At 70.8% G+C, this 57374-nt stretch carries 52 protein-coding genes and 1 pseudogene (2 of these 53 cut by a window edge); 23 read left to right on the forward strand and 30 right to left on the reverse strand.

Going from position 1 to position 57374, the window contains the following annotated elements; genetic code table 11:
• Together BR85_RS12185 and BR85_RS12190 are read right to left on the reverse strand one after the other, a co-directional pair.
• Positions 1-705: the 5' portion of an ABC transporter ATP-binding protein gene (locus tag BR85_RS12185; RefSeq protein ID WP_036272954.1), read on the reverse strand. Its footprint begins 489 nt before the window's first position; the window shows 705 of its 1194 coding nt (coding positions 1-705); it begins with the start codon at positions 703-705; the stop codon falls past the left edge of the window.
• Entirely contained in the window at positions 705-1616 is a 912-nt protein-coding gene (locus tag BR85_RS12190; RefSeq protein ID WP_231478704.1) for an ABC transporter permease, read from the reverse strand. Before BR85_RS12190 ends, BR85_RS12185 begins: the two co-directional genes overlap by 1 nt.
• 163 nt (positions 1617-1779) lie before the next feature.
• Between BR85_RS12190 and BR85_RS12195 the strand changes: the two genes are divergently transcribed.
• Positions 1780-2628, forward strand: a complete 849-nt coding sequence (locus BR85_RS12195) for an NAD-dependent epimerase/dehydratase family protein (protein ID WP_028496781.1) — start codon at positions 1780-1782, stop codon at positions 2626-2628.
• On the opposite strand, the gene BR85_RS12200 is transcribed toward BR85_RS12195, so the two are convergent.
• The 4 genes from BR85_RS12200 to rfbA all read right to left on the reverse strand — a co-directional run bounded on the left by BR85_RS12200 (position 2622) and on the right by rfbA (position 7958).
• Entirely contained in the window at positions 2622-3833 is a 1212-nt protein-coding gene (locus BR85_RS12200; protein WP_028496782.1) for an alginate O-acetyltransferase AlgX-related protein, read from the reverse strand. The two genes, BR85_RS12195 and BR85_RS12200, sit on opposite strands and share 7 nt — an antisense overlap.
• On the reverse strand, positions 3830-5038 hold the full coding sequence (locus BR85_RS12205; RefSeq protein ID WP_081782790.1) for an acyltransferase family protein: 1209 nt from the start codon (positions 5036-5038) through the stop codon (positions 3830-3832). Before BR85_RS12205 ends, BR85_RS12200 begins: the two co-directional genes overlap by 4 nt.
• Positions 5001-6992: a rhamnan synthesis F family protein gene (locus BR85_RS12210; protein ID WP_051526358.1), complete on the reverse strand. Its 1992-nt coding sequence runs from the start codon at positions 6990-6992 to the stop codon at positions 5001-5003. Before BR85_RS12210 ends, BR85_RS12205 begins: the two co-directional genes overlap by 38 nt.
• Before the next feature lie 90 nt (positions 6993-7082).
• Positions 7083-7958, reverse strand: coding sequence for a glucose-1-phosphate thymidylyltransferase RfbA (gene rfbA, locus BR85_RS12215; RefSeq protein WP_028496783.1), 876 nt, complete (start codon positions 7956-7958; stop codon positions 7083-7085).
• A gap of 103 nt (positions 7959-8061) precedes the next feature.
• On the opposite strand from rfbA, the gene rfbB reads away from it, so the two are divergent.
• The 3 genes and pseudogenes from rfbB (at position 8062) to BR85_RS12230 (ending at position 10795) form a co-directional block, all read left to right on the forward strand.
• Positions 8062-9060 carry a dTDP-glucose 4,6-dehydratase gene (gene rfbB / locus BR85_RS12220; RefSeq protein ID WP_028496784.1) on the forward strand — a complete coding sequence of 333 codons (999 nt, stop codon included), beginning with the start codon at positions 8062-8064 and terminating at the stop codon, positions 9058-9060.
• A gap of 5 nt (positions 9061-9065) precedes the next feature.
• A pseudogene (locus BR85_RS15465) lies at positions 9066-9614 on the forward strand (dTDP-4-dehydrorhamnose 3,5-epimerase family protein); the annotation flags it as partial.
• A 44-nt stretch (positions 9615-9658) separates the two neighbouring features.
• Complete coding sequence (locus BR85_RS12230) at positions 9659-10795, forward strand: NAD-dependent epimerase/dehydratase family protein (protein ID WP_028496786.1); 1137 nt, start codon at positions 9659-9661, stop codon at positions 10793-10795.
• A 16-nt stretch (positions 10796-10811) separates the two neighbouring features.
• Here BR85_RS12230 and BR85_RS14975 read toward each other — a convergent pair whose 3' ends face one another.
• The 7 genes from BR85_RS14975 to BR85_RS12265 all read right to left on the reverse strand — a co-directional run bounded on the left by BR85_RS14975 (position 10812) and on the right by BR85_RS12265 (position 20085).
• Positions 10812-14294 carry a hypothetical protein gene (locus BR85_RS14975; protein ID WP_051526359.1) on the reverse strand — a complete coding sequence of 1161 codons (3483 nt, stop codon included), beginning with the start codon at positions 14292-14294 and terminating at the stop codon, positions 10812-10814.
• An 80-nt stretch (positions 14295-14374) separates the two neighbouring features.
• Positions 14375-15487: a glycosyltransferase gene (locus BR85_RS12240; RefSeq protein ID WP_028496787.1), complete on the reverse strand. Its 1113-nt coding sequence runs from the start codon at positions 15485-15487 to the stop codon at positions 14375-14377.
• Positions 15488-15490: 3 nt separating this feature from the next.
• Positions 15491-16954, reverse strand: coding sequence for an LCP family protein (locus BR85_RS12245; protein ID WP_028496788.1), 1464 nt, complete (start codon positions 16952-16954; stop codon positions 15491-15493).
• Positions 16951-17418, reverse strand: a complete 468-nt coding sequence (gene purE, locus BR85_RS12250; protein WP_036272993.1) for a 5-(carboxyamino)imidazole ribonucleotide mutase — start codon at positions 17416-17418, stop codon at positions 16951-16953. The genes BR85_RS12245 and purE overlap by 4 nt, the downstream gene beginning before the upstream one ends.
• Before the next feature lie 99 nt (positions 17419-17517).
• Positions 17518-18645 (reverse strand): 5-(carboxyamino)imidazole ribonucleotide synthase, encoded by a 1128-nt coding sequence (locus BR85_RS12255; RefSeq protein WP_028496790.1) that lies wholly within the window; start codon positions 18643-18645, stop codon positions 17518-17520.
• 58 nt (positions 18646-18703) lie between these two features.
• On the reverse strand, positions 18704-19258 hold the full coding sequence (locus BR85_RS12260) for a PH domain-containing protein (RefSeq protein WP_028496791.1): 555 nt from the start codon (positions 19256-19258) through the stop codon (positions 18704-18706).
• A gap of 50 nt (positions 19259-19308) precedes the next feature.
• A complete protein-coding gene (locus BR85_RS12265) occupies positions 19309-20085 on the reverse strand; it encodes a biotin--[acetyl-CoA-carboxylase] ligase (RefSeq protein ID WP_028496792.1) in 777 nt (258 codons plus the stop codon).
• A gap of 122 nt (positions 20086-20207) precedes the next feature.
• Between BR85_RS12265 and BR85_RS12270 the strand changes: the two genes are divergently transcribed.
• Both BR85_RS12270 and BR85_RS12275 read left to right on the forward strand, forming a co-directional pair.
• Positions 20208-21797, forward strand: a complete 1590-nt coding sequence (locus BR85_RS12270; RefSeq protein WP_028496793.1) for an acyl-CoA carboxylase subunit beta — start codon at positions 20208-20210, stop codon at positions 21795-21797.
• Positions 21794-22045, forward strand: a complete 252-nt coding sequence (locus tag BR85_RS12275) for an acyl-CoA carboxylase subunit epsilon (RefSeq protein ID WP_028496794.1) — start codon at positions 21794-21796, stop codon at positions 22043-22045. The genes BR85_RS12270 and BR85_RS12275 overlap by 4 nt, the downstream gene beginning before the upstream one ends.
• Positions 22046-22273: 228 nt before the next feature.
• On the opposite strand, the gene BR85_RS12280 is transcribed toward BR85_RS12275, so the two are convergent.
• Genes BR85_RS12280 through BR85_RS12295 form a run of 4 tightly spaced genes read right to left on the reverse strand, consistent with a single transcriptional unit; the run spans position 22274 to position 26554 of the window.
• Positions 22274-23362 carry a hypothetical protein gene (locus BR85_RS12280; RefSeq protein WP_051526360.1) on the reverse strand — a complete coding sequence of 363 codons (1089 nt, stop codon included), beginning with the start codon at positions 23360-23362 and terminating at the stop codon, positions 22274-22276.
• Positions 23359-24588 (reverse strand): ATP-binding protein, encoded by a 1230-nt coding sequence (locus tag BR85_RS12285; RefSeq protein WP_028496795.1) that lies wholly within the window; start codon positions 24586-24588, stop codon positions 23359-23361. The genes BR85_RS12280 and BR85_RS12285 overlap by 4 nt, the downstream gene beginning before the upstream one ends.
• On the reverse strand, positions 24578-25234 hold the full coding sequence (locus BR85_RS12290; protein WP_028496796.1) for a response regulator transcription factor: 657 nt from the start codon (positions 25232-25234) through the stop codon (positions 24578-24580). Before BR85_RS12290 ends, BR85_RS12285 begins: the two co-directional genes overlap by 11 nt.
• A 21-nt stretch (positions 25235-25255) precedes the next feature.
• Positions 25256-26554: a class I SAM-dependent RNA methyltransferase gene (locus BR85_RS12295; RefSeq protein WP_028496797.1), complete on the reverse strand. Its 1299-nt coding sequence runs from the start codon at positions 26552-26554 to the stop codon at positions 25256-25258.
• A gap of 36 nt (positions 26555-26590) precedes the next feature.
• Here BR85_RS12295 and BR85_RS12300 point away from each other — a divergent pair, with 36 nt between their 5' ends.
• Complete coding sequence (locus tag BR85_RS12300; protein ID WP_028496798.1) at positions 26591-27247, forward strand: Maf family protein; 657 nt, start codon at positions 26591-26593, stop codon at positions 27245-27247.
• A 78-nt stretch (positions 27248-27325) separates the two neighbouring features.
• Entirely contained in the window at positions 27326-29092 is a 1767-nt protein-coding gene (locus tag BR85_RS12305; RefSeq protein ID WP_028496799.1) for an acetyl/propionyl/methylcrotonyl-CoA carboxylase subunit alpha, read from the forward strand.
• Between the two features lie 31 nt (positions 29093-29123).
• Here the strand turns inward: BR85_RS12305 and BR85_RS12310 are convergent, their stop codons facing one another.
• Positions 29124-30575 (reverse strand): NAD(P)H-quinone dehydrogenase, encoded by a 1452-nt coding sequence (locus BR85_RS12310; RefSeq protein WP_028496800.1) that lies wholly within the window; start codon positions 30573-30575, stop codon positions 29124-29126.
• Positions 30576-30656: 81 nt separating this feature from the next.
• Here BR85_RS12310 and BR85_RS12315 point away from each other — a divergent pair, with 81 nt between their 5' ends.
• From BR85_RS12315 to BR85_RS12325, 3 genes are all read left to right on the forward strand, one after another.
• Positions 30657-31487, forward strand: a complete 831-nt coding sequence (locus BR85_RS12315) for a purine-nucleoside phosphorylase (RefSeq protein ID WP_028496801.1) — start codon at positions 30657-30659, stop codon at positions 31485-31487.
• Positions 31484-33139, forward strand: a complete 1656-nt coding sequence (locus BR85_RS12320; RefSeq protein ID WP_028496802.1) for a phospho-sugar mutase — start codon at positions 31484-31486, stop codon at positions 33137-33139. Before BR85_RS12315 ends, BR85_RS12320 begins: the two co-directional genes overlap by 4 nt.
• Positions 33140-33332: 193 nt before the next feature.
• Entirely contained in the window at positions 33333-33905 is a 573-nt protein-coding gene (locus BR85_RS12325) for a GNAT family N-acetyltransferase (protein ID WP_028496803.1), read from the forward strand.
• A 126-nt stretch (positions 33906-34031) separates the two neighbouring features.
• Here BR85_RS12325 and BR85_RS12330 read toward each other — a convergent pair whose 3' ends face one another.
• Positions 34032-35951: a BglG family transcription antiterminator gene (locus BR85_RS12330; protein ID WP_028496804.1), complete on the reverse strand. Its 1920-nt coding sequence runs from the start codon at positions 35949-35951 to the stop codon at positions 34032-34034.
• 109 nt (positions 35952-36060) lie between these two features.
• Between BR85_RS12330 and BR85_RS12335 the strand changes: the two genes are divergently transcribed.
• The 9 genes from BR85_RS12335 to BR85_RS12375 all read left to right on the forward strand — a co-directional run bounded on the left by BR85_RS12335 (position 36061) and on the right by BR85_RS12375 (position 44965).
• A complete protein-coding gene (locus BR85_RS12335) occupies positions 36061-36402 on the forward strand; it encodes a PTS sugar transporter subunit IIB (protein WP_028496805.1) in 342 nt (113 codons plus the stop codon).
• Positions 36399-36686, forward strand: coding sequence for an HPr family phosphocarrier protein (locus tag BR85_RS12340; protein WP_028496806.1), 288 nt, complete (start codon positions 36399-36401; stop codon positions 36684-36686). Before BR85_RS12335 ends, BR85_RS12340 begins: the two co-directional genes overlap by 4 nt.
• A 28-nt stretch (positions 36687-36714) precedes the next feature.
• Positions 36715-38376 carry a phosphoenolpyruvate--protein phosphotransferase gene (ptsP, locus tag BR85_RS12345; RefSeq protein ID WP_028496807.1) on the forward strand — a complete coding sequence of 554 codons (1662 nt, stop codon included), beginning with the start codon at positions 36715-36717 and terminating at the stop codon, positions 38374-38376.
• Between the two features lie 28 nt (positions 38377-38404).
• Positions 38405-39958, forward strand: coding sequence for a PTS mannitol transporter subunit IIBC (locus BR85_RS12350; protein WP_028496808.1), 1554 nt, complete (start codon positions 38405-38407; stop codon positions 39956-39958).
• 90 nt (positions 39959-40048) lie between these two features.
• Positions 40049-40489, forward strand: coding sequence for a PTS mannitol transporter subunit IIA (locus tag BR85_RS12355; protein WP_028496809.1), 441 nt, complete (start codon positions 40049-40051; stop codon positions 40487-40489).
• Complete coding sequence (locus BR85_RS12360) at positions 40486-41640, forward strand: mannitol-1-phosphate 5-dehydrogenase (protein WP_028496810.1); 1155 nt, start codon at positions 40486-40488, stop codon at positions 41638-41640. Before BR85_RS12355 ends, BR85_RS12360 begins: the two co-directional genes overlap by 4 nt.
• A gap of 87 nt (positions 41641-41727) precedes the next feature.
• On the forward strand, positions 41728-43062 hold the full coding sequence (locus tag BR85_RS12365) for a flavin-containing monooxygenase (RefSeq protein ID WP_036272958.1): 1335 nt from the start codon (positions 41728-41730) through the stop codon (positions 43060-43062).
• Positions 43059-44015: a bile acid:sodium symporter family protein gene (locus BR85_RS12370; RefSeq protein WP_036272960.1), complete on the forward strand. Its 957-nt coding sequence runs from the start codon at positions 43059-43061 to the stop codon at positions 44013-44015. The genes BR85_RS12365 and BR85_RS12370 overlap by 4 nt, the downstream gene beginning before the upstream one ends.
• A complete protein-coding gene (locus BR85_RS12375) occupies positions 44012-44965 on the forward strand; it encodes an SDR family oxidoreductase (protein WP_028496811.1) in 954 nt (317 codons plus the stop codon). Before BR85_RS12370 ends, BR85_RS12375 begins: the two co-directional genes overlap by 4 nt.
• Positions 44966-44989: 24 nt before the next feature.
• Here BR85_RS12375 and BR85_RS12380 read toward each other — a convergent pair whose 3' ends face one another.
• The 11 genes from BR85_RS12380 to BR85_RS12430 all read right to left on the reverse strand — a co-directional run bounded on the left by BR85_RS12380 (position 44990) and on the right by BR85_RS12430 (position 56187).
• Positions 44990-45295 carry a DUF6510 family protein gene (locus BR85_RS12380; RefSeq protein WP_051526361.1) on the reverse strand — a complete coding sequence of 102 codons (306 nt, stop codon included), beginning with the start codon at positions 45293-45295 and terminating at the stop codon, positions 44990-44992.
• The gene (locus tag BR85_RS12385) at positions 45295-46020 is read right to left on the reverse strand and encodes a ferredoxin reductase (RefSeq protein ID WP_028496813.1); all 726 of its coding nucleotides are present in this window, start codon (positions 46018-46020) and stop codon (positions 45295-45297) included. The genes BR85_RS12380 and BR85_RS12385 overlap by 1 nt, the downstream gene beginning before the upstream one ends.
• Positions 46017-46610 (reverse strand): sulfite oxidase-like oxidoreductase, encoded by a 594-nt coding sequence (locus BR85_RS12390; RefSeq protein ID WP_028496814.1) that lies wholly within the window; start codon positions 46608-46610, stop codon positions 46017-46019. Before BR85_RS12390 ends, BR85_RS12385 begins: the two co-directional genes overlap by 4 nt.
• Positions 46611-46718: 108 nt before the next feature.
• Positions 46719-47834 carry an adenosine deaminase gene (locus tag BR85_RS12395; protein ID WP_028496815.1) on the reverse strand — a complete coding sequence of 372 codons (1116 nt, stop codon included), beginning with the start codon at positions 47832-47834 and terminating at the stop codon, positions 46719-46721.
• 46 nt (positions 47835-47880) lie between these two features.
• The gene (locus BR85_RS12400) at positions 47881-49170 is read right to left on the reverse strand and encodes a thymidine phosphorylase (RefSeq protein WP_028496816.1); all 1290 of its coding nucleotides are present in this window, start codon (positions 49168-49170) and stop codon (positions 47881-47883) included.
• Entirely contained in the window at positions 49167-49565 is a 399-nt protein-coding gene (locus BR85_RS12405) for a cytidine deaminase (RefSeq protein WP_028496817.1), read from the reverse strand. The genes BR85_RS12400 and BR85_RS12405 overlap by 4 nt, the downstream gene beginning before the upstream one ends.
• A 1-nt stretch (position 49566) precedes the next feature.
• Positions 49567-50856, reverse strand: coding sequence for an ABC transporter permease (locus BR85_RS12410; RefSeq protein ID WP_028496818.1), 1290 nt, complete (start codon positions 50854-50856; stop codon positions 49567-49569).
• Positions 50853-52160 carry an ABC transporter permease gene (locus BR85_RS12415; protein WP_028496819.1) on the reverse strand — a complete coding sequence of 436 codons (1308 nt, stop codon included), beginning with the start codon at positions 52158-52160 and terminating at the stop codon, positions 50853-50855. Before BR85_RS12415 ends, BR85_RS12410 begins: the two co-directional genes overlap by 4 nt.
• The gene (locus BR85_RS12420; RefSeq protein WP_028496820.1) at positions 52157-53671 is read right to left on the reverse strand and encodes an ABC transporter ATP-binding protein; all 1515 of its coding nucleotides are present in this window, start codon (positions 53669-53671) and stop codon (positions 52157-52159) included. Before BR85_RS12420 ends, BR85_RS12415 begins: the two co-directional genes overlap by 4 nt.
• A 116-nt stretch (positions 53672-53787) precedes the next feature.
• On the reverse strand, positions 53788-54912 hold the full coding sequence (locus BR85_RS12425) for a BMP family lipoprotein (protein WP_028496821.1): 1125 nt from the start codon (positions 54910-54912) through the stop codon (positions 53788-53790).
• A gap of 159 nt (positions 54913-55071) precedes the next feature.
• Complete coding sequence (locus BR85_RS12430; RefSeq protein WP_028496822.1) at positions 55072-56187, reverse strand: mannose-1-phosphate guanylyltransferase; 1116 nt, start codon at positions 56185-56187, stop codon at positions 55072-55074.
• Positions 56188-56397: 210 nt separating this feature from the next.
• On the opposite strand from BR85_RS12430, the gene sdhC reads away from it, so the two are divergent.
• The 3 genes in view from sdhC to sdhA are tightly spaced (at most 49 nt apart) and all read left to right on the forward strand, a layout consistent with a single transcriptional unit that may run on beyond the window.
• Entirely contained in the window at positions 56398-56832 is a 435-nt protein-coding gene (sdhC, locus tag BR85_RS12435) for a succinate dehydrogenase, cytochrome b556 subunit (protein ID WP_081782792.1), read from the forward strand.
• Positions 56832-57284, forward strand: coding sequence for a succinate dehydrogenase hydrophobic membrane anchor subunit (locus BR85_RS12440; RefSeq protein ID WP_028496824.1), 453 nt, complete (start codon positions 56832-56834; stop codon positions 57282-57284). The genes sdhC and BR85_RS12440 overlap by 1 nt, the downstream gene beginning before the upstream one ends.
• A 49-nt stretch (positions 57285-57333) precedes the next feature.
• Positions 57334-57374, forward strand: the start of a protein-coding gene (gene sdhA / locus BR85_RS12445; RefSeq protein ID WP_028496825.1) for a succinate dehydrogenase flavoprotein subunit. 1765 nt of this gene lie beyond the right edge of the window; the window shows 41 of its 1806 coding nt (coding positions 1-41); it begins with the start codon at positions 57334-57336; its stop codon lies off the right edge, out of view.

Genomic DNA, 57374 nt, shown 5'->3' on the forward strand with positions numbered 1-57374 from the left:
GTCGAACACCATCTTCCCGTCCTTGAGGACGATGCCACGGTCGCACAGCTCCTGCACCTGGGCGGCCGAGTGCGAGACGAGGATGATCGTCCGGCCCTCCTTCCGGAAGCGGGCGATGCGCTCCATGCACTTGCGCTGGAAGGCTTCGTCGCCCACGGCCAGCACCTCGTCGACGAGGAGGACATCGGGGTCGGTGTGCACCGCCACCGCGAAGGCGAGGCGGACGAACATGCCGGACGAGTAGAACTTGACCTGCGTGTCGATGAAGTCGCCGATGCCGCTGAACTCGAGGATCTCGTCGAACCGCTCGGCCGTCTCGGCTCGCGTCATCCCCATGATGGAGGCGTTGAGGTAGACGTTCTCGCGGCCGCTCAGGTCGGGGTGGAAGCCGGCGCCGAGTTCGAGCAGCGCCGCCATGCGCCCGCGGGTGAGGATGCTGCCCTCCGTCGGCGAGACGATCCCGCCGATGAGCTTGAGGAGCGTGCTCTTGCCCGAGCCGTTGGGGCCGAGGAGCCCGACGGTCGTCCCCGCAAGGATCTCGAGGTCGACGCCGGCGACGGCGACGTACTCCTGCTTGTGGGTGCGTCCACGCCGTCCGGCGTGCACGATCCGTTCCTTGAGCGTGTTGTCCTTGCGGACGACGAACTGCTTCGTGACGCCTTCGGCGCGCACGACGACGGGACCGGGCTTGCGTGAAACGACCATCACATCTCCTGCGCGAAGTTGCCCTGCAGGCGGGTGAACACGCGGTGCGAGACGGCCAGCAGCACGAGGCCGACGAGACCGGCGATCAGCATCCGCATGAGGAGGTTGTCGGGGTAGTCGGCGGCGGTGCCGGCGCCCCAGAAGGCTTTCCGGAACGCGAGGACGCCGAGGGTGATCGGGTTGTTCGTGTACACCTCGAGCGCCCAGGACGGCAGGCCGAGGGTGCGGAACGCGTCGCTGACCATCGTCCAGGCGTAGACGATGGGAGACCCCCACATGGCGAGCATCATGACGACGTCGGTCACGTACTGGACGTCCCGCAGATACACGTTGAGCGCCGAGAGCAGGATGCCGAAAGCCAGCCCGTAGACGAGGATCAGCAGGACAGCGGGGAAGAACCACAGCATCTCGACGGGAGCCGGCAGCGCCTGGAAGATGATCGCCCCGCCCAGCAGGACGAGGCACTGCACCAGGAACATGAACCCTGCTGCGCCGACGCTGGCCAGCGGGAAGATCTCGCGCGGGAGGTAGATCTTCTTCACGAGCCCGGCGTTCGCGAGGATCGAGGAGGTCGAGCCCTGGACGGCCTCCGCGAAGAAGCTGTACATCGTGAGCCCGGCGAAGAGGAAGATCGCGAACTGCGGAATGCCCTCGGCGGCGCGGAGGAACTGCCCCAGCACGAGGAAGTACATGAGGAACTGGACGATCGGGCGGATGAGCGTCCACAGGAAGCCCAGGACGCTGTCGCGGTACCGCGCCTGCAGATCGCGCCGGACGAGGAGGCCGAGGAGATCGCGCCGGTCCCAGATCTCCCGGAGCTTGCCGCCCCGGACGGGAAGATCAAGGCCTCGGGCGTTCGTCGTGATGAATGGGGTCTCAGCAAGTCGGGCGAACCGCTCAGTCGTGTCCAATTACTCCACCTACGTTCAGCCAACTGGAACACTATACCGGGTCGAACCTGGGCGATTTCGGCGGGGCGGCATGGCTCGCTACCCTCGGGAGAGCAACCTCTGCAGTCGGAGACCGCCCGATCACGGTGCCCGTCGGACGACTGCGTGCGAAAGGAACGAAGCGATGTCCACAGTCGTCGTCACGGGAGCCGCCGGGTACCTCGGCCACCACGTCGTGCGCGCGGTGCTCGACCGGGGCCACGAGGTCGTCGCCGCCGTCCGGCCCGGTCGCGGAGAAGGTCTGGACCCTCGCGCCGTGGTGGTGGAGGCGGACATCCTCGCCCCCGACTTCGATCCGGCCGTGTGGGGCGCCCAGCCCGATGCGGTGGTCCACCTTGCGTGGAAGGACGGGTTCCGGCACAACTCGCCCGCGCACATGTCCCAGCTGTCGGCGCACTTCGACCTGCTGACCCGCCTGGCCGAACGCGGGGTGGCCCGCATCGTTGCCCTCGGCACGATGCACGAGGTCGGGTACTGGGAGGGCGCCATCGAGGCCGGCACCCCCACGGCGCCGCTCTCGCAGTACGGCATCGCCAAGGACGCCCTGCGTCGCGCCCTCCCCCTCGCGGTGCCGGAGACCTCGCTGGCGTGGGCCCGCGCCTACTACATCTACGGCGATGACCGCCGCAGCGAGTCCATCTTCCGGAAGCTCCTGGATGCCGCCGACGCGGGCCGCACCGAGTTCCCGTTCACGACGGGCAAGAACCTCTACGACTTCATCCGGGTGGAAGAACTGGGGCGTCAGATCGCGGCGCTGACCGACGCCGTCGACGTCACCGGCACCGTGAACTGCAGCTCCGGAGAACCGATGTCGCTGGCCCAGAAGGTGGAGGAGTTCATCGCCGAGAACGACCTCGGTGTGTCTCTGCAGTACGGCGCGTTCCCGGACCGTGCGTACGACTCGCCCGGCGTCTGGGGGGACGCCACGGTCATCCGGTCCGTGATGGCCCGCGACGCGGCGCCGGCTCAGTAACCGGTCGTCACACCCTTCGCGGGCGCGTTGACCAGGTGTCGCTCGGCGAGCTGGATGATCACGACATCCGGTTCGTACTGCTCGACGAGCGACCGGTAGTTCGGCGGGTCGGACCAGTCGTCGTACCGGTGCTGGATCTGCCAGGTCTGCGCGTACTGCTGGGCCCAGAGTCCGGAGAGGGCGTTGCCCATCGAGTCGCGCAGGATGAGCGCGCTCTGTCCGCTCCACGCTCCGTCGGTCACGGTCGACGCGGGGAGACGGGACAGATCGATCACCTGTCCCCCGTCGCTGGTGAGGGTGTTCGATGCCCCGTCGGTCACCTCGACGGGCGCCATCTCCTCGGCGAACACGGGCGCGGTCCACTCCGGGGTGGCATCGGCGACACCGTACGCGGCGTACTCGTTGAAGACGCCTTCGCTGGTCACCCGATCGACGGCGGGCACCGCGACAGCGGGGGCATCCGGATACATCGCCGCCTGACACCGCGCGAAGGACTGCCAGCCGATGTAGCCGCCCCAATCGGTCCAGTGGCTGTTGACCGGGGTGAAGACCGCGTCCTCGGCGGCAGCCTCGCGCAGGTCGGCGCGGAAGTCGATGATCGGCAGGTCAGGGGACGCGGACAGCAGCTGGTCGAGGGGGGTGGACCCGCGCAGGGGAACGACCCATTCCGGGAGCTGCTCGGGGTAGACGCTCGCTGCCGAGGGGGTGATCTGGATCGTGAGCTCGATCCCCTGCTCGGCCAGCGCGACCGACAGGGGGGTGAAGTAGTCGCGCCAGGCCGCTACCTCGGACACCGTCAGCAGGCGGCGACCGACCGACTGGGAGAAGTTCTCCTCGATCTGGTCGTTGTAGAAGGCCCACCCCTCCTGGCCGAGCACGACCGGACCGGCGAGCTCATCCGCGTGGGCAGCCCAGGCCTGCTGAGCCGCGGACGCGTCCTCGACCCAGGGCTCCCCCGTCGCACGGGCCGCCGTGGGCCGGCAGGCGTCCGCGGCGGCGGCCGGGGTGGCCGACGGCGCGGGGGTCACGGGCGCGATCTCGTCCGCCGCGCGATCCAGGTTGGCCTGGACGGTCCAGCCGACGATGGCGGCGACGAGCGAGGCGATCGCCAGGATGATCAGCGGCGCATCGCGGTACGGACGCCACCAGGGCGGGGAGGGTACGCCCGCGCCGTGGACGATGTCGCCGCCGCCGGAGGCGCTCACGTGGGGGCTCCCGTCGTCTGGGGCGTCCGCCGGGCGAGCCGCGCCGGGTACGTCGGGTCGACGGCGGAGATGACGCGAACACGCGTGGGCGCCGTTCTGTCCAGCAGGCGCTGGAGCCACCCCGGGGTCCAGTCCTTCAGCTGCAGCGCAGGCCGCTCGATCAGGTGCCAGCTCAGGTACGCGTACGCGTGGCATCCCGCCACGATGACGACGTGATAGACGAGCCAGCCGGCGTCCTGCAGCTGGAAGTAGGCGGCGAACTGCATGAGCGGCCACGCGATGATGTAGATCCCGTAGGAGAAGTCGCCGTGCTTGTCCCAGTTCTTGAGGAACTGGGCACGGATGGCGAACCAGATCAGCGCGTAGCAGAACGCGTACTGCCCGAAGGGGAGCCATCCCCCCTTGGCATAGGTCCATCCGGCGATGAAGATGCACAGGATGGCGAGGCGGTTGTCGATCGGGATGCGGTCGCCGAACAGCGCGAAGAGGATGCCGAAGGCGAACGGCGCGAGGAGCAGGAGCTGGCGGAAGTCCGCGAACACGATGCCGAACAGGCCGAGGTTGCCGAATCCCAGCCACTGCATCATGGCCAGGAGGATGATGGCGGACGCGACGATCCCGCCGATCATGCGGTGCGCGAGCGCTCCGGCGACCCCCAGCACGCCGACGAGGATGTACGCGCCGAACTCGAAGGCGAGAGTCCAGGCGGAGCCGTTCCATTCGAAGCCGCCGTGGAGCTGGAAGAAGGGCAGGCTCTCCCCCATCCCGGCGATGTTGTGCTGCGCGAGCGGAAGCCACATGTTGTTGGAGAAGTACGTGAAGGGCGAGTCGGTCGTGGCATTCCAGAACCCGTCCATCGTGCCGCTCTCGCGGTAGTAGGCGATGGGTGCCAGAGCGTAGGCCGTCACGATCAGCACGAGGAGCCACGCCGGGAAGATGCGCATGATGCGACGCCAGAAGAACCTGGGCGTCGACGCACGGCCCATCTTGCTCTTGGTGATGAGGAAGCCGGAGAGGAAGAAGAACCCCGCGACCGCGACGCCGCCCAGCGACTGCTCGTCGCTGATCTGCGTGCCGAGATCGTGGCCACCGTAGAACCCGGCCAGCGGACCCGCGTGCGAGAAGATGACCATGAAGGCCATCAGCCACCGGAGGAACCCGATGCTGTTATTCCGCGGGTCGAAGCTCTCCTTCAGCGATATCACCCTCCACCTCCTCCGGGTTGTTCCGCTTCCACGTCTCGGGGTGGCGGAGCTTCCAGAGCTGGTGGTGGACGACGCGTGCCGGGCGGTCGAGTGGCCGGAGGACCTTCGCCACCCGCGGGTGGTTGAGCTTCAGGTACACCCGCGTGAGCGCGACGATCCCGCCGTGCCCCAGCCAACCGGCGCGATGGAGGAACTGGATCTGGTCGATCGCGTATCCGGGCATGGTGGCGCCCATCTGATCGAGCTTGAACTCGAGCGCCGTGTGGCTGATGCTCGCGTGCTCGGCGGTGGAGATCGTCCGGACGTGGTAGCCGAGCTCGGCGGCCGCATACCCGACGATCCGCTCCTGCACGTGCGCGAGGCTGCCATCGAAGTGCTTGTTCGGGGCGGCGTACTCCTTGTACTTCCACTCCCGCTCCACCATGAGGCGCAGCGCTTCCGGGCGGGCGATCCACATGCACCCGTAGGGCGCGAGCGGCGAGATGTCGTCGAACGGCACACGGATCCCCAGCTCTTCGGCGAGGGCTTCGGCGGGCGCCTTGTTCGCGTACCAGCCACGCCCCATCGTCGGGAAGCCGATGTGGATCATCGGCGGGAACACCATGCCGAGGCCCGGCTCCTTCTGGAACAGCGCGAGCGCGTTGGCCGCATAGCCCGGGGAGTTGAGCACGTTGTCCAGTTGCTGGAGCTTGAAGTACCGCCCCGAGTTGAACGACCCCTGCACGGTCTGCTTCGAGTGGATCTTGACGACGAGGTCGTAGCGGCCGGGTTCGAGCACATCCCGGCACGCGATGAAGAACGCACTGAGGTCGCGTCCCCGATTCGACGGGAGGATCCGGATGTCGACGTGGGAGAAGTTCGGGTCCGCGCGCCTTTCGAGGACCGACCGGATCGTGTCGGCCTTCTCGCTGCTCGTGGTCGTGATGAACAGGTCCATCGGCACCGGCAGCATCACCAGCCGGTCCATCAGTTCGTCCGTCATCTCCTCGTAGTAGATGTGGACGACCGCGGCGAGCGTCGGAGGATTCTCCGCGTCGAAGGCGACGTCGACGTCCGGGAGGATCTCGTGCATCGCCGCGTCCGTGTAGAGCGCGCGCGGCTGGGAGTTGCGGACGATGTTCTGATAGATCATCCGGACCGGGTAGCCGTAATGCTCGGCGCGTTCGATCGTCCAGCGCCCGATGACCGCGTGCTGGTCGAGGTAGGGCGGGTAGTGGAAGAACCCGCGGCGCTTGAGCACGGGGCAGCCGTCGTCGAGCAGGATGTCCGCGTTGATGAGGGCGGGGTGCTCCGCCGGATAGTCCGCCACGGAGAAGGCGACGGCGGAGGTGAAGCCCCGCTGCTCGAAATGATGCGTGAACTTCGACTCGTGCCGCAGGATCGAATCGGTGTAGTTCTCGATCATCGGCATCGACGACCAGTACTCGCGCCACGCGGCGCTGGTGAACATCGGCTTGCGGACGGCGATCCAGTGGGACTGGATGTGCCGGCGCAGGATGCCGTCCTTCGTGAACGGGTTGGGGACGATCTCGGCGTGATCCGTCATCCCCCAGAAGTCCGCGGGCTCGGCGTTCATGCGATCGAAGAGGTCCTCGAACGGGCGCACGGGTCCGAACCACGTGTAGTTCATGAGGATGACTTCGTCGAACTCCGCGAGACGCTCCGCCCCGAAATGCTCCATGGCGGTCTTGTAGCCCCAGACGTCGAAGCCGACGTTCTCGCGGGTCCAGACCGTGTCGGCCACGGGATCGAGGCGGCGGTGACCCTCCTCCGTCAGCTCGCCGTTGACGACGACGAAGATGTGGTCGGCGAAGGGGCGCAGCGCGGCGAGCTTGTACACGATGTAGTCGTCCACATCACCGCGACTGTCATGCAGCAGGTAGAAGACGATCCGCCGCCCGTCGGCGGGGAAGGGCGCGGGCGCGACGGTGTCGGGGCGTTGATCGGTCTGCAAGAACTCACTCCTCGGTTCGTCGGCTGAGCACGCGCTCACAGACCGACTCGCTGCGGCGGCGGGCCGCAGACCATACGGATTCTACCTGGCCTACGCGTCGCGTCCCTGGGCGAGGATCGACAGCAGGTAGGCGCCGTATCCACTCTTGACCAGGGGCTCCGCCCGGACGCGCAGTTCGTCGTCGGTGAGGAAACCGAGTCGCCACGCGACCTCTTCGGGGCTGCCGATCGACAGGCCCTGGCGCTTCTGCACGGTGCGGATGAACTCGGTGGCCTCGCTGAGCGAATCGAACGTCCCGGTGTCCAGCCAGGCGGTGCCGCGCGGGAGGACCTCGACCTGCAGCTCGCCTCGCTCGAGGTAGACGCGGTTGAGGTCGGTGATCTCGAGCTCCCCGCGGGCGGAGGGCTTGAGGTCCTTCGCGATCTCGACGACATTGTTGTCGTAGAAGTAGAGGCCGGGGATCGCGAAGTGGCTCCGCGGCTGCGCGGGTTTCTCCTCCAGCGTGAGCGCACGACCGGTGGCATCGAACTCGACCACGCCGTACGCACTCGGGTCGGCCACCCAGTATCCGAAGACCGCCGCACCGCTGAGCGACTCGTGACGACGCAGGCGCGTTCCCATGCCGGGGCCGTAGAAGATGTTGTCACCCAGGACGAGCGCGGCCGTGTCGGAGCCGATGTGCTCCTCCCCGATCACGAACGCCTGCGCGAGTCCGTCCGGGGACGGCTGCTGGGCATACGTGAGCGAGATGCCGAACTGCGATCCGTCGCCGAGGAGACGCTCGAACTGCTCGGCGTCGTGGGGCGTCGTGATCACCAGGATGTCGCGGATGCCGGCCAGCATCAGAGTCGACAACGGGTAGTAGATCATCGGCTTGTCGTAGACGGGTACGAGCTGCTTGGAGATCCCGAGAGTGATCGGGTGCAACCGGGATCCCGTGCCACCTGCCAGAACAATGCCGCGCATGTGTCCAGTTTCTCACACCTTGTCCGCGGGGCACGGCGGGCGGCGCCGCCCACCGCCCGCACGCCGACCGGGCGCCCGGCGCCTCGACCGGTAAACTCGCCCCATGGATAAACTCCTCGTGACCGGCGGCGCCGGCTTCATCGGCTCCGATTTCGTTCATTACATCCTCGAGAACACCGACAAGTCGGTCACCGTGCTCGACAAGCTCACCTACGCCGGCTCCCTCGCCTCGCTGAAGGACCTGCCCGCCGACCGCTTCCGGTTCGTGCAGGGCGACATCTGCGACGCGGAACTCGTCACGGGCCTGTTCGCCGAGCACGACGCCGTCGTCCACTACGCGGCGGAGTCCCATAACGACAACTCCCTGAGCGGACCGGCCCCCTTCGTCCAGACGAACCTCGTCGGCACCTTCACGTTGCTCGAGGCCGCCCGCGCCACCGGTGTCCGCTTCCACCACATCTCGACAGACGAGGTCTACGGCGACCTCGAACTGGATGACCCGGAGCGCTTCACGGAGCACACACCGTACAACCCCTCCAGCCCCTACTCGTCGACGAAGGCCGGCTCCGACCTCCTCGTCCGCGCATGGGTGCGGTCGTTCGGCGTCGCCGCCACGATCAGCAACTGCTCCAACAACTACGGGCCGCGGCAGCACGTCGAGAAGTTCATCCCGCGCCAGATCACCAACCTCATCGACGGAGTGCGTCCGCGCCTGTACGGCGACGGCCGCAACGTCCGTGACTGGATCCATGCCGACGACCACTCCTCGGCGGTCCTGCGCATCCTGGAGCGCGGCCGCATCGGTGAGACGTACCTCATCGGCGCCGATGGCGAGAAGTCGAACCGCGACGTCGTGGAGATCATCCTGCAGGCGATGGGACGCCCCGCGGACGACTACGATCTCGTCACCGATCGTCCGGGGCACGACCTCCGCTACGCGATCGACTGGTCCAAGCTGCGCGACGAACTCGACTGGGAGCCGACGTATCGCGACTTCGGCGCCGGCATCGCGGCGACGGTCGCGTGGTACCAGGAGAACGAGGAGTGGTGGCGGCCGCAGAAGGCCGAGGCCGAGGCCAAGTACGCGACCGTGGGGCAGTGACGGACGTGGAGTACGGCAAGACGCTCGCCGCACACGACACCTCCATCCCCGGGCTGACCCTCTTCGACATCCCGGTGCACGGTGACAACCGCGGCTGGTTCAAGGAGAACTGGCAGCGCGAGAAGATGATGGCTCTGGGGCTGCCCGATCTGGGCCCCGTGCAGAACAACATCTCCTTCAACCGGAACGCCGGGACCACCCGCGGAATCCATGCGGAACCGTGGGACAAGTTCATCTCCGTCGCCACCGGCAGCGTCTTCGGCGCCTGGGTCGACCTGCGCGCCGGCGAGGGATTCGGGCGCCTCTTCACCGCGACGATCGACCCGTCGACGGCGATCTTCGTCCCGAAGGGCGTCGGCAACGCGTTCCAGACGCTCGAACCGGACACCGCCTACACCTACCTGGTCAACGACCACTGGACCCCCCAGGCGGAGTACACCTTCTTGAACCTCGCCGACGAGACCACCGCGGTCCCGTGGCCGATCGCGCTCGACCGGGCCGAGGTGTCGGAGAAGGATCGCAACCACCCGCGCCTCGACGCGGTGACCCCGATCGCCCTCTGACGCCTCTTCCCCACCCCACGCCACAGGAGTTCCGCATGCCCGAGAACGTGCTCATCACCGGCGGCGCCGGCTTCATCGGATCGTCGCTGACGCGGCGCCTCGTCGACGCCGGGCACCGGGTGACCATTCTGGACTCGCTCGTCGCCCAGGTGCACGGAGACGAGCCGAGTGAGACCTCCCCGCTCCTGAAATCCGTGTCGGGCATCGCCGACGTCCACGTCGGCACCGTGACGTCGACGGACGACCTCCGCGCCGCGCTGGTCGACGCGACCGTCGTCGTGCACCTGGCTGCCGAGACCGGCACCGGACAGTCGATGTACGAGATCGACCGGTACGTCGAGACGAACGTCGGAGGCACCGGGAAGCTCCTCGACCTGCTGGCGAACGAGCCGCACACCGTCCGGCGCATCGTCATCGCATCGTCGCGGTCGGTGTACGGCGAGGGCGCCTACCTGACCGCGGACGGCACCACCGTCTTCCCTCCGCACCGCTCCTCCGCGGCGATGGAGGCGGGCGACTTCGACGTCCACATGACGGAGGGTGACGCTCTCACGCTCATCCCGACTCCGGAGACGGCGCTCCTGCACCCGTCCTCCGTGTACGGGATCACGAAGCAGTCGCAGGAGGCGCTCATCATGACCGCGGCTCCCTCCATCGGAGTGGAATCCGTCGCGCTGCGCTACCAGAACGTGTACGGCCCCGGGCAGTCCCTCAAGAATCCGTACACCGGCATCCTGTCGATCTTCTCGACCCTCATCCGGCAGGGCAAGAGCATCAACATCTTCGAGGACGGGTTGGAGAGCCGCGACTTCGTCTACATCGACGACGTCGTGGAAGCGACCTTCCGCGCGTGCGTGGACCCGCGTGCCGCGGGGCACACGTTCAACGTCGGTTCCGGGGTGAAGACGACGGTGCGCGATGTCGTGGACGCGCTGTTCCGCGCCTTCGGGACCGAGGTTCCGGTGACGATCTCCGGCAACTTCCGGCTCGGGGACATCCGGCACAACGTCGCCGACACGTCGCGCATCCACGAGACCCTGGGCTTCACCGCAGCCGTGCCGTTCGACGCGGGGATCCGTCGATTCGCGGAGTGGGTGCTCACCCAGCCGCTGGAGACGGACGGGTACGAGCGTTCGCTGGCGGAGATGGCCGAGCGCAAGCTCCTCAAGTGAGCTGCGCCCGGCCGGCTCACCTCAGCGTTCCGGCCGGGACGATCCACACCTTCGCAGGGACGCCGTAGGTCGCGGAGATCCACGCCCGCGCGGCACTGTCGCCGGCGTTCATGAGCCCTCCCGACGCCAGGTACACGGGGTCTCCCGGCTGCTCGCGGACGAAGTGCGCCCGCAGTTCGGCGCCGGCCGAGGGGACCCCTTCCGAACCCCGGGCACCCAGCGCGGCGAAGGTGAGCGGCGCGTAGTCCGCCTTGTTCACCGACAGCCACCCCTCGGCGGTGAGGACGAACGCCCCCGCTCCCGTGTCGATCCGCGTCGGCAGGTCGCCCTCCGTCGCGATCAGGTCGATCGACGCCGGCGAGATCTTCCAGGCGGTCGCCGTCACGGTGCCGATCCGCGACGCCGCCGGAACCGTGAACGTGCGGCCCGCCCCGGTGATCACGCGCACGTCGCCCGCCTTGTCGTCGTACATGCCGACGCCGACGACCGGTGCGGCGAGAGACACCTGCGCGAGCACGTTCGCGGAGACGGACGTCGTCGCCGTCCCGATCCCGTACGGGGCGAGCACGCGGGGATCGGGAACCTCGCGCCTCGTGCCGCTCTGGATCAGCCACGCGTACCCGTCGGGTGAGCGGAGCAGGCCCGCGAGCGCGCCCCCGTCGCGTGTCGTCGCGAGCTGCGCCGTCATGACGACCCGGAGCGATGCGCAGTCCTTGCCGAAGTCGGCCGCGACCCCGCAGCCCGCCGTCCGGTAGCGCGTCCCGCCGTCCATGAGGAAGACCTCACCGCTCTCGCTCTTGATCAAGAGGTCGTAGGAGATCGTGACCCCGGAGAGCGCTCCTGCCACGACGACCCACACCTTCGGGGGGACGCCGTAGCGCGCCGAGATGGCAGCCCGCTCGGCGGCCCCGCTGACGATCTGGGCGAAGCCTCCGGAGACGAGGAACTCCTGGCCGCTGCCGGCATCGCGGACGTAGTGCGGACGCGGCTCGTTGCCGGCCAGTGGAATCCCGGCGTACGCGCCGGATCCCAGCGTGGTGAACACGGCATCACCGCCGTATGTCGCCGACGGCACCTCGAGCCATCCCTCCTGCGTCAGCACGAACGACCGCCCGTCGCTCTTCATGCGAGAGGCGAGGGGTGCCGTGATCGGCAGCATCTTGAAGCTCTGCGGAGTCAGCTTCCGCACCTTGCTCGCGATGACGCCGGTGGATTGCTCGGCAGTCAGGGAGTACTGCCCGCCCGCGGTCGCGAGGACACGCCCGGACCCACCGTCGGAGTAGACACCGGCGGCCAGAACCGGCAGCCCCACGGGCAGACGGGCTGCCGTCGCCGCCGACACCGCGCTCGTCGTCGACGGGATGCCGTAGATCGAGAGGATCGACGGGTCGAGCACCTGACGCATCTGCCCGCTCTGGGGGAGCCAGATCGTGCCGGCGGGGGTGCGGACCAGGTAGGACAGCGTGCCGGCGATGGCGTACTTCGCGAGCTCCGTCCCGGTGACCGTCCGCGCCGTGGCGCAGTCGCCGCCCCAATCCGCGACCTGGGTGCAGTCCCGCAGACGATAGGCCCGAGACCCGTCGAGCAGGTAGGCCGCGCCGTCCGCGGTACGCACGACGCCCTCGGCGGAGGCCGTGTCTCCGATGGCGCCGTCGAGCACGGGCCACACCCGCGAGCTCACGCCGTAGGTACCGGTGACCCATGCCTGGTCCGCTGCGGAGACGGCCTGGAGCGTCCCCCAGGACACGAGGTAGGTCTGATCGTCCGAACGCTCCCGGACGAAGTGCGGCCCGGCGACGCGACCGACGATCGGGAGGCCTGCCGCCGCCCCTGCGGGCAGGGTCGTGAACGGCAGGGTCGACGGGTAGTCCGCCGCGTTCACTTCGAGCCAGCCGTCGTCCACCATGATGTACGAGCGCTCCCCCGACGTGATGCGGGTCGGCATCGTCGATGCGGCCGGGAGCAGTGCGAACGACTCCGCCGTCAGTTCCCGCGCGCTGCGGGCGATCGCCGTCCCGCTCGCGGCATCCGGCACACCGTAGACACCGCCGTCCGTCTGCAGCCGGTAGGGCAGTGTCGCGTCCCGGTAGACCCCGACCGCGGTGACGGGTGCGGCCACCTTGTAATCGGCGAGCATGCCCGCCGAGACCCGTGAGGTCGTCGCGGGGATGCCGTACCGCGGCAGGAGGCTCAGGTCGACCACTTCGCGACGAGATCCGCTCTGCACGAGCCAGGTGGGTCCGTCTGCGGTGATCACGCGTGCGAGGTAGCCGGCATCCGGGTAGCGCGCGACCTGCGCGTCATCCGCGACCGGAAGCGCGTTGTAGTCCCATCCGAGGTCGCCGAGCTGACCGATGTCGTGCACGCGCAGGCGCTGCCCGCTGTCCAGGACGTAGACGATGCCGCTGCGTGTCTTGACGCCGCGCTTCGCGTCGCCCTTGTCGGTGTACGAAGCGAGCTCGGACGCGTCGGCCTGCCGGGGAGACGCGATCCAGGTGTACTGCGCGGCGAGCTCCGCGGTCGCCAGTCGCCACTTCGAGCCGCCGCTGACGATGTAGCGATCCGACGTCCCCGCCACCTGCAGGATCTGCAGCGCCTCGCCCTGCGTCGAGCCGAACCAGTCGGTGTAGTAGTTGTAGAAGTTCCGGTTGCCGTAGGACGAGCAGGCATTGCCGAGTCCGTATCCGGCCGCGAGCGCGGCGGCGTTGGGCTGATAGGGCGTGTAGGAGTAGAGCGCCGCCGTCGCGTAGTTCTGGATGTTGAGGTACGTGCCTCCGCAGGACTCGCTGGGGTTGTATCCGATGTAGTTGACGCCGGGCTGCTTGGCGAACCTCGCCGCCTTATACGTCTTGAGCTGCTGCGTGCCCTTGATGATCTGCGGGCCGAGTCCGGCGAAGGCCGGGTCGCACGGGGCGGTGTCGGGGCAGGAGGCCCCCATGGCCGCGGAGAGGGCGCGGTCGGACGGGGCCTTGCTCGTCGTGAGCCCCTGCTCCTTCTGCAGCGTCACGAGGATGACCTTCGCCGAGATGCCGCACGCGACCTGGGCGCGGTAGATCACCTCGGACACCTTCATCGTGCCGCCCTGGATCGCGGCACAGATGAGGTTGCCGGTCGACTGCGACGACACCGCGGCGCGTGAGGAGATTCCCACCGACAGGACGTTCAGGCATTTGCCGTTGCTGCAGGTGCCGATCTTCGCATCCAGGAAGGCCTGGATCTCGGCGGCGCTCATGGCGGCACCGTCGTAGAACAGCGTGTCGGAGATGATGTTCTCCGCATTGAAGCCGACCACCGGCCCGGCGGCGGCCTTCACGATGCCGGAACCCACCATCTCCGCCGCCGCGTCGACGGCAGGGGCGGAGCCGACGCCGCCCGCGGCGTTCGCGGGGCTCGCGACGAGGAGCGACCCCAGCAGGGCGACCATCGCGATCACCGCCCCCGCAAGGCGGGACGCCGGCCAGGCGCGACCGGACGAACGGGCGATGACGGGGGGGATCATGGGACCATTGTTACTGAAGTAAAGCGCTGATACCACCGTGGAGCGCGCGACACGCCATAGACACGCCGCTCTCGGCAGCCTCAGAGATCGGCATGCAGCTGCCAGACGCGCTCCGCCGCACCGGTCCAGGAGAAGGCGCGCCCACGGTCGCCGGAGAGGATCGCGAGGCGCTCCACGGCATCGGTGGACGCGAGCGCGGCCGCCAGCGACGCGCTGAGCCCGCCTGCGGCGGCGAGCAGCCCGCCGTCGAGCACGATCTCGCGGTGCACTGCGCTGTCGGCGGCGACGAGGGGCACGCCGAGCGCGAGGGCCTCCATGACGCGCCACGGGAAAGCACTGTCGGTTCGCGGTGCGAGCAGGGCGACGGCGCCGGCGAGCACGGCGGCGCGATCGGCCGTCTCGAGCGGCCCGAGCACCACGACGCGGCCCGGCTGCAGACCTGCCGCCGCGGCCAGGTCTGCGACGGCCGGCTCGTCGCCGACGGGGACATCCAGCACGACCACGGGCAGATCGGAGCCCGCCTCCGCGATGGCCGAGAACGCGGTGTCGAGGCGCGCGGACGGGGCCGCCCCGCCTGCGACGACGAGGCTGCCGCCGGGCAGGCCGAGGGATCGACGTCGCCCCACGTCGTCGATCGGGGCGGAGAAGCCGACCGGGGCGGCGCCGGGGATCACCCGGATGCGGTCGCCCAGTCGGGCGATCTCCGCGAGGCGCTCGCCGAGCGCATGCGTCGGAACGACGACGGCATCCGCGTGCTTCACGGCTCGCCGGAGCATGCCCCGGTGCCACGCGACCGTCATCTTCGGCAGTTCGTGGGGCTGCTCCCACGCCGCGAGGTCCCACAGGGTGAGCACCGTCTGGTCGTGGTCGTGCACGCGGTCGTGCTTCACGAGGGGCGCCATGCTCGTGGGCGAATGGACCATGCCGCCGGGAGCACCCGAGGAGACGCCGAGCTGCCAGGCGGCGGCGAGCTCTCGGCGGGGCAGGGCGGTGCGGATGATGTCGGCGACGCCGGGCACCTCGCGCTCCAGGACGGCGGCGACATCTGTCCCGGCCGGTACGACGGCGACGACCTCGCAGCCGGCGGGCGCGGTGCGCACGAGCTCACGGGCGATCTCGCGAGACGCGGTCGCGAGATCCGGCTCGGTCGGCGCGGTGACCTGATCGAGCACGACATGCAGCGTCGCTGTCACGCGTCAGCCCTCCGGGGACGGAGTCGGGGTGGGCGGGTTCAGCGTGGTCTGGATCAGGTCGCGGATGTGCGCCCAGTCCTCGGCGGACGGCGCCTCCGGATCGATCCCCGCGCCTTCCGGGGTGAGCTCGATGGTCGTGACCGGCTGCTCCTTCGCCTTGACCGCCAGGCTCGTGAGGAACGGCAGCAGCGACTCCGGGATGTCGGTCTGGACGAGGTCCTCCCCCGCGGCGGCGACCTCCTGGAAGCGCAACAGCACATTCGCCGGTGTCGCCTGGGCGAGGATCGCCTGCTGCAGTTCGCGTTGGCGGCGCATGCGGTCCCAGTCGCTCGTGGTGTAGCGGGAGCGGGCGTACCACTGCGCGGTGTCGCCGTCCATGTGCTGCGCACCGGCTTCGATCCACCCGGTCGCCCAGTCCTCGGCAGGCTGCCCGTCGTAGCGGGGCCCGCCGCCTTCCGGCAGGCGCTCGGTGACGGTGATGTCGACGCCGCCGAGCGCGTCCACGATGTCGGCGAAACCCTTCATGTCGACGAAGACGTAGTACGGGATCTCGATGCCGAGTACCCCCGCGGCGATGTCCTTCGTCGCCTCGATGGCCGGTGACGAGCCCTGGTCGGCGGCATCCGGATAGATGCTCTCCCCCCGGTCGCTCTGACACACCTCGACGGCGTTGGTCAGCTGGTTGACCCCGGCCGACCAGCCGCAGGTCTGCGACATGTGCCCCTGGAACCCGTCCGGGTAGAGCTCCAGCATCGGCCCCTCCGCGAACGGTGCGTTCTGCAGATCGCGTGGAATGCCGGTGATCGTCACCCCGCCGGTGTCGGCGTTGATGGAGACGACCGAGATGCTGTCGAACCGCATCGAGTCGCGGCCGAGGCCGCTGTCGGCGCCGAGGAGGAGGATGTTGTAGTAGCCGTCCGACGGGGGAACGGACGGTCCGCTGTTGCCGAAGATCGTCGCCAGCGCCTCACGCGCCGGCCCGATGAGGGTCTGCGCCGCGGAGACCGCGCCGCCGCTGGAGATCAGCAGGCCGACGATGGCGACGACGGCGGCACCGGCCCGCGACCATCCGGCGACCTTCACGAAGCGCACGAGCCGGAGCGTGTCGATCGTCAGGACGAGCCAGAGCGCGGCGTAGGCCAGCAGCACGACCTGGACCAGGAGGAGCGCCGCGCCGTTGGCGAGCGAGTAGAAGAGGGACGGCCAGAGGAGGGCCGTCAGGAGGCCGAGGACCGCGACCACCCACAGCGCGAGAGTCGCGACGATGCCGACCCGGCCGAGGCGCCGGTTGCCGGCCACGATCTGCGCCGACCCCGGGATGAGGAAGTTGAGCGCCACGAGCCACCAGGCGCGGCGCGTCATGACGGCCGGCGAGCCGGCATCCGGATGCCGCAGCGGTCGCTCCTGCAGCACACCGGCCGACGCCGCCGGCGCCGGTGCGGAGCGCGGCGGACTGAGCAGGGTCACAGAGCGTCCTTCAGCCGGCGGTTCTTCTCCTCCACCTGCTCCTCGAGGGAGCGGGCGTACTGCTCGAGGCGGTCGCCGAGGCGGCGGTCGTCCGCCCCGAGGATGCGCGCGGCGAGGATGCCCGCGTTCTTCGCCCCGTTGATCGACACGGTGGCCACCGGGATGCCGGCCGGCATCTGGACGATGCTGAGCAGGGAGTCGAGCCCTTCGAGCGTCGCGAGCTGGACGGGCACGCCGATGACGGGCAGGGGTGTGAGCGATGCCAGCATCCCGGGCAGGTGCGCGGCACCGCCGGCCCCGGCGATGATGACCTTCAAGCCGCGGCCGCGGGCTTCCCGCCCGTAGCTCAGGAGCTTGTCCGGGGTGCGGTGGGCCGAGACGACCTCCACCTCGTGCGGGATCGCGAAGTCCGACAGCATCTGCGACGCGTCGCTCATGACCCGCCAGTCGGAGTCGGATCCCATGACGACGCCCACGAGCGGGGTTCCTGACGAGTGCAGCGGCCGGTTCACTCGACCAGGGTAGGCGTCCCGGCTGGAAGATCCCCGCAACGGCGCGGCTGTTCAGTCCGAGAAGAACACCGCCGCGGCGCGCGCCTCGTACGCGACGGCGTCCAGCTCGTCGCCCACCGCGGTCACATGACCGACCTTCCGGCCGGGCCGCGGGTCCTTCCCGTAGGTGTGCACCTTCACGGCCGGATGCGCTTCGAGCGCGGCGGGCAGCCGGCTGTCGAGACCGTCGCTGACGGGGCCGCCGAGGATGTTGACCATGACCGACCAGGCCCGGCGGGGCGACGGGTCGCCGAGCGGCAGATCGAGGACGGCGCGCAGGTGCTGCTCGAACTGGCCGGTGACGGCGCCGTCCTGGCTCCAGTGCCCGCTGTTGTGCGGACGCATCGCGAGCTCGTTGATGAGCAGCCGGTCGTCGCTGGTCTCGAAGAGCTCGACCGCGAGCATGCCGGCGACGTCGAGTCCTTCGGCGATCCGCGCGCCGATCGAGGCGGCCACGTCGCTGAGCCGCGCCGAGGCGTGCGGCGCGGGCGCGAGGACCTCGGCGCACACGCCGTCCCGCTGCACCGTCTCCACGACGGGGTAGGCGACGAGCTGACCGGAGGGGCGCCGGGCGACCTGCTGCGCGAGCTCGCGCGTGAAGTCGACGAGCTCCTCCACGAGCAGCTCGCCGCCGTCCGCGAGCGCCGCGAGCCAGTCCGCGACCTCGTCCGGCGCCGAAACGACACGCACGCCCTTGCCGTCGTATCCGCCGCGCGGCGTCTTCACGACGGCGCGCCCGCCGTGCGCGTCGAGGAAGTCCTGCAGCCCGGCGGCGTCGGAGAAGGCGGCCCAGTCCGGCTGCGGCAGGCCGAGTTCGGCGAGGCGCGCGCGCATGCGGAGCTTGTCCTGCGCGAACCACAGGGCGTGCGGGCCCGGGTGCACCGCGACACCGGCGTCGACGAGGGCCGTGAGCACGTCCTGCGGGACGTGCTCGTGGTCGAAGGTCACGACGTCGACCTCGCGCGCGAAGGCGAGCACCGTGTCGGCGTCGCGGTAGTCGCCGACGGCCGTGGCGGCCAGCTGCGCGGCCATGCCGGGCTCCTCGGCGAGGACGCGCACGTCGATGCCGAGCTCGACGGCCGGCGCGATCATCATCCGCGCCAGCTGCCCGCCGCCGATGATTCCGACCCGAAGTGCCATGCCTGCTCCTTAGCTCTCCCCCATCTTCGCGCATCGCGGCGCGGGGATGCGGCGGGTCTCAGGCGTCGGGCGCGACCACGGGGATGCTGTGCGAGTCGCGGTGGGCGAGGATCTGGCTGACCTCGACCTGGTCGGCGAGCACCTCGTGCACGAGACGCACGGACGGGATGTTCGCGAGCCGCAGCGGGGCGTCGACGCCGTTGGAGAGCGTCAGGGTGCCCGCGCCCCAGATGCGCTGGATGGGACCGCGCCGTTCGGCGATCGTGTACCCGCGGGCGTGGCTGAGCTCCGTGCGGCGACGCCCGATCAGCCCGGACTGCGCGATCACGCGGCGCGTCGTCACGGTGTAGGTGCGGGAGAGCCAGGACAGATACGGCAGCACGACGAGGAGAAGGATGACGAGCCCGGCCGCCGCCCACAGCATCCAGTCCTCGAACGGGGCGGGGAGGTTGCCCAGGAAGTAGCCGACGGCCCCGGCGACGGCGAGGAGGATCAGCACGGGCCACAGCAGCGACCGCCCGTGCGCACGCACGCGGGCGAGGCGCAGTTCCGGGCTCGACGCGGCCGGCACCGGCGTGAGCGGGCGCCCGGGATACGCGGTCGGCTGGGTCACATCCCCATTGTGCGGCGCGCTCCCGACGCTCGGCGGGCGGCGCGCCCGGATCAGCGCACGTGGACGACGTCGCCGGCCGCGACGGCGGTCTCGCCGGCCTCGGTCCGCACGAGCAGCCGCCCCTCGGCGTCCAGTCCGGTAGCCGTGCCGGTGAGGGTCGTCCCGTCCGGCAGCGACACGCGGACGTCCGCGCCGACGGTGGCGCAGAGGGCCTCGATGTCATCGTGCACGGCGCCGGTCCCCGTCACGGCGAGCGCGGCGATCCGGTCGCGGAGTCCCGTCAGGTAGTCGGCGAGGAGCCGGTCCTCGTCCGCCTCACGGCCGAGCGCGAGGAACGACGTCGCCGTCGTGATGGGCAGGTCGGCATCGGGCATGGCGGTGTTGACCCCCGCGCCGACGACGACGGCGAACGGGTCCGACGGGAGGACTTCGGCGAGGATGCCGCAGATCTTGCGCCCGTCCACGAGCACGTCGTTGGGCCATTTCAGCGCGACGTCGTGGCCGTTCAGCTGTGCGGCGACGGCCTTCGTCATGGCGGCCCCCGCGATGAGGGGGATCCAGCCGCGCATCGCGGCGGGCACCGCCCCCACCCGCAGGAGCACCGAGATCGCCAGCGCCGTCCCCGGCGGGGTCGTCCACGTGCGATCCAGCCGTCCGCGTCCGGCGCGCTGGTCGCGAGTCACGACGAGGGACAGGTGCGGATGGCCGTCGGGGTCCGCCGCGGCGTCGGCGAGGAGCTTCGCGTTGGTGGAGTCGACCGTCTCGACGACGTGCACGCGCGGGCTGACGGCGGCGGCGAGCGGATAGCCATGCGGAGAGAGCGCCATGCCGCCACCCTACGCGCGGCACCCCGCCACGCCCCAGGCCTGCCGGAATCCACAGCGGATCCGCCCCCTCGTTGTCGCCTCACTCCAACCGAGCGCCGAACCCGCTCGCTAGTGTGGAACGCGTGACCGATCAGCCCGACCTCTCCACGACCGCCGGCAAGATCGCCGACCTCCGCGCGCGCTATCAGGAGGCGGTCGTCGACGCCGAAGCCGTCGCGATCCAGAAGCAGCACGCGAAGGGCAAGCTCACCGCCCGGGAGCGCATCGAGCTGCTGGTCGACCCGGGCTCCTTCGTCGAGCTCGACGAATACGTCCGGCACCGCACGACGGCGTTCGGCATGGACCGCTCCCGCCCGTACGGCGATTCCGTCGTGACGGGGACCGGCACGATCCACGGTCGCACGGTCGCCGTGTACGCACAGGACTTCACGACGTTCGGCGGCTCCCTCGGCGAGGTCGCCGGCGAGAAGATCATCAAGGTCATGGAGTTCGCGCTCCGCGGCGGCATGCCGATCGTCGGCATCCTCGACTCCGGCGGGGCCCGCATCCAGGAGGGCGTCGTCGCCCTCGGCAAGTACGGCGAGATCTTCCGCCTGAACACGGCGGCCTCCGGCGTCATCCCGCAGATCTCGATCATCATGGGCCCCGCTGCCGGCGGCGCCGTGTACTCCCCCGCGCTCACCGACTTCGTCGTCATGGTCGACAAGACGAGCCAGATGTTCGTCACCGGCCCGGACGTCATCAAGACGGTCACCGGCGAGGACGTCGGCATGGAGGAGCTCGGCGGCGCGTACACGCACAACACCCGCTCCGGTGTGGCCCACTACCTCGCCGAGGACGAGGACGACGCGATCGACTACGTCCGCACGATGCTCGGCTTCCTCCCGGACAACAACATGTCCGAGCAGCCCGCGTACGAGCACGAGTTCGAGTGGGAGACGACGGACTCCGACCGGGTGCTCAACACGATCATCCCCGACTCCGCCAACCAGCCCTACGACATCCACCAGGTCATCGGGCACATCGTGGACGCGGGCGACTTCCTCGAGGTCCAGCCGCTGTTCGCGCCGAACATCGTCATCGGCTTCGGCCGCATCGAGGGCCGCACGGTCGGGATCATCGCGAACCAGCCGTCGCAGATGGCGGGGACCCTGAACATCGAAGCCGGCGAGAAGGCCAGCCGGTTCGTCCGGTTCTGCGACGCGTTCTCGGTGCCGATCCTCACCCTCGTGGACGTGCCGGGCTACCTGCCGGGCACCGACCAGGAGTGGACCGGCGTCATCCGCCGCGGAGCGAAGCTGCTGTACGCCTACGCGGAGGCCACCGTGCCGCTCGTGACCGTCATCCTGCGCAAGGCCTACGGCGGCGCCTACATCGTGATGGGCTCCAAGCAGCTCGGCGCCGACATCAACCTCGCCTGGCCGACCGCCGAGATCGCCGTCATGGGCGGTCAGGGCGCCGTGAACATCCTCTACCGGGGCGAGATCAAGAAGGCGGAGGAGGCCGGCGAGGACGTCGCCGCCGTCCGCACCCGCCTCGCCAACGAGTACACCTACAACGTCGCCTCCCCCTTCCTCGCCGCCGAGCGCGGGGAGCTGGACGGGATCATCGAACCGGCCCAGACCCGCGTCGCCGTCGCGAAGGCGCTGCGGGCGCTGCGCGGCAAGCGCGCGAGCCTGCCGGCGAAGAAGCACGGGAACATCCCGCTGTGAGCGACGTGGATGCCGGCGGCGCGGCGGAGGCGGAACCTCGCCTCCTGCCGATCGAGGTGCGCCGCGGCGATCCCACGCCGGAGGAGCTCGCGGCGGTCCTGGCCGTCGTGACGGAGACGTACGAGCGGGAGGCGGCGGCGACCGTCATCGAGGAGGACGAGGTCGCCGTGTCGGCATGGTCGATCTCCGCGCGGGCGCTGCGTGAGCCGCTGCGCCGCGATGTCGGCTGGGGTCGTTTCCGGGGCTGACGGGAAACCTCGCCGAAATGTCCCCCGAAATACCTACAGACGGGACCTGGGCCCCTCCCGCAGAATAGAACCGCTGGAACGCTTCTGCGTTCGGCTGGACCGCCTCAGTGGTCCGGCCCGCGAGTCGGTTTTCGGGTAACCGCTCGCATGGCGAGGGGCGGGCGGCTTCGCCGCCCCTCGCCTCTCCTCTTCCTCGGTCTTCGAACCGGCGCGATCGAGGCGGGCCTGTCAGGCGTCGGCGCCGTCCCGCACGGGGCTCGTCCCGTCGGAGGTCGGCCGCGAGATCTCGTGCCACAGGTCGACGTGCTCCTCGCCGTCCGGATCGTCGTCCAGACGCGAGCGGCCCACCACCGTCACCGCGGTCTTCTCGTGCGGGGACGTGCGGATGTAGAGCCGGTCCGAGTGCGCGTCGTCCAGTGCCTGCGCGAGCTCGCCGCGGATCGCCGTGAGGGCATCGTCGTCGAGCCCTTCCAGGCCGCCCTCGTCGAGCACGGTGACACTCGCGCCGCGGCGGCGAGCGGCTTCGAGCCGGGCGCGGACGCGGTCATCCAGCAGCCGGGGACCGCGCATGTCGTCGCGCAGGCGTCCCTCGGCCAGGCGGGCCTCCATGCGCTCCTCGTCGTCGAGCACGCCGCCGGTCTCCACCGTGCGGGCGAGCACCGGGCCGGCGACGGACAGCGCCCGCTGCACCTGTTCGCGGCGCTCCCGGCGGCGCCCCTCCTGCGAGGCGAGCCACTCCGACGACGCCCGTTGCAGCTCGGTGAGATCCGCCGTGTCGCGCGCGGCGCTGTCGAGCAGCCGCGTGATCAGCTGCGCGAGGCCCACCCACGTGACGGCGCCGACGACGCCGAGCGCGAGGGCGTTGACGATCCCGATCCAGAGCGTGGCCTCCACCGCCAGGAGGGCCACCCCGATCCATGCGACCCACGGCCGGCGGCGCACCATGACGATCGCCATGAGCGCGCCGATGCCGCCGAGACTCCAGGTGGCGAAGGATTCCAGGCGGGCGGCCTCTCCCGCGGCGTACCAGGTCGCCGACGGGACGATGGCGACGTTCGCCAGCGCGAGGACGCCGGCCCACGCGGGAAGCACGGCGCGTCCGCCGAGGCCCGCGGTGATGGCCGGGTCCGACGGGGCATCGGCGGGCCGGACGTTCCAGAAGATGCAGAGCCAGGTCGTCGCGAGGAAGAGGACGACGGATGCCGCCAGCATGAGCGGCAACTCGACTGCGGTCGTCCACAGCAGGCCGCCCACGGCGAGGTACGCCGTGAACGCGGCGCCGAGCGCCGAGAGGACGACACGGACGGAGAAGGTCATCGCGGGTGCTCCCAGGTGAGCGTGACGACGGTGCCCGCCTCGCTGCTGTCGACGGTGGCGCGGCCGGCCGCCGCGGCGACGCGGGCGATGATGGAGGCGCGGATGCCGAGGCGGTCATCCGGGATGGCGGCCGGGTCGAACCCCGGTCCCGTGTCGCCGACCCGGATGCGGACACCGACGCGGTCCGCGGCCACGGCCACGGTGAGCCCCGCGCCGTGGGCGTGCTGGATGGCATTGGCGATGGCCTGCGCGGCAGCGAGGATGAGGGCGCGTGCCACGCGTCCGGGGATCGCCGGGGCGGATGGATCGAGGTCCCGCGCTACCGTCAGCGGATGTCCGTGGTCCCGGGCGGCGGCCTCCAGCTGGGCGGCGATCATCGCCCCGTCCACGGGCTCGTCGGGGCCTTCGCCGGCGCTCTGGTCGGCGTTCGCGAGGCGCGTGAGAGCCTCGCGGGCCATGGACACGGCGAGGGTGCGCTCGCGGTCCGTGGTCGCCCGTTCGGCGGCGATCAGCGCCGCCAGGACGCTGTCGTGCATGAGTGCGGCGACGGCGACGCGCTCCTTCTCGGCGGCGTCGGCGGCGGCCGCTGCCGCGTAGGAGGCGACCGCGCTCCCCCGCGTCTCATCGATCCCGGCGGCGACGGAGCGCAGCATCCACCCGAGGGTGATGACGACGCCGGCGAGGATCAGCGCGTAGACGACGTCGAGCACGACGACGACGACGCTGCCCTGGGCGGTGCCGACCTGCGCGATCCGCACGACGCCGAAGAGCACCGGCACGAGCACCGCCCACACGACCTGGAGCGGGATCCGGAAGGCGACCACGGCCGCCGACGTCGCCACGTTCAGCAGATACCAGATCCACGGCTCGGCGGGGTCGGCGGGCCGCCCCGCCGTCGCGATCGGCCAGGTCAGCATGGCGAGCGGGAACACGACGGCGAAGGTGCCGGCGAGGCTGCGCACCGCGAAGCCGGTGAAGCACGCGATGACCATGAGCGCGAGCGGCACGAAGATCGCGATGACGAGGCCCGTGCGCCACGCCGGATCCTCCTGCGGCGGGGCGAGGGCGTTCAGGAACCCCTGGGTTCCGAGGAGGGTCGATCCGAACCCGATCGCGACGACGATGATGCGCTCGACGCGTGCCTGCGTGAACTTCTCGACGCCGACCGAGATGTCGCCGAGCGGCCGCCGGGTGGCCGGGTCGATCGCGATGCGGTCAGCCGTCACCGGAGCCCTCGGCAACCAGTCCGTCTTCCATGGCACGGCGGAGCAGGTCCACCTTCGTCGGCGCGGGGCGTCCCACCTCGACGTACTTCACCCGCACCCGCGTGATGTTCTCCTTCGCGGTCGAGTAGGCGATCCCGAGGCGCTCGGCGACGACCTTGAGCGGGAGGCCCGCCGCGTACAGGCGCAGCACGTCACGCTCGCGCGCGGACAGCTGCGCGTCGGCGAACGCGCGGTCGCCCTCGACGGCGCTCGCCCACTCGACGTTGTCGAGCGGCTCGCCGCGCGCGACCGTGCGAATGGCGTCGATGACGTCGTCGATGCGGGACGACTTGCTGATGATGCCCGCCGCGCCGGCCGCGAGGGCCTCGCGCACGGCGGCCGGCCGGTCGGCGACGCTGTGGATGATCACCGACGAGCCGTCTCCCACGAGGCGGGAGACGTTCTCGGTGACGGTCGTGCCGTCACCGAGAGTGAGGTCGAGCACCACCACATCGGCCGGTGCGGACGCCGAGAAGGTGCGCCAGTCGAGGTACTGCCGCACGCTGCTGCCGGAGAAGACGACTTCCTTCGTGCCCGCGCGCGCACACGCGGCCTCGAGTCCGAGGCGCACGGACTCGTGGTCGTCGATCAGTGCGACTCTCGTCATGGGCTCAGCCTATCGACCGATTCACCGCGACAGGACGGCGACGGCCTCGACGTGATGCGAGTGCGGGAAGAGATCGAACGCGCGCACGCTGCGGGTGTCGTAGCCGTGCGCACGGAAGGTGGCGAGGTCGCGCGCCAGCGCCACGGGATCGCAGGCGACGTAGACGATGCGCGCCGGATCGAGGTCGGCGAGGAGGTCGACGACCTCCCGGCCGGCGCCGGCCCGGGGCGGGTCGAGCACCACGACGCCGCGGGCGAGCCGCGCGCGCTGCTCCGCGGAGGCGGTCCGGGCGACGTCGGCGAGCCAGCGGTCCACGCGCCCGGTCTCGGCGCGGGCGCCGACCCACTCGGCGAGGTTCTCGCCGGCGTGCTCGGTGGCGCGCGCATCCGACTCGACGCTCGTGATGCGGGTGCCCGCGCCCCCGACGCCCGCGACGGCGGCGGCGAGGAGCCCGACACCCCCGTACAGGTCGAGGTTGGTGGCGTCCGGATCGAGCGACCCGTCCTCGCGCAGCGCCGTCGCGACGGCCTCCGTCAGGGTCGCGGCGGCCAGGCGGTGCACCTGCCAGAACCCGCCGGCATCCACCCGGAAATCGCGTCCGCCGACGGTCTCGACGACGACCTCGCGGATCGCGGGGTCGGCGGGCGGACGGCGCGCGCCGCGCCGCGCGCGCGGCGTGCGGGGCGGCGTCTCGGGGCGGGAGAGGAGGCGGACCCGCCCGTCGGCGGGCACGACGAGGTCGATGCGGCCGGCCGGGAGGCCGCGGACGGTGCGGGCCGCCTCCGCGATGGCGGGGACCGCCAGGGGATGCTCGTCCACCTCGATGACGCGGTGGCTGCGCGCCGCGAACGGCCCGACGCGTCCCTCCGCGTCGACGTGCAGGCTCACGCGGGTGCGCCATCCGGTGCCGTCGGCGGATTCCTCGCCGTCGCTGCCGCCGGTCCCCGCCGCCTCCATCGTCGTCGGGACGTCGAGGCCGGCCATGCGGCGGAGGGCATCGCCCAGCACGCGGCTCTTCAGCTCGCGCTGGTGGGCGAGGTCGATGTGGCCGAAGTCCGCCCCGCCGGGACGGTACTGCGGGGCGACGTCGACGTCCGCGTCGCGCCACACGTGCGGGCGGCGGTGCGCGGACGCGTCGAGCACCTCGAGGGTCTCGCCGCGCCAGAACGCGGACTTGCCGGTGTCGGTCAGCCGCACCCGGACGCGTTCGCCGGGAATGGCATCCGGCACGAAGACCACACGGCCCTCATGCCGCCCCACGAACACACCGCCATGGGCGACATCGGTCACGTCCAGGTCGATGAGGTCTCCGGCATCCATCCTTCGAGCATCCCACGGCGCCGCTACCGTGGGGGAATGCGCGTGTGCCTGGCCTCCACCTCCCCCGCCCGCCTCATGCTGCTGCGGCAGGCCGGGATCGAGCCCCGCACGCAGGCGCCGCAGGTCGATGAGGAGGCGGTCATCGCCGCCGTCGAGGCCCACGAGGGCCGTGTCCTGCCGCCGGATGAGCATGTCCTGCTCCTCGCTCGGCGGAAGGCCGCCGACGTCGCCGCGACGCTCGCCGCGGAGGACCCGGAGTTCGACGGCCTCGTGATCGGCGGCGACTCGATGTTCGAGCTGGACGGCGAAGTGCTCGGCAAGCCGTACACGGCCGACGTGGCGACCGCGCGCTGGCACCGGATGCGGGGACGCACCGGTGTGCTGCATTCCGGGCACAGCGTCTTCCGCCTCGCCCCCGGCGCCGAGCCCCGCGAGGCGCACGCCGTCGCCGCGGCATCCGTCACCTTCGCCGGCGACATCACGGATGCCGAGATCGACGCCTACGTCGCCTCCGGCGAGCCGCTGCAGGTGGCCGGCGCCTTCACTGTCGACAGCCTCGGCGGTGCGTTCATCGAGCGGGTCGAGGGCGACCCCTCCACGGTCGTCGGCATGTCGCTGTCCACGGTCCGCCGGCTCGCCGCCGATCTCGGGGTGACGTGGACGAGCCTGTGGAGCACACCCGCCCAGTCGTAGGGTTCCGCCCACGTTTTCGCGATGATCTTGTGCGGGGGATCCAAAGAGGACCCCTGCGTGCTGGGTAGGCTGGCATCCATGCCTCACATCGCCAAGGTGCTCATCGCGAACCGCGGCGAGATCGCCGTCCGTGTCATCCGCGCCGCCCGCGACAGCGGGAAGGCGTCGGTCGCCGTGTACGCGGACCAGGACCGCGACGCCATGCACGCCAAGCTCGCCGACGAGGCCTACGCCCTCGAGGGAGCGACGAGCAGCGAGACCTACCTGTCCATCGAGAAGATCCTCTCGGTCGCCCGCCGGTCCGGCGCCGATGCCGTGCACCCGGGCTACGGCTTCCTGGCCGAGAACGCGGAGTTCGCCCGCGCCGTCATCGCGGCCGGTCTCGTGTGGATCGGCCCGTCCCCCGAGGCCATCGAGGCGCTCGGCGACAAGGTGACGGCCCGCCACGTCGCGGAGAAGGTCGGCGCGCCGCTCGCCCCGGGGACCCCCGGGCCCGTCGCAGGGGCGGACGAGGTCATCGCGTTCGCCGAGCAGTACGGCCTCCCCATCGCGATCAAGGCGGCCTATGGCGGCGGCGGCCGGGGCCTGAAGGTCGCGCGTGAGCTCAGCGAGGTCGCCGAGCAGTTCGAGTCCGCCACCCGCGAGGCCATCACGGCGTTCGGCCGCGGCGAGTGCTTCGTGGAGAAGTACCTCGACAAGCCGCGCCACGTCGAGACGCAGTGCCTCGCCGACGCAGCCGGAAACGTCGTGGTGATCTCGACCCGCGACTGCTCGCTGCAGCGCCGCCACCAGAAGCTCGTCGAGGAGGCGCCGGCGCCGTTCCTCAGCGACGAGCAGAACCGCATCCTGTACGAATCGTCCAAGGCGATCCTCAAGGAGGTCGGCTACGTCGGCGCGGGCACGTGCGAGTTCCTCATCGGCGGCGACGGGACCATCTCCTTCCTCGAGGTGAACACGCGCCTCCAGGTCGAGCACCCGGTCTCCGAGGAGGTCACCGGCATCGACCTCGTCCGCGAGCAGTTCCGGCTCGCCGAGGGCGGCGTCCTGGACTACGGCGACCCGGAGCCGGTCGGCCACTCGATCGAGTTCCGGATCAACGGCGAGGACCCGGGCCGGAACTTCCTCCCCCAGCCCGGCCGCATCCACCAGTTCAAGACGTTCGGCGGTCCCGGCATCCGCCTGGACTCCGGTGTCACCGCGAACGACAGCGTGAGCGGCGCGTTCGACTCGCTGCTCGGCAAGATCATCGTCACGGGCCGCGACCGCGCCGAGGCGCTCGAGCGCTCGCGCCGGGCCCTGGACGAGTTCGAGGTCGCCGGCATGCCGACGGTCCTCCCGTTCCACCGCAAGGTCGTCCGCGACCCCGCGTTCACGGCGGAGGACGGCCGGTTCGGCGTGTACACCCGCTGGATCGAGACCGAGTTCGTCAACGACATCCCGCCGTGGGACGGGGAGCTCGACTCGCCGTCGACCGGCGAACCGCGCCACAGCGTCGTCGTCGAGGTCTCCGGCAAGCGCCTCGAGGTGAGCCTGCCCGACCGCATCGTGCAGGCGCCGACGCGGATCGGCCGCCCCGCAGCGGTGCCGCCGTCGCGCCGTTCGCACGCCGCGACGGTGACGGCGGGCGCCTCCGGCGACGCCGTGAAGTCGCCCATGCAGGCCACGATCGTCAAGGTCGCCGTCGAGGAAGGGCAGCAGGTCGTCAAGGGCGACCTCGTGGTGGTCCTCGAGGCCATGAAGATGGAGCAGCCGATCCAGGCGCACAAGGACGGCGTCGTCGGCGCCGTCAACGCCGACCCGGGCACCACGGTGTCCGCCGGTCACCAGCTCCTGACGATCTCCTGACCGGGTCCCCGGGGGTGCGCGGGGGCGGCGGTCAGCTGACCTCGGTGTTGCTCCGGTCGATGGGGTGCATCGCGCGCACGGCATCCGTGATGCTGCCGGACAGCGAGGGGTACACGGCGAAGACCCGGGAGAGCTGGTCCACCGTGAGGCGCCGCTCTGCGGCGATCGCGATCGGGTAGATCAGCTCCGACGCGCGGGGCGCCACGATCACGCCGCCGAGCACGATCCCCGAGCCGGTGTGCGCGATGAGCTTCACGAACCCGTCCTTGACGCCCATCATCTTCGCGCGGGCGTTGGCCGCCAGCGGCAGCTTGTGCACGTACCCGTCGATGCGGCCCGCCTCGATGTCCTTCACCTGGTACCCGACGGTGGCGATCTCGGGGGCCGTGAAGATGTTCGCCGCGATGCGGCGGCGATCCAGCGGGATGACGGCGTCGCCGAGGGCGTGGAAGACGGCCATGCGCCCCTGCATGGAGGCGACGGATGCCAGCGGCACGAACGTCGTGCAGTCGCCCGCGGCGTAGATGTTCGGCACCGAGGTCCGCGCGACGCGGTTCACCTGGATGTGCCCGGACTCCGCCAGCTGCACGCCGGCGTCCTCGAGGCCGATTTCCTTCGTGTTCGGGATGGAGCCGACGGCCATGAGGCAGTGGCTGCCCTCGACGGTGCGGCCGTCGCCGAGCGTCACGACGACGCCGTCGCCGACCCGCTCGACCTTCTCCGCACGCGACTTCGCGAGCACCGTCATCCCGCCGCGCTTGAAGACCTTCTCGATGACCGCGGCGGCGTCGGTGTCCTCGCCGGGGAGCACCTGGTCGCGGCTGGAGATGAGCGTGACCTTCGCGCCGAGGTTCATGTACGCGGACGCGAACTCCGCGCCCGTGACACCGGAGCCGACGACGATGAGGTGCTCGGGGAGGGTCTTCATGTCGTACAGCTGCGTCCAGGTGAGGATGCGCTCCCCGTCCGGCATCGCCGTGGGCAGCTCGCGCGGCGAGGCCCCGACCGACACGACGATGGTGTCGGCCTCGATGCGGTCGAAGTCGGTGCCGCCCTGACTCGTCGAGACCACGACCGCGTGCGTGCCGTCGAGACGGCCGTGCCCGGAGATGAGGCGGACACCGGCCTCCACGAGCGTCGCGCGCATGTCGTCGGACTGCTGACGCGCCAGCGACATCAGCCGCTTGTTGACGGCGGCGAGGTTGATCGCGACCTGGGGCTTCAGCGGCTTGCCGCGCTCGGACGTCGCGAACAGCTGCACGCCCAGGTCGGAGGCCTCCGAGATCGCGACGGCGGCATCCGCCGTCGCGATGAGGCTCTTCGACGGCACGACATCCGTGATGACGGCCGACCCGCCGACACCCGCGCGCTCGACGAGGGTGACCTCTGCTCCGAGCTGCGCGGCGGCCAGCGCCGCCTCGTACCCGCCGGGACCGCCACCGAGGACGATGACGCTCTGCGTGCTCTCGAAGCTCAAGGTCATTCCTCCATTGTCTCAGTCCTGGGCGTGCGTCCGTGTCGCGTCGTGTGGCCCCCGACCGGTCCGGGTTCCTAGAGTGGACCCATGTCCGACATCTCCAACCCGCTCGACGATCCCACCAGCGACCCGTTCGAGCTCGCCGCAGACGCCGCCGCCGACATCGCACGGCTCACCGGCGTCGACCGCCACGACATCGCCCTGACGCTCGGGAGCGGGTGGGGGAAGGCCGCCGACCTCATCGGCGAGACGACCGCCACGATCCCGGCGACCGAGGTGACCGGCTTCAGCAAGCCGGCCCTGGCAGGTCACGTCGGGTCGCTGCGCAGCATCCTGACCCCCACCGGCCGGCGCGTGCTCGTCATCGGTGCACGCACCCACTACTACGAGGGTCACGGCGTGCGCCGTGTCGTGCACAGCGTGCGCACCGCCGCCGCGACCGGCGCCCGCACGATGGTGCTCACCAACGGCGCCGGCGGCATCAAGGCGGGCTGGAAGCCCGGCCAGCCCGTGCTCATCAGCGACCACATCAACCTGACCGGCGACTCCCCGCTCGAGGGCGCGACGTTCATCGACCTCACCGATCTGTACTCGGTGCGCCTGCGCGACCTCGCCCGACGCATCGACCCGACCCTCGACGAGGGGGTCTACTGCCAGTTCCGCGGACCGCAGTACGAGACCCCCGCCGAAGTGCGCATGGCGAAGACCATCGGCGGCAGCATCGTCGGCATGTCCACCGCGCTCGAGGCCATCGCGGCGCGCCAGGCGGGCATGGAGATCCTCGGCTTCTCCCTCATCACGAACATGGCCGCCGGCATCCAGACGACGCCGCTCAGCCACCACGAGGTGATCGAAGCCGGCCGGGAGGCCGAGCCGGTGATCTCCGCACTCCTGGCCCGTGTGATCGGCGAGCTGTGAGCGCCGTCGAGGCCGCGCGGGCCTGGCTCGCGCAGGACCCGGATGACGTGACGCGCGCCGAACTGGACGCGCTGATCCGGCAGGCCGAGGACGGCGACGCCGCCGCGTCCGCCGACCTCGCCGACCGCTTCGCGGGACGGCTCGCCTTCGGCACGGCCGGTCTGCGCGGCCGGCTCGGCGCCGGCAGCAACCGCATGAACCGCGTGCTCGTGACGCAGGCCGCCGCCGGCCTCGCCGCCTACGTGCGAGAGCGTGCGGGCGCGGGCGCCACGGTCGTCATCGGGTACGACGGGCGCCGCAACTCCGACGTCTTCGCGCGCGACAGCGCGGAGATCTTCGCCGGGGCGGGACTGCGGGCCGTCCTGCTGCCGCGCCTGCTGCCCACCCCGGTCCTCGCGTTCGCGGTGCGGCACCTCGACGCCGCCGCCGGCGTCATGGTGACGGCATCCCACAACCCACCCGACGACAACGGCTACAAGGTCTACCTCGGCGGGGAGGATGCCGGCTCGCAGATCGTCGCACCCGCCGACGCCGAGATCGCCGCCCAGATCCAGCGCGTCGCCGATGCCGGCGACATCCGCACCCTGCCCCGCTCGACGGACTACGAGATCGCCGACGAGGCGGTCGTCGAGGCGTACGTCGCGGCCACCGCCCTCGTCGCGCCGGCACCGGCCGGTGCGGCCGGGATGCCGTGGGTCTACACAGCCATGCACGGCGTCGGCCACGAGACCCTCGCCCGGATCCTCACGCTCGCCGGCTACCCGCAGCCGGTCGTCGTCGAGGCGCAGATCGCGCCGGACGGCGCATTCCCCACGGTCGCCTTCCCCAACCCGGAGGAGCCGGGGGCGATGGACCTCTCCTACGAGACCGCGCGGGCGGCGGGCGCGGAGTTCATCCTCGCGAACGACCCGGACGCCGACCGGCTCGCCGTCGCGATCCCCGACGCCCGCGCCGAGGGCGGCTGGCGCCGGCTCACCGGCAACGAGGTGGGGCTCCTCCTCGGGTGGCGCGCCGCGCGCACGGCGACGGCGGGGTCGCTCGCCTGCTCGCTGGTCTCCTCCCCCGGCCTGCAGACGGTCGCCGAGCACTACGGGCTCGACTTCCACGCGACGCTCACCGGGTTCAAGTGGATCTCCCGCGCGCCCGGGATCGTCTTCGGGTTCGAGGAGGCGCTCGGGTACCTCGTGAACCCCGACACGGTCCGCGACAAGGACGGCATCTCCGCCGCGGTCGCGATGCTCGGGATGATCGCCGAGGCGCGCGAGCAGGGCGCCACGGTCGCCGACCTCCTGGCCCAGTTCCAGCAGACGTTCGGCTTCTTCGACAGCGGCCAGGTCTCGGTGCGCGTCGAGGACGTGTCGATCATCGGCCGCATCATGGCGGCACTGCGGGCGCAGCATCCGACCGCCATCGGCGGTGTGCGCGTCGAGCGGGTCGAGGACCTGCTGGAGGCGACGGGCGACGAGCCCGCCGGCGACGTGCTCCGGCTCTGGCTCGACGACGGGTCACGCGTGATCGTGCGCCCGAGCGGCACCGAGCCCAAGCTCAAGGTGTACCTCGACGTGCGCGGAACCTCCGCCGACGACGCCGCGGCACGCCTCGCCGCGCTGGACGCGGGCGCCCGCGAGCTCGTCGCCGCCGCCTCGGCCTGACCCCGCCCGGCGGCGCCCGGTACCGCCGAGAAACCACGATCAGCATGAGAAACACGTTCCGGCGTGGTTTTTCGTGCGGGATGTGGTTTCTCGGCGTCGCGTTGGGGGCGCCGCGTTGGGGGGCGGCGTTGCGTGCGGGGCGCTGCGCCGAGCGCCTGCCCCGGCGGCGAAACCGGGCCGCTAGGCTGAGCCGGTGCTGCTGACGGAGCCCCGCGTCCTGGAGAACGACCATGTGCGGCTCGAGCCGCTCGACCCGGGTCACGCCGACGACCTCGCGGAGGCCGCGACCGGCCTGGCGTACGCCTGGTACACCTCCGTCCCGGCGTCGCCGGCCGAGGAGATCGCGTTCCGCCTCGCCGAGCGGGATGCCGGCCGGATGAACCCGTGGGCCGTGATCCACGAGGGCCGGGCGGTCGGCATGACGACCTTCTGCAGCATCGACCAGCCGAACCGGCACGTGGAGATCGGCTACACCTGGCTCGCGCCGCGCGTGCAGCGCACGGCGGTGAACACCGCCGCGAAGCTCCTGCTCCTCGGTCACGCGTTCGACGCGTGCGACGCGATCGCCGTGGAGTTCCGCACGCACTGGCACAACCGGCAGTCGCGCGCCGCGATCGAACGACTCGGCGCGAAGCAGGACGGCGTGCTCCGCAACGCCCGGCTCGGCCCCGACGGAACCCTGCGCGACACCGTCGTGTACTCGATCCTCCCGCACGAGTGGCCCGCCGTCCGGCTCGGCCTGCAGACCCGGCTCGCCCGCCCCTGAGCGTCGGCGGCCGCCGGCTCGCGGTGCCGAGAAACCACGATCGGCATGAGAAACACGTTCCGGCGTGGTTTCTCACGCCGGATGTGGTTTCTCAGCGCCGTGGCGCGCGCCGGGCGGCGCGGGCCGTCAGCCGTCGACGACGGCCACGAGCTCGTCAAGGAACGCCGTGAAGGTCGTGCCGCGCCGGAGGATGCGCTGCACGCTCTCCCGTTCGCTGAAGACCTCGACGAGCTGCTCGAACACGGTCTGGAACGCGGCGCGGTCGGACTCCGAGAACGCCACCATCGCGACGACCTGCACGCGCGCATCGCCCCACGGGATCGACGGGTCGGCGATGCCGACGGCGATGGAGGTGCGGGTCGCGGTCATCCCGATCGCGTGCGGAACGGCGAGCGCGTCGGTGAACGCGGTGGATGACAGCCGCTCGCGCTCCAGCGTCCGCTCGACGTAGTCCTCGCCGATGACCCCCTGCGCGACGAGCAGGCGGCCGAGGCGGCGGATGACGCCTTCCTCGTCGACGCCGGCGCCCAGCCCGTGCACGAACGCGTCCGGCGAGAAGTAGCGCTCGAGCTCGGCGCGCAGCCGCGTGAGGCGGCGTGCGCGCCGCACCCGCCCGGCGGCGGCCTGCACGCGCTCGACATCGGCCTCGGTGAGGAACGGCTGGATGCGGACGATCCGGTCGGAGACGACCGGCGGCTCGATCGTGCTGAGGATCAGGTCGGTGTCGATGGATGCCCAGTCGGGGTCGACCCGCGTCTCGACATCGACGACCTCGATGGCCCCGCCGAGGGAGCGGTCGACGCTCGAGCGCAGCAGCTCGTGCAGCTCGTAGTAGCCGGGGCAGACGATCGTCGCCGTCAGCAGGGCTCCCGCGCGGCGGCTGCGCTCCAGCCGGCCGCCGACGTGCATCGCGATGTAGGCGATCTCGCCGTCGAGCAGGGGGATGCCGAGGAGCCCGCGCAGCCCGTCGGCGATGAACACCGCGACCTCGAAGATCATGGGGTACGTGGTCTTCAGTGACCGGGTCAAGGGGTTCCGTGACCAGGCCTGCTCGCGGGCGCGCTCCCGGAGGTTCTGCACGTGCAGCGACAGGCGCATGACGAAGTCGTCGTGGTCGATGTCGACGAGGAACTCCGCCGCGGCGCGCGCGACGACGTCGCGGACGGCCGCCTCCACCTCCGGGTCGACGCGCTCGCGGATGACCTCCGCGGGGGCGGCCGCGCCCGGGGCGACGACGCGGCTCTGCACGATGGCGGCGAGGTGGCGGAGGTCCCCGCTGCCGAGGCGCACGCCGAGGTGCTGCGCGCTGAGGCGGTCGATGAGATCGGCGATCTGCGCGGGCGAGGAGTCCTCGCCGCCGTCGTCGAGGGCGTGGTCGCCGGCGACGCGGTCGGCGGCGATCGCGATGTGCATCATGACGTCGCCGATCCCGAACTCGTTGACGAAGTAGCCGAGGCTCCCGAGCCCGGCGACGAGCTCGGCCTTGAACGGGCCGAACGCGCGGGCGCCGATCGACCCCTCCCCGAGCGTGCGGCGCAGCGCCTCCAGATCGAAGGCGCCGTCCTCGGTCTCCTCGTGCGCGAGCCGGCTGAGCAGTCGCCGCTGCGCCATCTCCGTGCCGCGCAGGCGCGCGCGGGAGGCGGCGCGCTCGAGCGTCAGCTCCGTGCCGCCCAGCAGCGCCCGGACCCGGCCGAGGTCCGCCTCCACGGTCGCGGGGCTCACGTGGAACGTGTCGGCGATCTCGAACACGTCGACGCCGTCCGGGGCGGCGAGGATCGCCCGCACGAGGCGGTGCAGCCGCTCGCGCGGCGCGGAGGCATCCGGGCCCGTGGTGCGCAGCGCGGCTCCCGCGTCCGGCCCGAGCCGGTAGCCCTGCGGGCCCGACTCCACCACGACGCCGTCGGGGACGCGCGCGTTCAGCGCGGTGACGTAGCTCCGGATGCTGCGCGGCGTCACGCCGATCGCGTCGGCGAGCTCGGCGGCCGTCGTCCACTCGCCGCGACGCGTGAGCAGGGCGACGACGCGGTCCTGCCTGGCTCTGCTCACGCAGGACAGTCAACCACGACACCCGAACGGAGTTTCCTCCCCCGCGGAAGCGAACGTGGTTGTCCGCTCCCAGCGCTTTCACAAGAATGGCGAGGAAGGAGGCGGGTCGATGAGGATCCTCGTGGTGTGCGGCGCGGGAGCGTCGAGCACGTTCGTCGCGCAGCGAGTGCGCCATGCGGCCCAGGCGGCCGGACGGGACCTCAGTGCCGTCGCCGGCACCGAGCAGTCCCTCGCCATCGACCTGGACGCCGCGGACGTCGTGCTCGTGGGCCCCCACCTGCGGCGCTCCCTCGAGAACATCCGACGGGATGCCGCCTACCGCGGCGCCCGCGTCGTGCTGCTGCCGGACGACGTGTTCGCCGACATCGACGGCACGCGCACGCTGGCCCTCGTCGACACCGCACTGGCCGCACCCGCGGACGAAGACGCCACCGAGAGGAACACCCCATGACGGACGAGTCCACGCCGCAGGCGACCCGCACGATCCGCATCGGATCCTCCAACGGCTTGCACGCCCGCCCCGCGAAGCTGTTCGCGCAGGCGGTGAAGGATGCCGGCATCCCCGTGACGATCTCGAAGGGTTCCGGCGGGCCGGTCAACGCCGCCAGCATCCTCGGGGTCATCTCGCTGGGGGCGGAGAAGGGCGACTACGTGACGCTGGTCGCCGACGGCGACAACGCCGACGACGTGCTCGACCGGCTGGCCGAGCTGCTGACGACCGATCACGACGAGTGAAGACGACGAACGGAACGAGGACAAGAGCATGAGCGAACTGCGCGGAGTCGGCATCGGCCTGGGTGTCGCCCAGGGGCCGGTGGCCCGGATGGCCGAACCCCTGCCCGCCCCCGAAGACGTGCCCAGCACGCTCTCGCCGGAGGAGGAGATCGCGCGCGTCCGGGAGGCCGTCGCCGTCGTCGCCCGGGAGCTCGAAACGCGCGGTTCGCAGGCCGGAGGCCTCGCCCGCGAGGTCCTGGAGGCGCAGGCCATGATGGCCGAGGACCCCACCCTCGACCAGGAGGTCCTCACCCGCACGACCGCCGGAAAGACCGGGGAGTTCGCCGTCCACGACGCGTTCGCGACGTTCCGCGACACCCTCGCCGCGATGGGCGGCTATCTCGGCGAGCGCGCCGCCGACCTGGACGACGTCGCCCAGCGGGTCATCGCGCGCCTCCGCGGGCTTCCGGCGCCCGGCGTCCCCGACCCCGGGCACCCGTTCGTCCTCGTCGCGAAGGACCTGGCGCCCGCCGATACCGCGCTGCTGGACCTCGACAAGGTCCTCGCGCTCGTCACGACCGACGGCGGACCGACCTCGCACACCGCGATCCTGGCCCGGGAGAAGTCCATCGTCGCCGTCGTGGGCGCCGCCGCCGCGAAGGATCTCACCGACGGCGAGACGGTCATCGTCGACGCCGCCAAGGGCGTCGTCACGACCGAACCGACCGAGGACGAGCTGAGCCAGGCGCAGCACCGGGCCGACGCGCGGCGCACCGCCGCCTCCGCGCCGATCACGCCCGGCGCCCTCGCGGACGGCACCCCCATCCCGCTGCTGGCGAACCTCGGCAAGCCGGGCGGCGCCGCCGAAGCCGTCGAACTGGGGGCCGAGGGTGTCGGACTGTTCCGCACCGAGTTCCTCTTCCTGAGCTCCACGAACGCCCCGACCGTCGAGCAGCAGGCCAAGGCCTACACGGAGCTGCTCACCGCCTTCCCCGGCAAGAAGGTCGTCGTTCGGGCACTGGATGCCGGTGCGGACAAGCCGCTGGCGTTCCTCAACGACGCACACGAGGAGAACCCGGCGCTGGGCCTCCGCGGCATCCGCGCGCTGCGCGCCAGCGAGGACATCCTCCGCGAGCAGCTGACGGCGCTGCAGCAGGCGCAGGCGGCGACCGAGGCGGACCTGTGGGTCATGGCGCCCATGGTCGGCACCGTCGAGGAGACGGAGTACTTCACCGGCCTCTGCCGCGACTACGGCATCAAGACGGCGGGCGTCATGGTCGAGGTCCCGTCGGCGGCGCTCATGGCCGAGAAGGTGCTCGCCATCGCCGACTTCGCCTCGATCGGCACGAACGACCTGACGCAGTACACGATGGCCGCCGACCGGCTCCTCGGCTCGGTCTCCTCGTTCCAGGACCCGTGGCATCCCGCCGTCCTCCAGCTCATCGGCATGACCGGCGCCGCCGGCAAGGCGACCGGCAAGCCGGTCGGCATCTGCGGCGAGGCTGCGGCGGACCCGCTGCTCGCGGTCGTACTCGTCGGCCTCGGCGCCACGACCCTGTCGATGGCGCCGACCGCGATCGCGGATGTCCGCGCGACGCTCCTGCAGTACACCCGCGCGGATGCCGAACGCATCGCCGCGGCCGCCCTCGCCGCCGACGGGGCGGCTTCAGCCCGAGCTGCGGCGCAGGCCGCAGCCGACACCGTGGCCTAGCCACGGCTCACCAGAAGGAGAACCAGCAATGACAACGGCGTCCACTCCCACTACGCGTGGAGGTGTCCGGGTCGGCGTACAGCGATTCGGCACGTTCCTCTCCGGCATGATCATGCCGAACATCCCCGCCCTCATCGCCTGGGGCATCTTCACCGCGTTCTTCATCGACGTGGGGTGGACGCCCAATGCCGACCTGGCGACGATCGTCGGCCCCTTCATCCACTACCTGCTGCCGCTGATCATCGCCTACACGGCGGGCTACATGGTCTACAAGCAGCGCGGCGGCGTCGTGGCGACCATCGCCACGATGGGCGCGATCGCCGGCTCCGACCTGCTGATCGCGCAGTTCAACGCCACGCTCGCCGAGGGCGAGCCGCAGCTGGGCCAGATCCACATGTTCATCGGCGCGATGATCATGGGCCCGCTCGCCGCGTACACCATGAAGTGGCTGGACAGCCTCTGGGAAGGCAAGGTCCGCGCCGGCTTCGAGATGCTGGTGAACATGTTCTCGGCGGGCATCTGGGGCTTCATCATGGCCATCGTCGGGTTCTACCCGATCGCGTGGCTCGTGAACGGCATCATGTCCGTCCTCGGCAACGCGGTGAGCTGGCTGGTGGAGAACAACCTGCTGCCGCTGACGAGCATCCTCATCGAGCCCGCGAAGGTGTTCTTCCTGAACAACGCCATCAACCACGGCGTGCTCACCCCGCTCGGCATCGCGCAGGCGGACGAGCAGGGCAAGTCCATCCTGTTCCTCCTCGAGGCCAACCCCGGTCCCGGTGTGGGTCTGCTGCTGGCGTTCACGTTCTTCGGCATCGGCGCGGCACGCGCGTCGGCTCCGGGCGCGGCGATCATCCAGTTCTTCGGCGGCATCCACGAGGTGTACTTCCCGTACGCGCTCATGAAGCCGGTCCTCATCGTCGCGCTCATCGCCGGCGGCATGACCGGTGTCACGACGAACATGCTCCTCGACACGGGCTTGCGGGCACCGGCGGCGCCGGGAAGCATCATCGCCGTCATGCTGCAGACCGCGAACGACAGCTACGTCGGGGTCATCCTCTCCGTCATCCTGTCCGCGGCGGTGACCTTCGTCGTCGCGTCGGTGATCCTCCGTGCCTCGCGCAAGAAGGATCTCGCGGCAGAGGCGGCCGGCACCGACAGCTTCACCTCCGCGGTGGACCGCACCGAGGCCAACAAGGGCAAGAAGTCCGAGTACCTCGGCGGCCTGCGCGGCGACGAGGCGGCCGCGGCGGGCGCCGGCGCGACCGCGGTGGCGACCGACCGGCAGGTGCGGAACATCGTGTTCGCGTGCGACGCGGGCATGGGCTCCTCCGCCATGGGTGCGAGCGTGCTGCGCAGCAAGATCAAGAAGGCGGGCGTCGAGGACGTCACGGTCGTCAACAAGGCGATCGCGAACCTCGACTCCTCCGCCGACCTGGTCATCACCCAGCAGCAGCTGACCGACCGTGCGCGCAAGCAGACACCGGATGCCATGCACGTCTCGGTGGACAACTTCATGAACTCGCCGAAGTACGACGAGGTCGTGAAGATGGTCGTGGATCAGCACCAGAGCCGCGCGTAATCTCGGAAGACCGCCGCGGGGCCGGGCAGCGCGACGCACCCGGCCTCGTGGCCTTCCGAGTCCGAACGACCCCAAGGAAGAGAGACAGACATGGCACGCGAGGTTCTCAACGTCGGACAGGTCCGCATCCACTCCGGCTCGGTGAGCAAGGAGACCGCGATGAAGGAGGCCGCCGACATCCTCGAGGCGGCGGGCGCCGTCACGAACGCCTACTTCGACGCGATGCAGCAGCGCGAGATGACGGTGTCCACCTACATGGGCAACGAGCTCGCGATCCCGCACGGCACGAACGAGACGAAGGACACGATCCTCGACTCCGCACTGTCGTTCGTCCGCTACGACGGCGGCGTCGACTGGGGCGGCGAGCCGGTGACCTTCGTGGTAGGCATCGCCGGCAAGGGCGACGAGCACCTCGAGATCCTGTCGCAGATCGCCCTCATCTTCTCCGACGACGACGAGGTCGCCCGGCTCAAGCAGGCGCAGACACCCGAAGAGCTGTTCGGCATGCTCTCGTCGGTGAACGACTCATGAAGGCCGTCCACTTCGGCGCAGGCAACATCGGCCGGGGATTCGTCGGCCTGCTGCTGCACGAGGGCGGGTACGACCTCGTCTTCTCCGATGTCGCCGCGCCGCTCGTCGACGCCATCAACGCGGTGTCCGAGTACACCGTGCACGAGGTGGGCGACGGCGGCACGGACAAGGTCGTCACCGGATTCCGCGCCCTCAACAGCGCCACCGACCCGCAGGCGGTCGTCGACGAGGTCGCGACGGCGAATGTCGTGACGACCGCCGTCGGCCCGACGATCCTGAAGTTCGTCGCCCCGCACATCCTCGCCGCCCTCGCCCTCCGCGACCCCGCCGCCCCGCCCCTGCAGATCATGGCGTGCGAGAACGCCATCAACGCGACCGACCAGCTGCGCGACGAGATCCGCGCGCAGGCCGGCGACGCGTGGGACGGGCTGTCCGCCCGGGCCGTGTTCGCCAACACGGCCGTGGACCGCATCGTCCCGGCGCAGCCGGCCGGCTCCGGCGTGGACGTGACGGTGGAGCCGTTCTACGAGTGGGCGATCGAGCGGCCGCCGTTCGGCGACCAGCCGCCCACGATCCCCGGCGCGCACTTCGTCGACGACCTGGCGCCCTACATCGAGCGGAAGCTCTTCACCGTCAACACGGGGCACGCGACGACGGCGTACTTCGGGGCTCAGGCCGGCGTGGAGAAGATCTCCGACGCGCTGGCCGACCCCGAGATCGCCGCGAGCGTGGCGGCCGCCCTGGAGGAGACCTCCGCGCTCCTCGTCGCCAAGCACGGGCTCGACGCCGGTGAGCTCGCGGAGTACCGCGCGACGATCCTGCGCCGTTTCGCCAACCCGGCGCTCCCCGACACCGTGGGCCGGGTGGGTCGACAGCCGCTGCGGAAGCTCTCCCGGCACGAACGGTTCATCGCACCGGCGGCCGAGGCCGCCGAGCGCGGCCTGCCCGTCGACGGCCTGCTCGCCGCCGTCGGGGCGGCGCTCCGCTTCGACGACCCCGAGGACGAACAGGCGGTCGAGCTGCAGCGGCGGCTCCGCGACGAGACGCCGGCGGCCTTCACGGCGTCGGTGACCGGGCTGGAGCCGGAGCACCCACTCTTCGCGCGCGTCGAGGCGCTCGTCGGCCGGCGACAGAAGGAGCTCGGCGCCTGACCGACCCGCCGACCGGCGGCATCCCGTCTTCCCGATAGCATCGAGACGTCGCGTGCGCGACGCAGGTCACGAGGGAGTGTCTGGGGAATGCGGGAGCGTCGCTACGCCATCATCGGCGCGGGTCCGTCCGGGCTCGCCACGGCGCGCGCCCTGCAGCGCGAAGGCCTCGCCTTCGACGGCTACGAGGCCGGGCACGGCGTCGGGGGGCTGTGGGACATCGACAACCCGCGGTCGACGATGTACGACTCCGCGCACCTCATCTCCTCGCGGACCACGACGGAGTTCACCGAGTTCCCCATGCGCTCGAGCGCGGACTACCCGAGCCACCGCGAACTCATCGCCTACTTCCGGGAGTACGCCGAGCACTTCGGCCTGACCGCGCACTATCGGTTCGACTCGACCGTCACCGCGGTGCGCCGTGACGACGACGGCGCCTGGACGATCACGGCCTCCGGTCCGGACGGCGAGCGCACCGCGCGCTATGCCGGCGTGATCATCGCGAACGGCACGCTCGCCGAACCGCAGGTCCCCCAGTTCCCGGGCACGTTCACGGGCGAGATCCTGCACACGAGCGGGTACAAGAGCGCCCGGCAGCTGGACGGCAGGCGGGTGCTCATCGTCGGGGCCGGCAACTCCGGCTGCGACATCGCGGTGGATGCCGTCCACTCGGCGGCATCCGTCGAGATGAGCGTGCGCCGCGGCTATTACTTCGTGCCTCGCTACCTGTTCGGCCGCCCCGCGGACACGCTGAACCAGGGCCGGCCCCTCCCCGCACGCATCAAGCAGTTCGTCGACACCCGCGTGCTGCGCGCCTTCACGGGCGACCCCGTCCGGTTCGGCTTCCCGGAGCCGGACTACCGGATCTACGAGTCGCACCCGATCGTGAACACGCTGATCCTCAACCATCTCGGTCAGGGCGACCTGCGCATCCGCGCGGACGTGGCGCGCTTCGACGGCGACACGGTCCACTTCCGCGACGGGACCCAGGGCGAGTACGACACCGTGCTGCTGGCGACCGGCTACCGCCTGGACTACCCGTTCGTCGACCGCGCCGACCTCCACTGGACCGGGATGGCGCCGCGGCTCTTCCTCAACATCTTCCCGCCGTCCTTCAACGGCCTCTTCGTGATGGGGATGGTCGAGGCATCCGGGCTCGGCTGGCAGGGCCGCTACGAGCAGGCCGAGCTGATCGCCGCGTACCTCCGGGCCGAGCTGGACGCGCCGGAGCGCGCGTCGCTGTTCCGGCGCCGCGTGAACGTGCCGTGGCCCGACCTGACCGGCGGCTACCGCTACCTCGGCCTGGAGCGGATGGCCTACTACGTCAACAAGGACGCCTACCGCGGCACGGTCCGCGACATGACCCGGTCCCTCCGCGCGCCGGCTCGTCCCCCGCTTCCCCGTCGAAGGAGAACCCGCGCATGAACCCGGACGACGTCGTCCTGAACTTCACCCCCGGCACCCTCGTCATCCTGAACGTCGTGCTCGCGCTCATCATGCTGGGGGTGGCCCTGGACACGACGGTGGACGACTTCAAGGTCGTGGCCCGCAAGCCGAAGCCCATGATCATCGCAATCATCGCGCAGCTCCTCGTGCTGCCCGCCGTGACCTTCGGCCTGACCTTCCTGCTGCCGGTGACCGCGTCGATGGCGCTCGGCATGATCCTCGTCGCCTGCTGCCCGCCCGGCAACATCTCGCAGGTGCTCACGCACCGCTCCGGCGGCAACGTCGCGCTGTCGGTGTCGATGACGGCGGTGTCGAACCTGCTGTACATCGTCGCGCTGCCGTTCTCGATCGCGTTCTGGGGGTCGCTGCGCGCCGACACGCGGGAGCTCCTGACGGCCGTCTCCCTCAACGGCTGGCAGATGCTGCTGGAGATCCTCCTCATCATCGGCCTGCCCTTCGCCGTCGGCCTGACCCTCCGCCACCGGCTGCCCGGGCTCGCCGTGAAGGTGCAGCCGTTCGTGAAGTGGTTCTCGCTCCTCGCGCTGCTCGGGTTCATCGCGGCCGCCCTCGCCGGCAACTGGACCTACTTCGTCGCGTTCCTCGGCGTCATCCTGCTCGCCGTCACGATCCACGACGCCGTCGCGCTCGCGATCGGCTGGTCCACCGCCGCGGTCGGCGGCCTCGGCACCCGGGAGCGCAAGGCGATGACCTTCGAGGTCGGCATCCGCAATGCCGGACTCGGGCTCGGTCTCGTCTTCACCTTCTTCGGCGGCCTCGGCGGCATGGCCATCGTCGCGGGATGGTGGGGCATTTGGGACATCATCGCCGGCCTCGTCGTCGCAACGCTGTGGGCGCGACACACGCGGGCACGCACCGGGTCCGCCAAGGGGGATGCCACGCGCCACGCCGTCCCGGAGGCGGCGGCGTCGTGACCCGCGTCCTCATCACCGGCGGCGCCGGCTTCCTCGGCACCCACGTCGCATCGGCCCTCCGCGCACACCCCGACGTCGAGCTCGTCGTCGCCGGCGACGTCCGCCCGCACGCGGACCCCGCGGACGGGGTGGTGTTCGAGGAGTGCGACGTGACGCGCCCGGGCACCCTCGCCCCGCTCCTGCGCCGGCACGGCATCGACGTCGTCGTTCACCTGGCCGCCATCGTGAACCCCGGGCGCGACCACGACCTCGAGTACCGCGTCGACGTGGACGGCACGCGCAACGTGCTCGCGGCGTGCCTGGACGCCGGGGTGCGCCGAATCGTCGTGTCCTCCTCCGGCGCCGCGTACGGGTACCACGCCGACAATCCGGAATGGCTCCGCGAAAGCGACCCCGCCCGCGGCAACGACGAGTTCCCGTACGCGAAGCACAAGCGCCTCGTCGAGCAGCTGCTGGGGGCCGCACGCACCGCGCATCCCGAACTCGAGCAGGTGGTGTTCCGGATCGGCACGATCCTCGGCCCGACCGTGCGGAACCAGATCACGCGGCTCTGGGACGGCCGCCGCATCCTCGCCGTCCGCGGGTCGGCGTCGCCGTTCGTCTTCGCCTGGGTGGATGACGTGGCCGCCGCGATGGCCCGCGCGGCGACCGACGGCCCGCCCGGGGTGTACAACGTCGCCGGCGACGGACGCCTCACGGTCGCGGAGATCGCCGACCGGCTCGGCAAGCCGCTGCTGACGGTCCCCGCGGGGGTGCTGGCGTTCGCGCTGCGGGTCGGCCGCGCCCTGCGCCTGACGGTCCACGGACCGGAGCAGGTGGGCTTCCTCCGGTACCGGCCGGTGCTCGCCAACGACGCCCTCAAGCGCGACTTCGGCTACACGCCGCAGAAGACGAGCGCCGAGGCGTTCGAGGCATATCTCGCGTCCCACCCGGGAGTCGCGCGCCGGTGACCGGCGCGCCGCATCCGTCCTGCGCTACACCGCGACGTCGAGGCGCGCGAGGGCGCCAATGCGCAGGGAGAGGCGGCCGTCCGCGCGGAGGACCGTGAGGAGCGTCCGCGTGCAGGAACGGCAGCGGAGGATGGCTGCGGCCCCGTCGTCCTCGACGACGGCGGCGGCGAGCGGACCGGCCTGCCCGCAGTGCCCGCAGGCGAGCAGGGCCATCGTCATGTCGGCCGCGAAGACGTCGGCGAGCAGGCCCGCGAGGGCGTTGCCGTCGACGTGGCGGACCGGGCCGTGCGGCTCGTCCGGCGGGGCTCCGTGGTGGGGAGAGTCGTCCATCAGGCTCCTCCGAATCTCTCGGTCCGCACCCGCTCCGGCGGGTGCCCCGCGGCGACCAGCAGGTCGGCGGTCGCCTCCACGAACCGGGTGGGGCCGCAGACGAACACGAGCGGCCGCGCGTCGGGCGGCCAGGTGCCGGCGGCGAGCGTCTCTGCGGTGAGCCGGCCGACCTCGCCGTCCCACTCCCCCGGCGCCTCGCGCGTGTACCGCCAGTCCACCGCGATCCCGGCCGCCGTGAGAGCGTCGACCTCGGCACGGTACATGGCGTCGGCGGGTGAGCGCACGGAGTACAGCAGCCGGAACGGCGCCTCCCCACCGAGCGCCGCCGACCGGGCGCGGGCCATCGCGAGGAGCGGGACGATCCCGGAGCCCCCGGCGATGAGCTGCACGGGGGCGGGGTCGCCGGCATCCCACACGAAGTAGGCGCCCAGTGGCCCCTTCACCTCGACCATGTCGCCGGGCTCGATGACGTCGACGAGGTAGGGCGAGACCTCGCCGTCGTCGATGCGGTCGATACCCAGCTCGACGCTCTCCCCCGGTCCGGAGGAGGCGATCGAGTACGACCGCTCGGCCTGGTAGCCGTCCTCCGCCGTGAGGCGGATGTCGAGGTGCTGCCCCGGCAGGTTCCCCGGCCAGCCCGGCACGTGCAGGGTCAGGATGCGCGCGTGCGCGGTCGCGGGGCGCGCGGCGGCGACCGTCGCAGGCCGCCACCCGCCGACCGTCACCAATAGCGCTCCTCGGTCCACGGGTCGCCGTGCAGGTGGTAGCCGTTCTGCTCCCAGAAGCCGGGCCGGTCGCGGTCCTGCATGACCAGCGCGTTGACCCACTTCGCGCTCTTCCAGAAATACAGGTGCGGCACCAGCAGCCGGGCCGGTCCGCCGTGCTCGGGCGCGAGCGGGGCGCCGTCGAACTCGAACGCGACCCAGGCCTTGCCGCCGAGGAGGTCCGCCATCGGGACGTTCGTCGTGTACCCGCCGTAGCAGTGCGCCATCGCGAACTGCGCGTCGGTGTCGACCTCCGCCATGAGCGTGTCGATCGACACGCCCCGCCACGACGTGCCGAGCTTGGACCAGCGCGTGACGCAGTGGATGTCGGTGTCGATGTCCTCGACGGGCAGCGCCAGGAACTCGTCCCACGTCCACGTCGTCGTCGTCGCCTTCTCGGTGACGATCCGGAACGTCCACTCGTCGGTCGGAATGCGCGGCGTCGGCCCTGCGGAGAGGACCGGGAAGTCCTTCGTCAGGTACTGGCCGGGCGGCAGAGCGGGATCGGCCTCCCGTCGCCGACCGCCGAAACCGCGCGAGAACACTGCCATGACCGCTCCCCCCTGCCCTGCGAGACCGTTCGGATATCGCTCAGGATAGGGCGCGCGGGTGCCGCCCGCGAGGGGCGGACGCAGGAGTTCGGCGCGGGGCCGCCGGACTCAGCGGTCGAAGCCCTCCGCGATGAGCTCGATGAGCTCCTCCCGCTCTTCGACGGAGAGGAACGCGGCCGCCGCGGCGTTCAGCTGGAAGGCCTCGAGGTCGTCGAGCGTGTACTCGAACGCGTCGGCGAGGAGCTTCAGCTCGCGTGTGAGCGACGTGCGGCTCATCGTGCGGTTGTCGACGTTCACGGTCACCGAGAAGCCCAGCTGGTACAGCAGGTCGAACGGGTGGTCCTCCAGCTGCGTGCCCCAGCGTGCGATCGCGCCGGTCTGCAGGTTCGACGACGGCGACAGCTCGAGCGGGATCTCCCGGTCGCGCACCCAGCGCGCGAGGTCGCCGAACTGGACGAAGACCTCTTCGCCCTTCTCCTGCACGACGTCGAGGTCCTCCGCGATCCGCACGCCGTGACCCAGGCGCAGCGCGCGCCCGTCGATGAGCGCCGAGCGGATGGAGTCCAGGCCCGCAGCCTCGCCGGCGTGCACCGTGACGGGGAAGAACTCCGAGGCGAGGTAGTCGAATGCGGCGCGGTGGTTCGAGGCGGGGAAGCCGTCCTCGGCGCCGGCGATGTCGAATCCCACGGCGCCGCGGCTGCGGTGCGCGACGGCGAGCTTCGCGATCTCCAGCGACCGGTCGGCGTGCCGCATGGCGGTGATGAGCTGCCCGACGCGGATGGCGCTGCCGTTCGCGTCGACGGCATCCTCGCCCTCTTCGATGCCCTCCTGAACCGCTTCCACGGCCTCATCGAGCGTGAGCCCGCCCGCGAGGTGCTGCTCGGGCGCCCAGCGCACCTCGCCGTAGATCACGCCGTCCGCGGCGAGGTCCTCGACGAACTCGCGCGCGACGCGGCGGAGCCCGTCACGCGTCTGCATGACCGCCGTGGTGAGGTCGAAGGTCTTGAGGTACTCCACGAGCGAGCCCGAGTCGCTCTGGTCCTCGAACCAGTCCGCGAGATCGTCGGCATCCGTGCTCGGCACGTCCAGACCGATCTCGGACGCCAGCTCGATGATCGTCTGCGGCCGCAGCGCGCCGTCGAGGTGGTCGTGGAGCGACACCTTCGGCAGGCTCTGGATGCGGACGCCCTGCAGGGTCGCGTCGGCGTGCGTGTCGGTGGCCATGGGGTGGTGCTCCTTCTTCGACGGTGGTGCTGTCGGGCGGTGGTGCTCAGGCGGTGATGCGCTCGAGGATGAGCGGGGAGGACGGCGGAGCTTCCGCGCCGATCGTCCAGGCGTCGTCGAGGGCGTCGAGGGCGCGCGCGAAGCGCGTCTCGTCGTCGGCGAGCAGGGTGAACAGCGCCTGCCCCGCGACGACGCGGTCGCCGGGCTTGACGTGCAGGTCGATGCCCGCCGCGTGGATGACGGGATCCTGGGCGCGGGCGCGTCCGGCGCCGAGCCGCCAGGCCGCGACGCCGAACGGCAGCGCCTCCAGGCGGGTGACGACGCCGTCGGCGTCGGCCATGACTGTGTGCGTCTCGAGGGGCGCGGGCAGCGCCGCGTCGGGGTCGCCGTCCTGCGCGCGGATCATCTCGCGCCACGCGTCCATGGCGCGGCCGTCGCGGAGGGCGGCCTCGACGTCGGCATCGGGCTGGCCGGCGAGGGCGAGCATCTCCCGCGCGAGCGCGACGGTGAGTTCCACGACGTCAGCGGGGCCGCCGCCGGCGAGGACCTCGACGGACTCGCGCACCTCGTTGGCGTTGCCGATCGCGAGGCCGAGCGGCGTGTTCATGTCGGTCAGCAGGGCGGTCGTGGCCACGCCGGAGTCGGTGCCGAGCGCGACCATCGTGCGGGCGAGTTCGCGGGCACGGTCGACGTCCTTCATGAACGCCCCGGACCCGAACTTCACGTCGAGCACGAGCGAGTCGGTGCCTTCGGCGATCTTCTTGCTCATGATGCTGGATGCGATGAGCGGGATCGCCTCGACCGTGCCGGTGACGTCCCGGAGCGCGTAGAGCTTCTTGTCGGCCGGGGCGAGGCCGGAGCCGGCGGCGCAGATGACGGCGCCGACGCCCCGCAGCTGCGCGACGAGCTCGTCGTTGGTGAGCGCGGCCCGCCAGCCCGGGATCGACTCCAGCTTGTCCAGCGTGCCGCCCGTGTGGCCGAGGCCGCGGCCGGACAGCTGCGGCACCGCGACGCCGAACGAGGCGACGAGAGGGGCCAGCGGCAGGGTGATCTTGTCGCCGACGCCGCCGGTGGAGTGCTTGTCCACCGTCTTCTTGCCGAGGCCCGCGAAGCTCATCCGCTCGCCCGAGGCGATCATCGCCTCGGTCATGACGCGGATCTCGTCGCGCTGCATCCCGTTGAGGAGGATGGCCATCGCGAACGAGGCCATCTGCGCGTCGGCGACGTAGCCGCGGGTGTAGGCGTCGACCATCCAGCGGAGGGCGTCCTCGGGGACGGCTCCCCCGTCGCGCTTGATGCTGATGACGTCGACGGCGTCGAACGGCTCGATGCTCATCGGGCGGCCTCCAGGTCGCGGGGACCGAACGCGTCCGGGAGGACCTCGTCGATCGTGCGGATGCCGGACACCGTCTCCAGCAGCATCCCGGGCAGCGCGAATTCGTACAGCAGCTGCCGGCAGCGCCCGCACGGCATGATCGTCTCGCCGTCGTTGTTGACGCACACGAACGCGACGAGCTCACCGCCGCCGGACATGTGCAGGTCGCCGACGAGGGCGCACTCCGCACACAGCCCGACGCCGTACGAGGCGTTCTCCACGTTGCAGCCGGACACGATGCGCCCGTCGCTCACGAGCGCCGCGGCGCCCACCTTGTACCGCGAGTACGGGGCGTACGCGCGCTGCATGGCGTCGGTGGCCACATGGCGCAGCTGATCCCAGTCGATGTCGGTCATGTCATCCCTTGATGTACGGCTTGCCGGATGCCGCCGGCCCGCGGATCTGCCCGGCGAATCCCGCGACGGCGAGGATCGTCACGACGTAGGGCAGCATGAGCATGAACTCGCTGGGGATCGGGGTCTTCAGGATCGTCAGCAGGTTCTGCAGGTTCGTGGCGAAGCCGAACAGCAGCGCCGCGAGGGTCGCCCGGATCGGGTCCCAGCGGCCGAAGATGACGGCGGCGAGGGCGATGAAGCCGAGACCGGCGGTCATCTCCTTGCCGAACTGCGGCACCGACACGAGCGTGAAGTACGCGCCGCCGATACCGGCGATCGCGCCGGCGAGCGTCACGTTCCAGAACCGGGTCGCGTTGACCTTGATGCCGACCGTGTCGGCGGCCTGCGGGTGCTCGCCCACGGCGCGGAGCCGCAGACCCCAACGCGTGCGGTACAGGCCCCACGCGACGAGCGCCACCGTGATGTACATGAGGTACACGATGAAGGTCTGGTTGAACAGCACCGGCCCGATGATCGGGATGTCGCTGAGGATCGGAATCTCGATGCGCCCGAACCGCTCGGGCCGGTTGAGCTCGGTCTCGTTCGGCACGAGGAGCGCGCCGTAGAGGAAGCCGGTGAGACCGGTCACGAGGACGTTGAGCACGACACCGACGATGACCTGGTCGACGAAGTACTTGATCGCGAACGCCGCCAGAACGAGGGAGACGAGCACGCCGCCGATCATCGCGCCGATGAGGCCGACGAACGGGTTGCCGGTGATGCTGGAGAGCAGGGCGGCCGAGAAGGCGCCCAGCAGCAGCTGACCCTCGATGGCGACGTTGACGACGCCGACCCGCTCGCCGATGACCCCGCCGAGCGCGCCGAACACGAGCGGCACGGACAGCGACACCGCCCCGAACAGCAGGCTCGTCACGGGCACCAGCCCGCCGGCGGCCGCCCACACGAGGAAGGCGAAGACGCCCAGCACGCCGAACACCGCGGTGAGCCACAGCGGGGTGCGCCGGTACGACCAGGCCTCCCAGGCGGCCCAGAGGGCGAGGAGGACGAGCACCACCAGGAGGATCCAGCTGGTCGGTGCGGTCGGCAGCCCCACCTCGGGCAGCGCGATCGCGGACGACGGGTCGCCGAGGCGGAAGGTCGAGACACCGTCGCGGGGCGCGAAGGCGAACAGCGCGGCGAGCAGCACGATGACGACGCCGAAGACGATCGGCACCTTGAACTTGCGTGCCTTGACGACGGCGAGCTGGATGGTGCCGTCACCGGCCTCGCGCGTGGATGTGGGCGCGCTCATGCCGCCACCGCCTTCTTCGCGGCCTTGGCTCGCGCCTTGGCCGCCTTCTCGACATCGGTCTTGGGGAGGAAGAACACGGCGCGCAGCAGCGGCGGCGCGGCGATGAAGAGCACGATGAGGGACTGCACGACGAGCACGATGTCGACCGGGATCCCCTGCGCCTGCATCGAGAACGACCCCGCCTTGAGCGCGCCGAACAGGATGCCGGCGGCGAACGTGCCCCACGCCCGGCTCCGGCCGAGGAGGGCGACGGTGATGGCGTCGAACCCGATCCCGGCGTCGATCGTCGCCCCGAAGCCGGTCACCACGGTGCCCTGGATCTGGTTCATCGCGGCAAGACCGGCGAGGCCCCCCGCGAACAGCATCGCGTAGACATAGAGGCGTTCCACGTTGATGCCCGCGGCGCGCGCGGCGTGCGGGTTCTCGCCGACGGCACGCATGCGGAGCCCGAGGCTGGACCGCTCGATCAGCCACCAGACGACCACGGTCGCCAGCAGCACGACCACGAAGCCCCAGTCGAGGGCGGGGAACAGCGGGCCGAGCAGGTCGGGGAACTGCGCGGAGGCCGGCGTCGGCCGCGTCTGCGGCTGGTTGGTGCCGGTCATCTGCAGCAGCCCGGGGCTGCGCAGCATCCACAGCAGCAGGTAGAACGCGACGTAGTTGAGCATGATCGTGAGGATCACCTCGTGCGCGCCCGTCTTCGCCTTCAGCAGACCGACGAGCCCGCCCCACAGCGCGCCGCCGACGATGCCGGCGATGAGCGTGAGCGGAAGGTGGATCCACATCGGCAGGTCGAGGTTGAACGCGAAGAGCCCGGCGAACAGGGCGCCGATCAGCATCTGGCCGCGGGCGCCGATGTTGAACAGGCCCACGCGGAACGCGAGGGCGACGCCGAGACCGGCCGCGATCAGCGGGGCCGCGAAGCCGAGCGAGTTCGTGATGGGGCGGATCTGCGCCTCGAAGCTCGCCCCCCGCGGGTTGAACACGGCGCCGCGGAAGAGCGCCTCATACCCGTTGTACACGGCGGTCCAGATCGCCACGAGGGTGTCGCCCGGACGGGAGAAGAAGTAGCCGGCGGCGGCCTGCACGTCCTCGTTGGTCACGGCGATGAGCACACCGCCGACGATCATCGCCAGCACGATCGCGAGCAGCGTCGTCACGGCGCTGCCGCGCATGAGGTCGCGGAGGAACACGTTCGCGCGCGGCGGGGCGGGAACCTGCTCCCCGGTCAGCGGACCGCCGGCGGGCGGCAGCTGCTCACTGGGGCGCGCCGCGTCCGCGGCGTTGGGCGTCGAACCGCTCATGCGGCCACCTCCGGGTCGGTTGCGCCGGCCATCATGAGGCCGAGGGCCTCGCGCGGGGTGTCACCGGGAACGATCCCCACGATCGTGCCGCGGTACATGACGGCGATGCGGTCGGCGAGTGCCGTGACCTCGTCCAGCTCGGTGGAGACCACGACGACGGGGATGCCGGCATCCCGCGTCTCGATGATGCGCTTGTGGATGAATTCGATGGAGCCGACGTCGACGCCGCGGGTCGGCTGGGCGGCGACGAGCAGCTTCAGATCGCGGCTCATCTCGCGCGCGATGACGACCTTCTGCTGGTTTCCGCCGGAGAGCGTTCCGGCCGGGGTCTGCGGGCCCTGCGTGCGGATGTCGTACTCGGTGATGCGGTCGCGGGCGAAGTCGTCGAGCACGCCCCGCCGGATGGTGCCGAAGGTCGAGAAGGCCGGGTCGGTCGAGCGGTCGAGGATGAGGTTCTCGGCGACGGTGAACCCGCCGACGAGCCCGTCCTCCGTGCGATCCTCGGGGACGAATCCGACGCCCGCCTCGAGGATGGCGCGGACGCTCTTGCCGGCGAGCTGCTCGCCGTTCAGGCGGATGGAGCCCTCGGTGCGGGCTGCGAGGCCGACGATGGCCTCGACGAGTTCGGTCTGGCCGTTGCCCTGGACGCCCGCGACGGCGAGGACCTCGCCGGGCCGGACGTCGAAGCTCACGTCGTCGACGACGATCGCCCCGGTGGCGGTGAGGACGCGGAGGTCGCGGACCTCGAGCCCGCCCTCGCGGGTCTGCGGCGGCGCCTTGTGCACCGTCAGCTCGACGGCGCGGCCGACCATGAGCGAGGCGAGCTCGGCGTTGGTGGCGGTGGGGGCGGCTTCGCCGACGACCTTCCCGAGGCGGATGACGGTGATCCGGTCGGCGACCTCGCGGACCTCGCGGAGCTTGTGGGTGATGAAGACGATGGAGGTGCCGTCGTCGCGGAGCTGGCGCATGATCGCCATGAGCTCGTCGGTCTCCTGCGGGGTGAGCACGGCGGTCGGCTCGTCGAAGACGAGGACCTTCGCGTCGCGCGAGAGCGCCTTGATGATCTCGACGCGCTGCTGCACGCCGACCGGGAGGTCGCCGACGAGCGCGTCGGGGTCGATCTGGAACCCGAAGCGGTCGGCGACGGCGCGCACGTGCTGCCGTGCCCCGTCGAGGTCGAGGCGGCCGAGGGCCTTGGTGTCCTCGTGACCGAGCATGACGTTCTCGGCCACGGTGAAGACGGGGATCAGCATGAAGTGCTGATGGACCATGCCGATGCCGGCCGCCATCGCGTCACCCGGTCCGCGGAAGTGCTGGACGACATCGTCCAGAAGGATCTCCCCCTCCTCGGCGCTGTACAGGCCGTACAGCACGTTCATGAGGGTGGACTTGCCTGCGCCGTTCTCACCGAGGAGAGCGTGGATCTCGCCCGGCCAGACCACGAGATCGATGTGGTCGTTGGCGACGAGACTGCCGAATCTTTTCGTGATTCCGCGGAGTTCGAGCTTCATATCAGCACCTTATCCGGCGCCCGCTCCCACGCGGGAGGGCGCCATCGCTGTGTCTGCCGGACGGCACTCGGGGCGGGCCGCTTGCGCTGGCCCGCCCCGAGTGGTGATCAGTCAGATCACGGGGAGTTCGGCGACTCCACCGTGATGTCACCGGCGATGATCGACTCCTGGAGGGCGGCGATCTCGTCGAGCAGGCCGTCAGGCAGCTGCGACTCGAAATCGTGGAAGCTCGAGAGCTTGACGCCCTCGTTCTCCAGGGTGCCGATGTAGGGAGCCGGGTCGAAGTCGCCCGCGGCGGCGGCGATGGTGGCGTCGTGGACGGCCACGTCGATCGCCTTCATGATCGACACCAGCGTGATGTCGGTGACGCTCGTGTCGGCGACAGCGAGGTCGCTGTCGACACCGAGCATGAGGGTCTGCTCACCGCTGTCGGCGATGGCCGCGGCAGCGCTCTGGTAGACCGGGCCGCCGACGGGCAGGATGACGTCCACACCCTGGTCGAGGACGCCCTGGGCCGTCTGCTTAGCCGTGTCGTTCGCGTCGAAGCCGCCCGTGAAGGAGCCCTTCTGCGTCGCCATGTCCCAGCCGAAGAGCTCGACCGAGGCACCCTTGTCCTCGTTGTACTTCTCGACGCCGAGCTGGTAGCCGTCCATGAACACGGCGACCGACGGGATCTGCATGCCGCCGAAGGTGCCGACCTTGTTCACGCCGGACTCGGCCGACCATGCGGCAGCGGCGTAGCCGCCGAGGTACGCGGCCTCAGCCGTGTTGAAGACGAGGGGCTTGATGTTCGGCGCGTCGGTCTCACCGTTGAAGTCGGTGTCGGCGTAGTCGTCGATGATCGCGAACTGCAGGTCGGGGTTCGCGGTGGCGGCAGCGGCCGTCGCGGCGGCCAGCTTGAAGCCGACGGCGACGATGAACGTGCAGCCCTCGGAGATCGCGGTCTCCATGTTCGGCGCGTAGTCGTTGTCGTTGGCCGACTCGAACTCGAGCGGCTCGACGCCGAGCTCCTCGGCGGCCTGGTCCATGCCGTTCTTGGCGGACTCGTTGAACGACTTGTCGTTCCAGCCGCCGGCGTCGGAGATCAGGCAGGGCAGGAAGCCCTCCACGACGGTGGGTGCGTCGCCGCTGGGAGCCGACGTCGGGTTCGCCTCCGGTGCGGTGCCACAGCCGGCGAGCGCCGTGATCAGAAGCGCCGCGCCGGCGATGCCGGCGAGCTTCTTGGTGGTCGAGATGGTCAATGCAGCCTCCACATTGATGGACCCGCGGATTTCGCGGGGAACGACTCGAAGTTACCGATTGTTTCGCCGCTCCCCACGCTGATCAGCCCTGCGGGGCGGAATGGTTACAAAGACGCAATGATCCCGTCACGCGCGTGGCACCCTGCGCACCCGCACAGGTCAGAGGACGTCGCCTCGACCGGTGAGCTTCAGCGCGTCCACGACGCCCTTGACACGCTGCGCGTGCTCGCTCGTGGTGACCAGGAGCGCGTCCGGGGTGTCCACGACGACGATGTCCTTCACGCCGATGAGGCTGATGACCCGCTGCGTGTGGCTGATGACGATGCCGCTCGCGGCGTCGGAGAGGATCCGCGCGTTCTCCCCCAGGATGGCGAGGTCGTTCTTCCGCCCGCCCGAGTTCAGCTTCGCGAGGCTCGCGAAGTCGCCCACGTCGTCCCAGTCGAAGTGCCCGGGCACGACCGCCAGGCGGCCCTTCAGCGCGGCGGGCTCCGCGACGGCGTAGTCGATGGCGATCTTCTCGAGCTTCGGCCACACCCGGTCCACGACCGGGCCGCGCCGCTCGCGGTCGTCCCAGGCCTCGGCGAGTTCCATGAGCCCCGCGTGCAGGGCCGGGTTGTTCGCCTCGATCTCGGCGAGCAGCACATCGGCGCGGGAGATGAACATGCCGGCGTTCCAGAGGTAGTCGCGGGACGCGACGTACTCCTTCGCCGTGTCGAGGTCGGGCTTCTCGACGAAGCGCTCGACGAGCGCCGCCTCCGGCGCCCCCTCGACGGAGAGCATGTCGGCCTTCTTGATGTACCCGAATCCGACCGAGGGCTCCGTGGGGGTGATGCCGATCGTGCAGATATAGCCTTCGCGGGCGACGGCGACGGCCTGCTGGACGGCCCAGTGGAAGACGGGCAGCACGCGGATGACGTGGTCGGCGGCGAACGACCCGATGATCACGTCGGGTTCCCGGCGGTGCAGGATCGCCGCAGCCAGGCCGATCGCGGCCGCGGAGTCGCGCGGCTCGGACTCGAGGAACACGTTCGCGTCGGGGATGCCGGGCAGCTGGTCCTCCACGGCGGCACGGTGTGCGCGACCCGTGACGACGGCGATCCGGTCGGCGCCGGCGAGGGGCTCGAGGCGGTCCCAGGTGTCCCGGAGGAGCGACCGGCCGGAGCCGGTGAGGTCATGGAGGAACTTCGGCGCGTCGGCACGCGACAGCGGCCACAGCCGGCTGCCGACGCCGCCGGCCGGGATGACCGCGTAGAAGTCTTCGATCTTGTCCACCATGCCCCTGAGCCTATCTGGCGGGCCCTCCCCGACCGGCGGCCGAGATCTCTCGACGTCGAGAGAACTTAGGTGCACCTTCGTCGCCTCACCCGCGAGGACGGGAATAGGATGATCGGAGCGCCCGTGTGCGGCGATGAGGCCCGAAGCCCCCCGGGGAGGACGGCGCCCTCGTCGGACCGAGGCGCCCGTTCACACCAAGGGAGGACGACCGTGTCTGCACCAGCACGCGTCACACCGTCGGTAAGCCAGACCACGTCCCGAACGCCGCGCGGCACGCTCTACCGCGGCCGGGAGGGCATGTGGTCGTGGGTACTGCACCGCGTCACCGGCGTCGCCATCTTCTTCTTCCTGCTCGTCCACATCCTCGACACGGCGCTGATCCGCCTGTCCCCCGAGGCCTACGACGCTGTCATCGGGACCTACAAGAACCCGATCATGGGCCTCGGCGAGGTCGCCCTCGTCGCCGCGATCGTCTACCACGCGTTCAACGGGCTGCGCATCATCGCCGTCGACCTGTGGCCGTGGGCCACACGCCACCAGCGGCAGCTGTGGTGGGGCGTCCTGGGCCTCTGGGCCGTCACGACGCTCGGCTTCGCCGTGCGCCACATCCCGATCGTCTTCTCGCAGCTCGGAGGGGGACACTGATGACCGCCGACACCCTGGCCGCCCCCCGCACCCCGAAGGCGCGCAAGAGCGGACCGAACCTGGAGAAGTGGGGCTGGATCTACATGCGCGCCTCCGGCGTGCTGCTGATCGTCCTCATCTTCGGGCACCTGTTCGTCAACCTCATGCTCGGCGACGGCATCCACGGCATCGACTTCGCGTTCGTGGCCGGCAAGTTCGCCACCCCGTTCTGGCAGTGGTGGGACGTGCTGATGCTGTGGCTCGCCCTCATCCACGGCGCCAACGGCATGCGGACGATCGTGAACGACTACGTGCATGGTGCGCGCACCCGCACGGTCCTGGTCTGGGCGCTGTGGCTCGCCGCCGGCTTCCTGATCCTCCTGGGCACCCTCGTGGTGTTCACGTTCGACCCGTGCCTCGGCATCGAGAACAGCACGACCGACTGGCTGATCGAGATGTGCGCCGCCCAGTGAGGGCCGCGGCACTGACGACGACGAAGCAGAAGACGAAGGCATCCCACACGTGAGCACCCAGACCGCAGACACCGTCGTCAAGGACGGCGT

The organism is Microbacterium sp. UNCCL10 (assembly GCF_000746195.1).
In the GTDB taxonomy this organism is placed as follows: domain Bacteria; phylum Actinomycetota; class Actinomycetes; order Actinomycetales; family Microbacteriaceae; genus Microbacterium; species Microbacterium saccharophilum.

Coding starts and splice junctions, on each gene's coding strand:
- BR85_RS12430 (WP_028496822.1), bottom strand. CDS start 56,187: ATGGTGGACAAGATCGAAGACTTCTACGCGGTCATCCCGGCCGGCGGC.
- BR85_RS12280 (WP_051526360.1), bottom strand. CDS start 23,362: ATGACCTTCTCCGTCCGTGTCGTCCTCTCGGCGCTCGGCGCCGCGTTC.
- BR85_RS12335 (WP_028496805.1), top strand. CDS start 36,061: ATGAGGATCCTCGTGGTGTGCGGCGCGGGAGCGTCGAGCACGTTCGTC.
- BR85_RS12420 (WP_028496820.1), bottom strand. CDS start 53,671: ATGAAGCTCGAACTCCGCGGAATCACGAAAAGATTCGGCAGTCTCGTC.
- BR85_RS12340 (WP_028496806.1), top strand. CDS start 36,399: ATGACGGACGAGTCCACGCCGCAGGCGACCCGCACGATCCGCATCGGA.
- BR85_RS12305 (WP_028496799.1), top strand. CDS start 27,326: ATGCCTCACATCGCCAAGGTGCTCATCGCGAACCGCGGCGAGATCGCC.
- BR85_RS12405 (WP_028496817.1), bottom strand. CDS start 49,565: ATGACCGACATCGACTGGGATCAGCTGCGCCATGTGGCCACCGACGCC.
- BR85_RS12400 (WP_028496816.1), bottom strand. CDS start 49,170: ATGAGCATCGAGCCGTTCGACGCCGTCGACGTCATCAGCATCAAGCGC.
- BR85_RS14975 (WP_051526359.1), bottom strand. CDS start 14,294: ATGATCCCCCCCGTCATCGCCCGTTCGTCCGGTCGCGCCTGGCCGGCG.
- BR85_RS12230 (WP_028496786.1), top strand. CDS start 9,659: ATGCCCGAGAACGTGCTCATCACCGGCGGCGCCGGCTTCATCGGATCG.
- BR85_RS12310 (WP_028496800.1), bottom strand. CDS start 30,575: ATGACCTTGAGCTTCGAGAGCACGCAGAGCGTCATCGTCCTCGGTGGC.
- BR85_RS12315 (WP_028496801.1), top strand. CDS start 30,657: ATGTCCGACATCTCCAACCCGCTCGACGATCCCACCAGCGACCCGTTC.
- BR85_RS12350 (WP_028496808.1), top strand. CDS start 38,405: ATGACAACGGCGTCCACTCCCACTACGCGTGGAGGTGTCCGGGTCGGC.
- BR85_RS12380 (WP_051526361.1), bottom strand. CDS start 45,295: ATGGACGACTCTCCCCACCACGGAGCCCCGCCGGACGAGCCGCACGGC.
- BR85_RS12360 (WP_028496810.1), top strand. CDS start 40,486: ATGAAGGCCGTCCACTTCGGCGCAGGCAACATCGGCCGGGGATTCGTC.
- BR85_RS12300 (WP_028496798.1), top strand. CDS start 26,591: ATGCGCGTGTGCCTGGCCTCCACCTCCCCCGCCCGCCTCATGCTGCTG.
- BR85_RS12365 (WP_036272958.1), top strand. CDS start 41,728: ATGCGGGAGCGTCGCTACGCCATCATCGGCGCGGGTCCGTCCGGGCTC.
- BR85_RS12290 (WP_028496796.1), bottom strand. CDS start 25,234: ATGACGAGAGTCGCACTGATCGACGACCACGAGTCCGTGCGCCTCGGA.
- BR85_RS12415 (WP_028496819.1), bottom strand. CDS start 52,160: ATGAGCGGTTCGACGCCCAACGCCGCGGACGCGGCGCGCCCCAGTGAG.
- BR85_RS12255 (WP_028496790.1), bottom strand. CDS start 18,645: ATGGCACTTCGGGTCGGAATCATCGGCGGCGGGCAGCTGGCGCGGATG.
- rfbB (WP_028496784.1), top strand. CDS start 8,062: ATGGATAAACTCCTCGTGACCGGCGGCGCCGGCTTCATCGGCTCCGAT.
- BR85_RS12370 (WP_036272960.1), top strand. CDS start 43,059: ATGAACCCGGACGACGTCGTCCTGAACTTCACCCCCGGCACCCTCGTC.
- purE (WP_036272993.1), bottom strand. CDS start 17,418: ATGGGATCCGACTCCGACTGGCGGGTCATGAGCGACGCGTCGCAGATG.
- ptsP (WP_028496807.1), top strand. CDS start 36,715: ATGAGCGAACTGCGCGGAGTCGGCATCGGCCTGGGTGTCGCCCAGGGG.
- BR85_RS12390 (WP_028496814.1), bottom strand. CDS start 46,610: ATGGCAGTGTTCTCGCGCGGTTTCGGCGGTCGGCGACGGGAGGCCGAT.
- BR85_RS12395 (WP_028496815.1), bottom strand. CDS start 47,834: ATGGCCACCGACACGCACGCCGACGCGACCCTGCAGGGCGTCCGCATC.
- BR85_RS12295 (WP_028496797.1), bottom strand. CDS start 26,554: ATGGATGCCGGAGACCTCATCGACCTGGACGTGACCGATGTCGCCCAT.
- rfbA (WP_028496783.1), bottom strand. CDS start 7,958: ATGCGCGGCATTGTTCTGGCAGGTGGCACGGGATCCCGGTTGCACCCG.
- BR85_RS12195 (WP_028496781.1), top strand. CDS start 1,780: ATGTCCACAGTCGTCGTCACGGGAGCCGCCGGGTACCTCGGCCACCAC.
- BR85_RS12410 (WP_028496818.1), bottom strand. CDS start 50,856: ATGAGCGCGCCCACATCCACGCGCGAGGCCGGTGACGGCACCATCCAG.
- BR85_RS12440 (WP_028496824.1), top strand. CDS start 56,832: ATGACCGCCGACACCCTGGCCGCCCCCCGCACCCCGAAGGCGCGCAAG.
- BR85_RS12265 (WP_028496792.1), bottom strand. CDS start 20,085: ATGGCGCTCTCTCCGCATGGCTATCCGCTCGCCGCCGCCGTCAGCCCG.
- BR85_RS12355 (WP_028496809.1), top strand. CDS start 40,049: ATGGCACGCGAGGTTCTCAACGTCGGACAGGTCCGCATCCACTCCGGC.